The following is a 49,873-nucleotide window of genomic DNA, read 5'->3' as shown; positions in this document are numbered from 1 at the left end:
GCATGCGTGCGGCGAGGACTGTGTGTTCTGCAGGGTTCTGGAGGCGGAAGAAGACGCGGGAAGCCGCGTCGTGGCGCGCTCCGCCCACTGGACGGGGCAGGGGGCCTCCGCCCGTCTTAGCGTGACCGCATGATCGAGCTGGAGGGGCTGAGCAAGCGGTACGGCGAAAAACTCGCGGTCGACCACCTCACCTTCGCCGTGCGGCCGGGCATCGTCACGGGCTTTCTCGGGCCCAACGGCGCCGGGAAGTCCACCACCATGCGGATGATCCTCGGTCTCGACCGGCCCACCGCCGGGGACGTCCGGATCGACGGCCGGCACTACGACCAGCTGAAGGACCCGCTGACGTACGTCGGAGCCCTGCTCGACGCGAAGGCCGTGCACGGCGGGCGGAGCGCCTACAACCATCTGCTGTGCCTCGCGCAGAGCAACGGGATCGCCGGACACCGGGTGGACGAGGTGCTCGACACCGTGGGGCTCACCGCCGTGGCCCGGAAGAAGGCCAAGGGGTTCTCGTACGGCATGGGCCAGCGGCTCGGGATCGCGGCCGCGCTGCTCGGTGATCCGCGGATCCTGATGTTCGACGAGCCGGTCAACGGGCTCGACCCCGAGGGCATCCACTGGATCCGGAACCTGATGAAGTCGCTGGCCGCGCAGGGGCGGACCGTGTTCGTGTCAAGTCATCTGATGAGCGAGATGGCGCTGACCGCCGACCATCTGGTGGTCATCGGGCAGGGCCGGCTGCTCGCCGACACCTCCATGGCGGACTTCATCCGGCAGAATGCGCGCAGTTACGTCCGGCTCCGTTCTCCCCAGCGCGAGCGGCTCATGGACGTGCTGCACGAGGACGGCATCACCGTCGTGCAGGCGGGCGGCGGTGTGCTGGAGGTGGAGGGCGGCAAGGCCGAGCGGATCGGGGAGCTGGCGGCGCGGCACGGGATCGTGCTGCACGAGCTGAGCCCGCAGCAGGCCTCATTGGAGGAGGCGTTCATGCAGCTGACGGCGGAGTCGGTGGAGTACCACGCACACGCCGGACCCGCTCCCGTCCCGCAGGACTGGGGCGCCGGCTGGAAGGGGGCCTGAGCGATGGCGGCCGTCCAGGTGATCCGGTCCGAGTGGACCAAAATCCGGTCCGTTGCGTCCACGGTGTGGACACTGTCGCTGGCCGTGGTGGTCACGCTCGCCCTCGGGGTGCTCATCTCCGCGCTGTCGAGGAGTCAGTACGAGAACATGCCGCTGAGCGAGCGGCTCTCCTTCGACCCCACGGTCGTCAGCTTCGCAGGCATGACCCTCGGCCAGCTCGCCATGATCGTGTTCGGGGTGCTGGTCGTCTCCAACGAGTACAGCACGGGCATGATCCGCGTCTCCCTGGCCGCCGTTCCGCAGCGCGGCACCTTCCTGTTCAGCAAGATCGCCGTGGCCACCGCGCTCGCCCTGGCCGTCGGGATGGTCACCAGTTTCGCCGCCTTCTTCCTCGGACAGGCGATGCTCGGCTCCCTCGGTACCCGGATCGACGACCCCGGAGTGCTGCGCGCGGTGATCGGCGGCGGGCTCTACATGGCCCTCATCGCGATGTTCTCCATGGGCGTCGCCACGATGCTGCGCTCGCCGATGCTCTCGCTCGGCATCCTGATGCCGTTCTTCTTCCTGATCTCCAACATCCTCGGCAACGTCGACGCCACCAAGAAGGTCGGTCGCTTCCTGCCCGACCAGGCCGGCAGCCGGATCATGCAGGTGGTGCCGAGAGTCGGCGACGACACACCGTACGGCCCCTGGGGCGGGCTCGGGATCATGGTGTTGTGGGTGGTCGCGGCGGTCATGGGCGGTTTCGTGCTGCTCAAGCGCCGGGACGCCCAGTAGCCCCTGCTCCCACGATCCGTGATGCTCTGGCTTTACTTTCTTTTGGGCGGAACCGTCAACGCCCGGATATCCTCCTAACCCTTACGGGGGCGTGTGCCCCGCTGTCCTGAACCTTTCGATGGGTGCGGAGCATGATCGAGGCTGTAGGCCTTACCAAGCGCTACGGCGACAAGACCGCCGTGTACAACCTTTCCTTCCAGGTGCGACCGGGAGCCGTGACCGGCTTCCTCGGGCCCAACGGCTCGGGCAAGTCGACAACCATGCGGATGATCCTCGGGCTGGACAACCCGACGTCCGGCGCGGTCACCATCGGCGGCTACCCGTACCGCAAGCTGCCCAATGCCCCCCGCCAGGTCGGCGCGCTGCTCGACGCCAAGGCGGTGCACGGCGGCCGGGCCGCCCGCAACCACCTGCTGAGCCTCGCCCAGCTGTCGGGCATCCCGGCCCGGCGGGTGGACGAGGTGCTCGGGGTCGTCGGCCTCCAGGAGGTGGCGAGGAAGCGCTCGAAGGGCTTCTCGCTCGGCATGGGCCAGCGGCTCGGCATCGCCGCCGCGCTGCTCGGCGACCCCCAGGTGCTGCTCTTCGACGAGCCGGTCAACGGCCTCGACCCCGAGGGCATCCTCTGGGTGCGCAACCTGATGAAGGCGCTCGCCGCCGAGGGCCGTACGGTCTTCGTCTCCTCGCACCTGATGAGCGAGATGGCGCTGACCGCCGACCACCTCATCGTGATCGGGCGCGGACAGCTGCTCGCCGACATGAGCGTGACCGACTTCATTTCGGCCAACTCCGCCGACTTCGCTCGCGTCCGCACGCCCGACTCCGAGCCCCAGCTGCGCGAGAAGCTGTCCTCCGCGCTCACCGAGGCGGGCGGCCATGTGCTGCCGGAGCAGGACGGCGCGCTGCGCGTGACCGGGCTGCCGCTGCCCCGCATCAGCGACCTCGCGCACGAGGCGGACGTACGGCTGTGGGAGCTGTCGCCGCACCAGGCCTCGCTGGAGGAGGCGTACATGCGGATGACGCAGGGCGCCGTCGACTACCGCTCGACCATCGACCAGAAGGCCGGCCTGCAGCAGCCCCTGCCGCCCGGCGCCCAGCCGCCCGTGCCGGTCCCCGGCCAGGGCCAGCCGGGCTGGTACGCCCCGCCGCCGCCCCAGCAGGGCGGCCAGCCCTTCGCGATGACGACGACGCCGCCCCCCTCGGGTCCGTACGGCGGTGCGCCCGCGGGCGGGTACGCCACTCCGGGCACGGGAGCCAACCCGTACGCCGCTCCGGCCGCACCGGCCCCGCAGGCCCCGCAGGCCCCGCAGGGGCAGCCTCCGGTGGCCGCTCCCCCGGCCCCCACCGCCGACACAACCCAGCCCGAGGACGCCCGATGAGCACCCACCAGCCCCCGATGCCGCAGGCACCTGCCGCCGCGCCCGGCATGGCGTACCCCGGCTACAACTCGCCGATCCCGGTCGTGCGCACCCACCTCGGACACGCGCTGGCCTCCGAGTGGACGAAGATCAAGTCGGTGCGTTCCACGATGTGGACGCTCGGCGTGTTCGTCCTGCTCGTGCTCGGCATCGGCCTGCTGGCCGGTGTCGCGGTCCAGGGCTCCAGCTCCGACCTGTCCGGTGAGAGCCCGCTGACCCTCGGCTTCTTCGGCCTGCTGATCGGCATGATGTGCATCATCACGCTCGGCGTGCTGACCACGGCGTCCGAGTACGGCACGGGCATGATCCGTACCACGATGACCGCGTGCCCCAGCCGGGGCCGGGTGCTGGCCGCCAAGTCGATCGTGTTCTTCGTCATCGCGTTCGTGGTGACGCTGGCCACCGTGTCGCTCGTGGCGATGATGCACGCGTCCATGCTGGAGGGCCACGGCGCAAGCAGCCCGTCCGGCAGTGAGTGGCTGAAGGCCACGGTCGGCATCAGCCTCTACATCGCTCTGCTCGGGCTGCTCTCGCTGCTCGTCGGCTCGATCATCCGGCACTCGGCGGGCGCCATCACGATCATGATCGGCGCGGTGCTCGCCCCGCTGGTGATCGCGCTGTTCATGAACGCGTCGTCGCTGGAGAAGGTGCAGAAGGCGCTGCTCGAGTACTCGATCCCGAGCCAGATGGGCGTCTTCTACAACAACACCCTGAGCGAGTCCGGGCCGACGGGCTGGGATCCGCTGTGGATCATCCTGGTCGTGACGGCGGCCGCGTACGCCGGCGCCTACGCGCTGCTGCAGAGCCGGGACGTCTGACCGGGACGACTCAGAACTTCGGCGCGTTGCGGGACCGCTGCACCCTGATGGTGCGGCGGTCCTTCGCGTTCCAGCACGCCTTGTGCCAGTGGCGGCGGTCGTCGACGCCCGCGTGCTCGGGCCAGGCCACCACGTGCGGGACACCGGAGGGGATGAGCTGGTCGCAGCCGGGGCAGCGGTAGGTCTTGCCCTGCGCGCTCGTCCCGGCGACATGGCGCACGCTCCACTCCTCGCCCTGCCAGCTCTCCGTGGACTGCCAGCCGCCGTACCGGCCGGTGCGGTCGTCCTCGGCGCTCCCGCCGGACGATCCGTCGGTCTTCGGTCGATTGCGACGCGGGGACACGGGACACCTCTCGGGTCTATACAGGAAGCACGGGCTGCATCCAGCCTACGCGGCCTGAACGGGGGTACGCGTAGCGCACCAACCCGCACAAGTCCCCCTCCAGGGCGGCCCATTCTGCAGACAATCCGCAAATCTCCCCGCCAGGCCGTGTCCTCGGCACGTGTCAGACGGTTATGCCGGGTGGGGGAGCTCCGGTCGGAGCCAAGGAAGCAGGAAATGCGATGCGCGTAGGAAGTTTTGTGCTGGCGGCCCAGTTCCCGGGTCAGGGCCCTGGGGAAGCCCTGCACCGAGCGGTCCGCTCGGCGGAGGTCTCCGAGGAGGCCGGGCTGGACGCGGTGTGGCTCGCCGAGCACCACTTCGTGCCGTACGGCACGTGTCCGTCCGCGGTCACCCTGGCCGCCTTACTGCTCGGCCGCACCGAGCGTATCCGGGTCGGCACAGCGGTCAGCGTACTGCCCACGGCGCACCCGGTCGCCCTCGGCGAACAGGCCGCGCTGCTGCACCTGACGAGCGGCGGCCGGTTCACGCTGGGCGTGGGGCGCGGCGGACCGTGGGTGGACCTGGAGGTGTTCGGCACGGGCCTCGCGGCGTACGAGCACGGGTTCCCGGAATCACTCGATCTGCTGGTGCGCTGGCTGCGCGAACCGTCGGTGGCGGCTGCGGGTGAACGGTTCTCCTTCCGTGAGGTGCCCGTCGTCCCCCGCCCGTCGGAGGCGCTGACGGAGACGCCCGGACCCGAGGTCGTCGTCGCCTGCACCTCGCCGGGGAGCGTGCGGCTGGCCGCCGAGCGCGGGCTGCCGATGCTGCTCGGGATGCACGTCGGGGACGAGGAGAAGGCCGAGATGGTCGCGCTGTGGCGGCAGTTCGCCCGTGCCGCGGGCCGGCCGGCCGAGGAGATCGCGGACGCGGCCCACGTCTCGGCCGGCGTCTGCCAGATCGCGGACCGGCGCACGGACGCGGCGGAGACGCTGCTGAAGGCGATGCCGGGCTGGCTCAAACAGGGCCTTGAGGCCCATGTGACGGTCGACGGCCGGACGCGCTCGATGCGCGACCCGCTCGCCTACACCGAACTGCTCTGCGGGCTGCATCCGGTGGGCACCCCGCGGCTCGCCGCCGACCGGCTCGCGGCCACCTCGGAGCGCACCGGCATCTCCCGGTTCGCCCTCCTGGTCGAGGGCTCGGGCGACCTCGCGGCGACGGAGGAGAACCTACGGCGGCTGGGCAGCGAGGTACTCCCCCAGCTGCGCTGACCGGACGTCGACTCCCCTGCGCCAGGGGGGCTTGCCGCCCCAGTACGAATGCACCTCCCGCGAGTGGAGCGGCAAGCAAGCGGCTCACTGCGTCGGCAGCCCGGGAACTGCCCCGTCAGCAGTCCCGGAGCTCCGGCGACTGGTTCAGCAACTGATTGCGCACCGAGGTGAAGCGGGCCAACGTCTCGTCCACCGAGGCGTCCAGGGGGAACACCGCCACCCGGTGGCAGTTCTGGAAGGCCAGCCGCACCCCGAAGTGCCGCTGCAGCGCGCCGCGGATGGCGTCACTCGCGAGCGCGCGCAGCAGCTGACCGCGTGCCTGCTCGTCCGGCGGGGGCGTCTGGTTGTCGGCGAAGGGTCCGCCGTCCACCTTCAGCTGGGCCACCAGAGAGCTGATCATCTCCCATGCATAGGGCAGGGAGGTCCGGACGCAGTCGACGAATGCTGCTTCGTCGACCTCGCCTCGCTCGGCCTGTTCGAGTAGGGCCGGTGAGACGTCGAGCGACATGGGTTCTCCTCTCGCACCCCCGACGAGCAGGGGTTGCCGGACAGATAAGGGAGTTCGCGATATCGAACACGCTCAGTACACAGTTCGCGACCTCCCGTTCACTACGGTAGGCAACCGACGGTGACGGCACCAGCAGAATGCGTATATGGGACGGTCCCTTTAGGCACACAATCGGCCAGGGATGAACAAGAGTTTCCAGGGATGAAAGGGATGCCCCAGCGGACCCCTGTGACCGGTGGGAAGGGGAGAACTGAGGGCGAATCGCGTCCACCGGTGTGTGTCGAGTAGCGTTGCCGACCATGCGTCTCGTCATTGCCCGGTGCTCGGTCGACTACGCCGGCCGGCTCACCGCCCACCTGCCCTCGGCGCCCCGCCTGATCCTGGTCAAGGCGGACGGCAGCGTCTCCATCCACGCGGACGACCGGGCCTACAAGCCCCTCAACTGGATGTCGCCGCCCTGCACGTTGAAGGAGGGCACGGGCGAGGACGAGGGGGTCTGGACCGTGATCAACAAAGCGGGCGAGAAACTGATCATCACGATGGAGGAGATCCTCCACGATTCCTCGCACGAACTCGGCGTGGATCCCGGTCTGATCAAGGACGGCGTGGAGGCGCACCTGCAGGAGCTGCTCGCCGACCGCATCGAGACGCTGGGCGAGGGCTACAGCCTCATCCGCCGCGAGTACATGACCGCGATCGGCCCGGTGGACATCCTGTGCCGGGACGCGGACGGGCAGACGGTCGCGGTGGAGATCAAGCGCCGCGGTGAGATCGACGGCGTGGAGCAACTCACGCGCTACCTGGAGCTGTTGAACCGCGACCCGCATCTCGCCCCGGTCCGCGGCGTCTTCGCCGCCCAGGAGATCAAGCCCCAGGCCCGCGTCCTCGCGACCGACCGGGGCATCGGCTGCCAGGTCCTCGACTACGACGCCCTCAGGGGCATCGAGGACGACAAGCTGCGGTTGTTCTGAACGGTTCTTCCGGTACGCGCAAGAGGGCCGGTCCGTTACGGACCGGCCCTCTTGCCGTGCACGGGAGACCTCAGATCACGGAACCCGGGCCGTTGCTGTCCTGCGGTGCGCCCGCCGAGCTGCTGGACGCCGCCGGGCCGCTTGCCGTGTCGGTGGTCGACGGGGCGCTGGTCGTCGGTGTCGTCGACGGTGAGGGCGAGGGCGAGGAGGAGGGCGAGGAGGACGGGGTGCCCGAAGGGGTCGTCCTCGTCGGCGTCGGGGTGCCCGGCCGCGTCGTGTGCGGCTTGGACGGGGAGGGAGACGTACTCCCGCCGCCCGTGGGCTTCGTGCCGGTCGGGCTCGTCGAAGGCGCCGTCGTCGGCGGTGCCGGGTCGTCCGAGGTGCCGTCGGGGCCGGGGTCGGTCGGGGTGCTGGAGGGCGTGCTGGTCGAGCCGCTCGGGCCGTCGTCCTGCTTCGGGTCCGCGCCCAGGCTGCCGTCGTCCAGGCCCTGGCTCGCGGACGGGTTGACGTCGACGTTGCCGGCCGGGTTCCGGTCCGCGTTCTCGTGGGACGTCATGCCGAGGGTGACGACCGTGCCGAGCACGGCGGCGAGCAGGGTCCCGGAGCCGATCGCCACCAGGTTGCGGCGGGCCAGGCGGCGGATGCCTCCCGCGGGCTTGGCGGCCGGCGGCTGATGGGTGACCAGGGCCTCGGCGGAGGGGCCGTAGGGCGGGTAGGCGGCGGGCAGACCGCCGGGCGGCGAGGCGGACTCCTCGTGGCGTGCGTCCGGCACCTCCTCGCCCGCCATCGCCGCCGCCCCGGGCAGCTCGCCCGAGCGGTCGGCGACCAGCGCCAGGGCGCGGCGTCCGGCCACGGCGCCCCGCTTGTCGGCGAGGGTTCCACGCAGACCGCCGGAGGCCTCCAGCTCGGCGCGGGCCCGGTCGAACTGTCCGCCGCAGAGCGCGAGAATGCCCAACTCGTGGTGGAAGTAGACCTGTTCGGAGATCTCGCCGGCCAGCCGGGAGGCCTCCGCGCCGGAGCGCAGCGAGCGTTCCCAGGCACTCCAGTGCAGCCCGGCCGCGAAGGCGGGCGCGGCCGTGCGGGCAAGTCGTACGGTGACGCTCTCCTCGCCTTCGACGGGAGGCACCGTGGCGGGCACCACCACCGCGAGCGCGGCGAGGACCGCGTCGGCCTCGGCGCACACCCGCTCGGGGGTGACCGAGGGGTGCCCGGCCCACCAGGCGTAGTGCTCGGCGGCGGTCAGGGCCTGGGCCGGGGTGTCGGCGGCGTACCCGGCGGCCTCCAGCTGGGTCTGCACACCGGCCGCGAGGCGGTAGCGGGAGCCGACCGGGGAGACCAGGCCGCAGCTCGCGAGTTCGCCGAGGGCCGCGTCCGCGTGGGTGTCGCCGACCAGCGCGGGCAGGTGCGCCTGGTGCGGCACCTCACCGCCGAGGGCGACGGCGAGGCGAAGGGTGGCCCGGGCGGAGGCGCTGAGCCGGGAGGCGAGCAGCGGGGCGGGCGCGGCGGCCTCGCCGAGGGAGGGCAGCGGGACGTCCTCCGCCTCCGCCGCGTCCAGGGGTGCCTCGGCGGGGTGGCGTACGTCCTCGAAGACGCCGTACTCGTCCACCGCGCCGGTGCTGGCGCGCAGCTGGTCGCGCTGCCGGAGCAGGGCACCGGCCTGGACGAAGCGCAGGGGCAGGCCCTCGGACTCGAACCACAGGTCGCCGGCCCAGTTGGCCTCCTCCTCGGTGAGGACACGGCCGACGGCCAGCTCCAGGATCTCCACGCCGGCCGCGCGGTCCAGGCCGGTGAGGAAGACCTCCTCGACCTCGGAGTCGGCGGCAGGGGCGGGGACGTCCGGGGTGGCGCCGAGCAGGAAGGCGCACTCGGGGGTGGCCGCGAGCAGCTCGTCGAGGGCGGCGCCGCCGAACGCCAGGTCGTCCACGACGACGACCGCGCCGATCTCTCGGACCAGTTCGAGCAGTTGCTCCGGGTCGGGCCGGTACCGGGGGGAGTCGTGTACGGCGCGGAAGAGGTCGTACAGGAGGTCGGTGGCCGTGCGGTGGAAGCCGGTGAGCCGGACCACGCCGTCGGGGGCGAGGTCGGCGCAGTCCTCGGCGACCAGGTCGAGCAGGGCGGTACGGCCGGAGCCGCCGGGGCCGGTGAGGCGCACGGAGCGGCCGCGGGCGATGAGGCGGACCAGGCGTTCGCGTTCGTCCTGGCGTTCGAGGAGCACGGGCGTGGGCTGCGCCGGGCCCGGCGGTACGGGCGGCCGTGCGGCGCTCTCGGTCTCGGCGCGCTCGGCGGCGGTGCGCTTGCGGGGCCGGTCCGGCCGTTCTCCGGGCGGGCAGGGCTCTATCTCGCTGCCGTCGACGGGATTGACGGTCAGCAGGAAGTCGCCGGAGACGAGCTGCGCCGTACGGGCGAGCCCGGGCGCACTCTGGCCGAAGTCGGAGGTGAGGGATTCCCGGGGCGGTCGGCGGCTCGGAGCCTGGCCGTGCTCCTCGGGTCCCGGAGTGATCGGGTCCATGGGTTCAAGCCCCCCAAAAGCGTCGTGTGCCCAGAAATGCCGGCCCCTCCCGGCCTGCTGCACACTGCGCTGTCGCTTCTGGTCCGGGCCCGCTCGAGGGTTGCGAGGCAGCGGGCGACCGAACCCTAAACCTTCGCACAGTATCTACGACAGAGCGGGGTGCCGTGCGGTCCGAGACATCACAGTCCGGTGAGGATTGCCCTCGACGTGCCGTTCGGCGGCTGCGTCCGAGTCTCCCCCGTCGCCCGGTTCACACCCGATCCGGGCGTTGCGCCCGGTGCGGGTCACTGCCTGGGCGCATCACACCCGGGGCAGCGACTCCACCCCGATGCCGCCCTCGATGGCGAGGATGCGGTGCAGTCGGGTGGCCACCAGCAGGCGCTGCATCTGCGGCGGGACACCGCGCAGTACCAGACGGCGACCGCAGCGGCCGGCCCGCCGGTGGGCACCCATGATCACCCCGAGGCCGGTGGCGTCCCAGGAGTCCAGTTCGGACAGGTCGAGCACCAGGTCGCCGACTCCGTGGTCGACGGCCGAGTGCAGGGCCGTACGGGCGTCCGCCGCGCTGCGGACGTCGAGGCGGCCCCCGACGACCAGCTCGGCGTGGTCGCCCCTGATGTACATATGCGCTCCCCGTTGAGTGCGGTCTGGCGTACTCCGTGACGGTGCTGGTACTGGTGCTGTGCAACGTCTGACTGCCTGGGCGGCAGACCGGTTGCTGTTTGTAAGCGAACCGATACCGAATTCACCCCCGGGAGTGATGCCCTCGGGAGTGCGTCCGGTCGTGTACGGGTCAGTACTTGTAGAAGCCCTGCCCGCTCTTGCGTCCGATGTCACCGGCGTCCACCATCCGGCGCATCAGCTCCGGCGGGGCGAACTTCTCGTCCTGGGACTCGGTGTAGATGTTGCTGGTGGCGTGCAGCAGGATGTCCACGCCGGTCAGGTCCGCGGTGGCCAGCGGGCCCATGGCGTGGCCGAAGCCCAGCTTGCAGGCGAGGTCGATGTCCTCGGCCGTGGCGACGCCGGACTCGTACAGCTTGGTCGCCTCGACCACCAGGGCCGAGATGAGCCGGGTCGTGACGAAGCCGGCCACGTCACGGTTGACGACGATGCAGGTCTTGCCGACGGACTCGGCGAACTCCCGTGCGGTGGCGAGGGCTTCGTCGCTGGTCTTGTAGCCGCGGACGAGTTCGACGAGCTGCATCATCGGCACCGGGGAGAAGAAGTGCACACCGACGACCCGCTCGGGGTGCGCGGTGGCCGCCGCGATCTTGGTGATCGGGATGGCGGAGGTGTTGGAGGCGAGCACGGTGTCCTCGCGCACGATCTTGTCGAGCGCGCGGAAGATCTCGTGCTTGACCTCCAGCTTCTCGAAGACGGCCTCCACGACGATGTCGGCGTCGGCGGCGGCGTCCAGGTCGGTGGTCGCGGTGATGCGGCCGAGGGCGGCGTCGGCGGCGTGCGCCTCCAGCTTGCCCTTGCCGACGAACTTGTCGTACGAGGCCTTGATGCCGTCGGTGCCGCGCTTCAGTGCCTCGTCGGTGACGTCGCGCAGGACGACGTCCCAGCCCGCCTGTGCGGCGACCTGGGCGATGCCGGATCCCATGAGACCGGCCCCGATGACGGCGAGCTTCCCTGCCACTCCGACTCCCTCAACGCTGTTGACGTCTGCCTCTTCGGCGGACCATAGCGCTCCGGAGCCGCTGTGTGACCGGTAAGTAACGCGCGTCACGTCTCAATTGACGGACATCACACCGGCAGGGGTCAGGACGGGCCACGGACGGCGTAGTTGAGGACCTTTTCGCTCAACAGGTCCTCGATGTCACCGAGGAGGATGAGCACTTCTCGTGATACTTCGACCGGTTTGCGCCCGGCGAGCATTTCCCGGCCGATGGCGACGAAGACGGCTTGGTGGATCCAGCAGATCTGACCGGCCATCAGGTCCGGCAGTGGATCGTCGGCGGCGGCGCCGGTCTCCTCGCGCAGGACCGCCTCCACGTTGTCGTGGATCTCCTGCTGCAGGCTCCACAGCCGGGAGCGCAGCGGCGGCGCCTCGTGGATGACGCGCATGAAGCGGTCGTACCCCTCCATCAGCCCCACCCGGGGCGAGACGGCCTCGACCTCCCCGCGCAGCTCACGCAGGACGGCGCAGGCGGCGGACTCCCCCGCGTCCCGGCCCCGCACCCAGCGGCCGAGCCGGTCGACCATGCCCGCGGAGCGGTCGAAGAAGAGGTCCTCCTTGGCCGGGAAGTAGTTGTAGACGGTGTTGACGGAGACGTTCGCCGCCTCGGCGATCTCCGCCATCGTCACGGCATCGAAGCCGCGTTCCAGGAACAGCCCGGTGGCGACATCCGAGAGGTACTGCCTGGTCTGCCGCTTCTTCCGCTCCCTGAGCCCTTCAGCCATGTCCGCATCCTAACTTTGCTGGATCCACTGAAAACTTGGGGTCGTTGCAAAATTTCAGAGACTCTGTTTTTCTGTGGGCATGGCAGCAGTCATCAGCGCGGCCGGCCTGGCCCGCACCTTCCAGACCAAGCACGGCCCCGTCGAGGCCGTGCGCGGCGTCGACCTCACCGTCCGCGAGGGCGAGATCCTCGGCTTCCTCGGCCCCAACGGCGCGGGCAAGACGACCACCCTGCGGATGCTCACCACCCTGCTCAGGCCCACCGGCGGCGCGGCCACCGTCGCCGGGCACGACCTGGCGACCGACCCGGCCGGGGTCCGCCGGGCCTCCGGCTACGTCGCCCAGTCCGGCGGGGTGGACCCGCAGATCTCGGTCCGGGAGGAACTGGTCACCCAGGGCCGGATGTACCGCCTGCCGAAGGCCGAGGCGGTCGCACGCACCGCGGAACTCGCCCGGGACCTGGACCTCACCGAGCTGCTCGACCGGAAGACGGCCGCGCTCTCCGGCGGCCAGCGGCGGCGCCTGGACATCGCGATGGCGCTCACCCATCGCCCGAGGGTGCTGTTCCTGGACGAGCCGACGACCGGCCTGGACCCCGGCAGCCGCGCCGACCTGTGGGACCTGGTCCGGCGGCTGCGCGACGCGTACGGCACCACGGTCTTCCTGACCACCCACTACCTGGACGAGGCCGACGCCCTCGCCGACCGCCTCGTGGTCGTCGACCGGGGCGTGGTCGTGGCCGACGGCACACCGAGCGCGCTCAAGCTGGAGCACGGCGGCTCGATCGACGCCACCCTCCAGGACACCTTCCTCGCCATCACCGGCCGCGGCCCCGCCCCGGCGGACGCCGCCCCTGTAGCCGTCTAGGACCGCCCGCATGCTTCTTCACGACACGGCCCTCGTCTACGGCCGCTATCTCCGCCAGTCCCTGCGCTCCCGCTTCGCCCTGCTCTTCGGCGTGCTGACGCCGCTCCTCTATCTCCTCTTCTTCGGGCCCCTGCTCACCGACCTGCCGCTGGGCGAGGAGGGCACCTCCTGGCAGGTGCTGGTGCCCGGGCTGCTGCTCCAACTCGGCCTCTTCGGGGCGCTGTTCGCGGGGTTCACGATCATCATGGAGAACGCCCAGGGGGTGGTGGAGCGGATGCGGGTGACGCCGGTCAGCCGCCTCGCACTGCTCCTCGGCCGGGTGCTGCGGGACGCCACGGTCTTCGTCCTCCAGGCGGTGCTGCTGGTGCTCGCGGCGGTGGTGATGGGCCTGCGCGCACCCCTGCCGGGCATTCTCATCGGCTTCGCGTTCGTCGCCCTGCTCACCCTCTCGCTGGCCTCGCTGTCCTACGCGGTGGCGATGAGGGTCCGCACCCCGCAGGAGTTCGGCCCGCTGATCAACGCGCTGTCGATGCCGTCGATGCTGCTGTCCGGCCTGATGCTCCCGATGACCCTCGCGCCCACCTGGCTGGACGTGCTCTCGCACTTCGTCCCTTTCCGCTATCTGGTGGACGCGGTGCGCGACGCGTACGTCGGCCAGTACACGAGCGCGCACATGCTGTACGGCGTGCTCGTCGCGGTCGGCTTCGCAGGACTCGCCGTGACGGTGGGCACACGCGTGTTCCGTACGGCCGGGGCGTAACTACGCTGGCCACATGGTCAATCTGACGCGCATCTACACCAGGACCGGCGACCAGGGCACCACCGCCCTCGGCGACATGAGCCGGGTCGCCAAGACCGACCTCAGGATCTCGGCGTACGCCGATGCCAACGAGGCCAATGCGGTGATCGGCACCGCGATCGCGCTGGGCGGGCTGGACGAGGAGATCGTCACGGTCCTCACCCGCGTCCAGAACGACCTGTTCGACGTGGGCGCGGACCTGTCGACGCCGGTCGTGGAGAACCCCGAGTTCCCGCCGCTCAGGGTCGAGCAGTTCTACATCGACCGGCTGGAGGCGGACTGCGACCGCTTCAACGAGCGGTTGGAGAAGCTGCGCTCCTTCATCCTCCCCGGCGGCACGCCCGGCGCTGCCCTGCTCCACCAGGCGTGCACGGTGGTCCGCCGGGCCGAGCGCTCCACCTGGGCGGCCCTGGAGGTGCACGGCGCCCAAGGAGAGGACGGCAGCATGAACCCGCTCACCGCGACCTACCTCAACCGCCTCTCGGACCTGCTGTTCATCCTCGCCAGGACCGCAAACAAGGAGACCGGGGACGTGCTGTGGGTCCCGGGCGGTGAACGCTAGCGCTGCCGCTTGGGGAACAGTGTGTAGCTGGCGGCGATGATCACATTGATGCCGATCAGCCACAGCATGCGTTCCTGCCACGCCCGCAGCGAGCCGGTCCGGCCCTCGCCCCCGACGTACCAGACCGCACCCTGCAGCAGGACCGTCGCGACGAGTGCGGCCAGGATCCAGCGGGCCGCGACCTTCCACTCGTGGACGGCGCGGGCCGTGCCGTACTTCGGGGGCCTGACCGGGGGTGGGCCGCCCGCGAAGCGGTGCGCCACCCGGGCGTCGGCCCACCTGATCGTGGAGTGGCCGAGCCCGACGGTGAAGCCGATGTAGACGGCGGCGAGGCCGTGCCGCCAGTCGGGCTCCGCGCCGTTCCTGAGGTCGATGGCGGTGACCACGAACAGCACCACCTCCAGCAGCGGCTCGCACAGCAGCAGCGCGAGGCCCGTGCGGGGCATGCGCCACAGGTAGCGGAAGGCCAGCCCGGCGGCCAGCAGCACCCAGAAGGCCACCTCACAGGCGACGATCAACCCGACGATCACGGTTCGCTCCCTTCGCTCCCCCGTCCAGGCTCGCGTCGGCCGGCGCGCGGTTCATCGTCGCCGCGGGCGAAGTCGCCGTAATCGAAAGTTGCAGTCCAGGACCGTTCCCGGGAAGCACGCGGAGCCGCCGCGGGCCGTGTTGGATGGGGTCATGTCCCTCGCACTGCCCCGCCCGCACCGCGACGACCTGCGCATCGCCGTGGGCGGGCTGCTCGGCGGGGTGCTGCTGTGGGCGCTGGGCATCCATCCGCGCGTGGCCTCGGACAGCCTCGTGCTGTGGCACGCGCCCTGGGCTCCGCTGGTGCCGCTCGTGGTGACCGCCGCCTGCGAGCCGCTGCGCCGCACCCGGCCCCGCCTCGGCCTGCTGATCGGCACGGCCGTGCTGCCCCTGGACACCGTGACCCTGGGCAGCGTCGTCACGATCGTGCTGTACACCGACCTGATGTACGCGGCCGTCCTGTACGGCAGCCCCGCCGCCGCCCGCCGCATCCCCTGGATCACCGGCATGCTGACGGTCCTCGGCGGGGTCGTACCCGCCGCCCTCTGGCGCGACCCGCAGGGCCTGCTGATCGGTGTGGGTGTCGGCGTGGTCGCGTTCGCGCCCGCCTCCACCGGCTGGGTGGTGCGCAACCACCGCAACGCGGCCGAGGCCGCCCGGCTGCGCGCCGAACAGACCGCGTTGCTGGCCGAGATGGACCGCGTCCAGGCGGTCACCGCCGAACGGGCCCGGTTCGCCCGGGAGTTGCATGACATGGTCGCCAACCACCTGTCCGCGATCGCCATCCACTCCACGGCCGCACTCTCCCTCGACGACCCGAAGACCTCCCAGGACGCCCTGGCCGTCATCCGGGAGAACAGCGTCGAGGGACTGGCCGAGATGCGGCGGCTGATCGGGATCCTGCGGGACAGCTCCGGCGACCATGAGCCCGCCGCGTCCCCCACGCTCGACGGCCTCGGCGCCCTGGTGGACGGCGCCTGCGCCAACGGCCTGGATGTCACGCTCGACGCCGGCCACGACAGCGTGCCCGCGCCGGTCGAGCTGGCCGCCTACCGGATCGTGCAGGAATCGCTGACCAACGCCCTGAAGCACGCGGCGCGGGGGCACGTCCGCGTCAGCCTGCGCCAGGAGAACGACACCCTGCACGTGCGGGTGACCAGCCCCTACCGGGCCGGCGACACCCCGCGCGCGCCCGGCTCGGGGTCGGGTCTGGCCGGGATGCGGGAACGGGCGGCGCTGCTCGGCGGCGGATTCGAGGCCGGACCCGAGGACGGGCACTGGGCCGTCCGTGCCGCTCTTCCGCTCACCGAAGGAGACCCCGTATGAACCCCGCGATCCGGGTCCTGGTCGCCGAGGACCAGTCCGCCGTCCGCGCCGGTCTCGTCCTCATCCTGCGCAGCGCGCCCGACATCGACGTGGTCGGCGAGGCGGCGGACGGCGAGCAGGCGGTCGCGCTGGCCCGTCAGCTGCGGCCCGACCTGGTCCTGATGGACGTCCAGATGCCGCGCCTGGACGGGGTGTCGGCGACCCGGCAGGTCGTGACGGAGCAGCTCGCGGACGTCCTCGTTCTCACCACCTTCGACCTCGACGAGTACGTGTTCGGGGCACTGCGGGCGGGGGCGGCCGGGTTCCTGCTGAAGAACACCGAGGCGAAGGACCTGCTGCAGGCGGTGCGGACGGTGGCCCGTGGGGAGGGGATCGTCGCTCCGGCCGTCACCCGGCGGCTGATCGCCGAGTTCGCCGCGCAGCCGGTGCGCGGGACGACGGCCGACCCGGCCGTGCTGGACGGCCTGACCCGGCGTGAGCGCGAGGTGCTGTCGTGCATCGGCGAGGGGCTGTCCAATGCCGGGATCGCGGCGCGGCTGGAGATGGCGGAGGGCACGGTGAAGACGCACGTCAGCCGACTACTGGCGAAGCTGGAGCTGCGCAGCCGCGTACAAGCGGCCGTTCTGGCCCAGGAGTTGGGGATCTAGCGGGGCCCGGGGGGCAAGTGGTCCAGACCTATTGACCTGTGGTCCAGACCTTTCTATTCTCGCGGCACCGTGGGCGTGAAGGCTCAGTCATGCCCCTGACATCCCTAACAGAAGAGGGAGGCGCAGCATGCGCTTCAGACACAGAGCCGCGGCAGGGTTCGCGACCCTGTTGCTCCCCCTGGCCGGCCTGGTCGGTCTCGCGGGCCCCGCCCAGGCAGCGGGCAACGCCACTGCCACCTACAGCAAGACCAGCGACTGGGGAACCGGGTTCGGCGGTCAGTGGACCATCAAGAACACCGGTACCAGCTCCATCAGTTCCTGGACCGTCGAGTGGGACTTCCCCTCCGGTACGTCCGTCACCTCCGCGTGGGACGCGGACGTCACGAACTCCGGCACCCACTGGACCGCCAAGAACAAGTCCTACAACGGCACCCTGGCCCCCGGCGCCTCCGTCTCCTTCGGCTTCAACGGCGCCGGCTCCGGCTCCCCGTCCAACTGCAAGCTCAACGGCGACAGCTGTGACGGCACCACGGTCCCCGGCGACGCGGCCCCCTCCGCCCCCGGCACCCCGACCGCCTCCTCCGTCACCGACACCTCGGTGAAGCTCGGCTGGAGCGCGGCCACCGACGACAAGGGCGTCAAGAACTACGACGTGCTGCGTGACGGCAAGGTCGTCGGCACCGTGACGACCACGTCGTACACGGACACCGGCCTCACCGCCGGCACCGACTACTCCTACACCGTGCGGGCCCGCGACACCGCCGACCAGACCGGCCCCGCCAGCGGCGCGGTGGCCGTCCACACCACCGGCGGCGGCACCACACCCCCGCCCACCGGCAACAAGGTCAAGCTCGGCTACTTCACCGAGTGGGGCATCTACGGCCGCAACTACAACGTCAAGAACCTGGTGACGTCCGGCTCGGCCGCGAAGATCACCCACATCAACTACGCGTTCGGCAACGTCACCAACGGCCAGTGCGCCATCGGCGACTCCTACGCCGACTACGACAAGGCCTTCACCGCCGACCAGTCGGTCAGCGGCGTGGCCGACACCTGGGACCAGCCGCTGCGCGGCAACTTCAACCAGCTGCGCGAGCTGAAGGCCAAATACCCGAACATCAAGGTGATCTGGTCCTTCGGCGGCTGGACCTGGTCCGGCGGCTTCGCGCAGGCGGCGGCCAACCCGACCGCCTTCGCCCAGTCCTGCTACAACCTGGTCGAGGACCCGCGCTGGGCCGATGTCTTCGACGGCATCGACATCGACTGGGAGTACCCGAACGCCTGCGGCCTGTCCTGTGACACCAGCGGGGCGGCGGCCTTCAAGAACGTGATGTCCGCACTGCGCGCCAAGTTCGGCAGCAACAACCTGGTCACGGCCGCGGTCACCGCCGACGGCTCGGCCGGCGGCAAGATCGAGGCCGCCGACTACGCGGGCGCCGCCCAGTCCGTCGACTGGTACAACGTGATGACGTACGACTTCTTCGGCGCCTGGGACGCCCAGGGCCCGACGGCTCCGCACTCCCCGCTCACCTCGTACAGCGGCATCCCGAAGGCGGGCTTCACCACCGCCGACGCGATGGCCAAGTACAAGGCGATCGGCGTCCCCGCGAGCAAGCTGCTCATCGGCATCGGCTTCTACGGCCGCGGCTGGACCGGGGTCACCCAGGACGCCCCGGGCGGCACCGCCACGGGACCGGCCGCGGGCACGTACGAGCAGGGCATCGAGGACTACAAGGTCCTCAAGACGTCCTGCCCGGCAACCGGCACCGTCGCGGGCACGGCGTACGCGCACTGCGGCAGCAACTGGTGGTCGTACGACACCCCCGCCACCATCGCCTCCAAGATGGCGTGGGCCAAGACCCAGGGTCTGGGCGGTGCGTTCTTCTGGGAGTTCAGCGGTGACACCAGCAACGGCGAGCTGGTGAGCGCCATCAGCAACAACCTGTAGAACCGCCAAGCGACATCGACGCTCCCCCAGACTTCGTCCGGGGGACCCCCACCCAGCGGGTGAATGTGGCTACGCCACATTCACCCGCTGTCCAGGTGGGGCTGCCTCCAGCCACGCGAGAAATCCGGTCAGCGCGTCTTCGCTCATGGCCAGCTCCAGGCGCGTACCCCGGTGGGTACAGGCGAGGACGACCGCGTCGGAGAGCAGCGCCAGCTCCTCCTCGCCCTCGGGCAGCCGGCGGCCGGCCACCTCGATCGCGGCACGCTCCAGGGTGCGGCGCGGGCGGAGGGCGTAGGAGAAGACGCGGTACCACTCGATGCGGTCGCCGTTGTAGCGGGCGACGCCGTAGCTCCAGCCCTTGCCGTTGGTGTCCGGTTTCTCGGGCACGTCCCAGCGCAGGGAACAGTCGAAGGTGCCGCCGGAGCGCTGGATCAGTCTGCGGCGCAGTCCGAACAGGAAGAGACCCACCACCACGAGCGCGATCACGATCCCGCACACAGTCAGAGCGAGGACCATCGACACCGACCTCCTCGTCTCCCTGATAGGGGAACTATGTTCGAACTAGGTAATGGAACGGGAAAAACACCCACATCTGCCTCAGCCGCGGTCGGCACCGGATTGCTCCGGGCCGACCGCGGCTGAGTGACGTCATCACACGGCGCGACGGATCAACGCGCCGCCGTCGCCGCCCGCAGGCGGACATCCGCACGGCGCTGGGCCTCCGCGTCGTCCTCCGCCTTCGCGCGCTCGAGCTCGCGCTCCGCGCGCTGGACATCGATCTCGTCCGACAGCTCGGCGATCTCGGCCAGCAGCGACAGCTTGTTGTCCGCGAACGAGATGAAACCGCCGTGCACCGCGGCGACGACCGTTCCACCATCACTCGTACGGATGGTCACCGGGCCCGACTCCAGCACACCGAGCAGCGGCTGGTGACCGGGCATGACGCCGATGTCGCCGGACGTGGTGCGCGCGACGACCAGGGTGGCCTCGCCGGACCAGACCTGGCGGTCGGCGGCGACCAGCTCGACGTGCAGCTCAGCAGCCAAGAGTGGCTCCTCGGGTCACCACCCGGCGGTAGTGCCGGGTGTTGGGGTCAATTCTAAGGGGCGTGAGAGAGGGGGCGGGACGCGCCCGCCCCCTCATATGAGCGCGAGGCTCAGGAGACGCCCAGCTCCTTGGCGTTGGCCTTGAGGTCCTCGATGCCACCGCACAGGAAGAACGCCTGCTCCGGGAAGTGGTCGTACTCGCCGTCGCAGATCGCGTTGAAGGCCGCGATCGACTCGTCCAGCGGGACGTCCGACCCGTCGACGCCGGTGAACTGCTTGGCGACGTGGGTGTTCTGGGACAGGAAGCGCTCCACGCGACGGGCACGGTGGACGACTAGCTTGTCCTCCTCGCCCAGCTCGTCGATACCGAGGATCGCGATGATGTCCTGGAGGTCCTTGTACTTCTGCAGCACCGTCTTGACACGCATGGCGGTGTTGTAGTGGTCCGCCGCGATGTAGCGCGGGTCCAGGATGCGGGACGTGGAGTCCAGCGGGTCCACGGCCGGGTAGATGCCCTTCTCGGAGATCGGACGGGAGAGAACCGTCGTCGCGTCGAGGTGGGCGAACGTGGTGGCCGGGGCCGGGTCGGTCAGGTCGTCCGCGGGGACGTAGATCGCCTGCATCGAGGTGATCGAGTGACCACGGGTCGAGGTGATGCGCTCCTGGAGGAGACCCATCTCGTCGGCCAGGTTCGGCTGGTAGCCCACCGCGGAGGGCATACGGCCGAGCAGGGTCGAGACCTCGGAACCGGCCTGCGTGAAGCGGAAGATGTTGTCGATGAAGAACAGCACGTCCTGCTTCTGCACATCGCGGAAGTACTCCGCCATGGTCAGACCGGCGAGGGCCACGCGCAGACGGGTGCCCGGGGGCTCGTCCATCTGACCGAAGACCAGCGCGGTCTTGTCGATGACGCCCGAGTCCGCCATCTCCTCGATGAGGTCGTTGCCCTCACGGGTGCGCTCGCCGACACCGGCGAACACGGAGACACCGTCGTGGTTGTTGGCGACGCGGTAGATCATCTCCTGGATGAGCACCGTCTTGCCGACGCCGGCACCGCCGAACAGACCGATCTTTCCACCCTTGACGTACGGGGTGAGAAGGTCGATGACCTTGACGCCGGTCTCGAACATCTCGGTCTTCGACTCGAGCTCGTCGAAGTTCGGGGCCTTGCGGTGGATGCCCCAGCGCTCGCCCTCGTACTGCTCGTCGACGTTCAGCACCTCACCGAGGGTGTTGAACACCTTGCCCTTGGTGAAGTCGCCGACCGGCACGGTGATGGAGGCGCCGGTGTCGGTGACCGCGGCCTGGCGGACCAGACCGTCGGTGGGCTGCATGGAGATGGTGCGGACCAGGCCGTCACCCAGGTGCTGGGCGACCTCCAGGGTCAGCGTCTTCTTCGCGCCGTCCTGGGCCGGGTCGGCCACCTCGACGTGAAGGGCGTTGTAGATGTCCGGCATGGCGTCGACGGGGAATTCCACGTCGACGACCGGGCCGATGACCCGGGCGACGCGGCCCGTGGCAGCGGCCGTCTCAACTGTCGTCGTCATTACCTGTCACTCCCCGCGGTCGCGTCGGCCAGGGCTGCGGAGCCACCGACGATCTCGCTGATTTCCTGGGTGATTTCGGCCTGGCGGGCCGCGTTGGCAAGACGGGAGAGCGTGGTGATCAGCTCGCCCGCGTTGTCTGTGGCCGACTTCATCGCGCGCCGCGTGGCGGCGTGCTTGGAGGCGGCCGACTGGAGCAGCGCGTTGTAGATACGGCTCTCCACGTAGCGCGGCAGCAGGGCGTCGAGGACGTCCTCCGCCGAGGGCTCGAAGTCGTACAGCGGGAGGATCTCGCCCTTCGGCGCCGCCTCCTTCGCCACGTCTTCGAGGCTGAGCGGCAGCAGACGGTCGTCGAGCGCCGTCTGCGTCATCATCGACACGAACTCGGTGAAGACGATGTGGAGTTCGTCCACGCCACCCTCGGCCGTGTCCTTCTCGATGGCCTCGATCAGCGGAGCCGCGACCTTCTTCGCGTCCGCGTACGTGGGCTCGTCGGTGAAGCCCGACCACGACTCCGCGACCTTGCGCTCACGGAAGTTGTAGTGGGCCAGACCGCGGCGGCCGACGATGTACGTGTCGACCTCCTTGCCCTCGGCCTCGAGACGCTCGGTCAGCTGCTCCGCCACCTTGATGGCGTTGGAGTTGAAGGCGCCGGCGAGACCACGGTCGCTCGTCAGGAGCAGCACCGCGGACCGCACGACCGTCTCGGCCTGCGTGGTCAGCGGGTGCTTCGTGTTCGAGCCGGTACCGACCGCCGTGACCGCGCGGGTCAGCTCGGTCGCGTACGGCGTGGAGGCCACCACCTTGCGCTGCGCCTTGACGACACGCGAGGCGGCGATCATCTCCATCGCCTTCGTGATCTTCTTGGTCGCGGAGACGGATCGGATGCGACGCTTGTAGACCCGGAGCTGGGCTCCCATGAGTCAGGTCCCTTCCGTCGTCACTTGGCCGTGGCGGCCGGCGCGTCTTCGCCGAGAAGCTTGCCGTCCGAGGTCTCGAACTGCTTCTTGAAGTCCGCGATGCCGTCGGCGATGGCGGTGAGGGTGTCGTCCGACATCTTGCCGCCCTCCTTGATGGAGGTCATGAGGCCCTGCTCCTTGCGGTGCAGGTACTCCAGGAGCTCCTTCTCGAAGCGGCGGATGTCGGCGACCGGCACGTCGTCCATCTTGCCGGTGGTACCGGCCCACACGGAGACGACCTGGTCCTCGGTCGGCATCGGCTGGTACTGAGCCTGCTTGAGCAGCTCGACCAGGCGCTGACCGCGCTCCAGCTGCGCCTTCGACGCGGCGTCCAGGTCGGAACCGAAGGCGGCGAACGCCTCCAGCTCGCGGTACTGGGCGAGGTCCAGACGCAGACGGCCGGAAACCTGCTTCATCGCCTTGTGCTGGGCGGAGCCACCGACGCGGGAGACCGAGATACCGACGTTCAGGGCCGGACGCTGGCCGGCGTTGAACAGGTCGGACTCCAGGAAGCACTGGCCGTCGGTGATGGAGATGACGTTGGTCGGGATGAACGCCGACACGTCGTTCGCCTTGGTCTCGACGATCGGCAGACCCGTCATCGAACCGGCGCCCAGGTCGTCGGAGAGCTTCGCGCAGCGCTCCAGCAGACGGGAGTGCAGGTAGAAGACGTCACCCGGGTAGGCCTCACGGCCCGGCGGGCGGCGCAGCAGCAGGGACACGGCGCGGTAGGCGTCGGCCTGCTTCGAGAGGTCGTCGAAGATGATGAGGACGTGCTTGCCCTCGTACATCCACTGCTGGCCGATGGCCGAACCGGTGTACGGCGCCAGGTACTTGAAGCCGGCCGGGTCGGACGCCGGGGCGGCGACGATGGTCGTGTACTCCAGCGCGCCGGCCTCGTCGAGGGCGCCACGCACGGAGGCGATGGTCGAGCCCTTCTGGCCGATGGCGACGTAGACGCAGCGGACCTGCTTCTTCGGGTCGCCGGAGCGCCAGTTGTCACGCTGGTTGATGATCGTGTCGACGGCCAGGGCGGTCTTGCCGGTCTGGCGGTCACCGATGATCAGCTGACGCTGGCCACGGCCGATCGGGGTCATCGCGTCGACGGCCTTGTAGCCGGTCTCCATCGGCTCGTGCACCGACTTACGGGCCATGACGCCCGGAGCCTGCAGCTCAAGGGCGCGACGACCGCTGGTCTCGATCTCGCCGAGACCGTCGATCGGGTTGCCGAGCGGGTCGACGACGCGGCCGAGGTAGCCCTCGCCGACGGCCACGGAGAGCACCTCACCGGTGCGCTGCACCGGCTGACCCTCCTCGATGCCGCTGAACTCACCGAGGACGATGGCACCGATCTCGCGCTCCTCGAGGTTGAGGGCGAGGCCGAGGGTGCCGTCCTCGAACTTCAGCAGTTCGTTGGCCATGGCCGAGGGCAGGCCCTCGACCTTCGCGATGCCGTCGCCGGCAAGGGTGACCGTACCGACCTCCTCGCGCGAGGCCGCGTCCGGCTTGTACGCCTGGACAAAGTTCTCCAGCGCGTCCCGGATCTCCTCCGGCCGGATCGTGAGCTCCGCCATCTGGGTTCCCTGCTCTCCTTGTTGGGCCCGAAGTTTCACTTGGGGGGGATGGGGACTCCCCCCTGTAAGAGGTGAATCCTCTGCACGGCCCAACCAGGGCCGTAGGTACGTTCTTCTTGAGTTGCTGCTAGCTCGCCATGCGGCGGGCGGCGTCGTCCAGCCGGTCCGCGAGGGAGCCGTTGATGACTTCGTCACCGACCTGCACCCGGATCCCGCCGATCACATCGGGGTCCACGTCCAGGTTGAGGTGCATCCGACGGCCGTAGAGCTTCGCCAGGGCGTCACCCAGGCGCTGCTTCTGCGGGTCGCTCAGCGGCACCGCCGAGGTGACGGTCGCCACCAGACGGTCCCGACGCTCGGCGGCGAGCTTGGACAGGGACTCCAGTCCCGCTTCCAGGCTACGTCCACGCGGCGCGGTCACGAGGCGCGTCACCAGGCGCTCGGTGGCGGGCTTGGCCCGGCCGCCGAGGAGCTGGTGCAGCAGCTCGACCTTCGCGGAAGCCTTCGCGGCCCGGTCGGTCAGCGCAGCACGCAGTTCGGTGTTCGAGGAGACGATCCGGCCGAACCGGAACAGCTCGTCCTCGACGTCGTCGAGTGTGCCCGTCTTCTGCGCGGCGGTGAGGTCGGCGATGTCCGCCAGCTCCTCCAGCGCGTCGACCAGGTCACGGGGCTGCGACCAGCGGGAACGGGCCAGTCCGGACACCAGGTCGGCGGTCGGGCCGCTGACCTGGCCGCCGATCAGGCGCTGGACCAGCTCGGCCTTGGCCTCGCCGGGCTTCGCCGGGTCGGTGAGGACCCGGCGCAGGCCGACCTCACGGTCGAGCAGCGCGGTGACGGCCGCCAGCTCGTCGGCGAGCTGCACGGCGTCCACGGACGTGGAGTCCGTCAGCGCGTCGAGGCGCTCGCGTGCGGCCGCCAGGGCCTCGCGGCTCGCTCCGTTCATCGCGTGGCCTCGGCCTTCTCCTCGAGCTCGTCGAGGAAGCGGTCGATGACACGGCTCTGGCGGGCGTGGTCCTCGAGGGACTCGCCGACGAGCTTGCCGGCCAGTTCGGTGGCGAGCTTGCCGACGTCCTGACGCAGCGCGGACGCGGCGACCTTGCGGTCGGCGTCGATCTGCGTGTGGCCGGCGGCGACGATCTCCTCGCGCTGTCGCTGGCCCTCGGCACGCATCTCGGCGATGAGCGTGGCACCCTGCTCCTGCGCCTCCTGACGCAGGCGCGCGGCCTCGTGCCGGGCTTCGGCGAGCTGGGCCTTGTACTGCTCAAGGACGCTCTGGGCCTCGACCTTCATGGCGTCGGCCTCTTCGATACCGCCTTCGATCGCCGCTCGGCGCTCCTCCAGAACCTTGTTGATGTTCGGAAGCAGCTTCTTCCAGAAGAAGAAGAACACGATGGCGAAGGCGATGGTGCCGACGAGCAGCTCGGGACCGGCCGGGATGAGCGGGTTCTGCTCAGTCTCCTCGGCCGCCAGCTGTGCCAGGTTGGCGATCACATCAGTGCCTTTCGTCGATACGTGTCGGTAGGAAGTCTTACTTCACACCGAACACGAACGGCATGACGATGCCGATGAGGGCGAGCGCCTCACAGAAGGCGAAGCCGAGGATCTGGTTGGCACGGATCAGGCCGGCGGCCTCGGGCTGGCGGGCGAGGGCCTGGGTGCCGTTGCCGAAGATGATGCCGACGCCGATGCCGGGGCCGATAGCCGAGAGGCCGTAACCGACGGAACCGATGGAACCGGAGACAGCGGCGAGGGTCTCAGTGGCAGCCATGCTGAATCTTCCTTCTCTTTACGGACCGGTGGGGGTTGGCCACCGGACGACCGGGGGGGTGTGGGAGGGGCTCAGTGGTGCTCGGCGAGAGCGCCCTGAATGTACGAGCAGGCCAGCAGTACGAAGACGTACGCCTGGACGGCCTGGACGAAAAGCTCGAACAGGATCATGGCCATGGTCATCACGAAGGAGATACCGGCGGCCGGGATCATCCAGCTGTTCAGCAGGTACCAGGAGGCGACGGTGAACATCACCAGCATCAGGTGACCGGCGAACATGTTGGCGAAGAGTCGCACCGCGTGCGTGAACGGGCGGACCAGCAGGTTCGAGAAGAACTCGATGAGCATGACGAGCGGGAGAACCGCGCCGAGCGACTTGTCGTAGCCCGTGACGTTCTTGAAGAACCCGACGAAGCCGTGGCGCTTGAAGGTCAGCCCGACCCAGAGGACCCAGATCATCGCGGCCAGAACCACCGGGAAGGCGAAGACCGAGGCGATCGGGAACTGCGCCAGCGGGATCACGGACCAGATGTTCATGATCCAGACGAAGAAGAAGAGGGAGACCATGAGCGGCACCCACTTCTCGCCCTCGCGCTTGCCGAGGGTCTCGTACACGATGCCGCGGCGCACGAAGTCGTAGCCGGCCTCGCCGACCATCTGGAGCTTGCCCGGGACGACCTTGGCCTTGCCGAACGCCGCCCAGAAGAACGCGACGACGAGCACGGAGGTGACGAGCGCGAGCAGCATCACCTTGTTGAACTCGAACCCGCCGACCGTGGCGAGCGGCTTGAACAGGAACGAGTGCAGGCCCGGAGCCGGGAAGCCGCACCCGTTGTCGGACATGATCCGACAACTCCAGTCAAAGGCGAGCTGGGTCTGGTCAGCACTCACCGCGGGCTCCTTCGGCGTGACGCATGGGTACGGCAACCTCGTTGTGTCGGCGCGGCACACGGCCGCGGATCGGCACCGGACTGGTGTTATTTACGGATGTGGGGGCGGCTGAGGGGCATCGAGCCTCGCGATTGAGCAGGCGTCAGCTCAGATGCCCGCGCCCGCGATGCCGCAGTTGGCACCGGACGATAGCAGGAGATCTCACAGGCCTTTATCCCGCCCCTACCCCTCACGACGACGGCCCCGTCTTCTCGTGCTTCTCACTCTTCGCGGAGTCGGGGTCGACGTAGAAGATCTTGGCCTTCATGTGGGCGCGCGCCTGCGCGGCCATCCACACGACGGTCGTGACGACCAGCGACACGGCGAACGTCTTTGCGTTGAAGAGGGAGGTGCCCTTGAAGACGGCGACGAAGATCAGGAGGAGCAGCAGCTGGGCCATGTAGAGCATCAGCCCCATGGCCTGGAACAGCTGCGGGAGCGTTTTTGCCGTCCACTGCAGCACGTAGAGACCGATTCCCATGAACAGGATGGCCAGCGCCGTACCGATGGCCGCGCCGAGCGCGCCCTCGCCTCCCGCGACCGCGGCGCTCACGGCGACGGCGATCACGCCGGCGGCCGCTGAGGGCACAGCGATCTGCAGAAGGTTCCGGGCGTCATTGGACGGCATGGCGGCAACTCCGCTTTCACAGGGGGGCAGGTGTCGTCATGGACGAGCGTAGTCCCGGACTGAGTGATCGAGACCTCACACCAAGGGACCGTCGCACTACGGTCCTTCGGTTCTATCCGGGGTTCTCGTGAACCGTATCACAAACTATTTGATGAGGTCTTTACCTGCTAGGTGTGCTTGCTGTCACACATGAGAGTGACAGTGCCCGTCTGTGCAAAAACCGCGCCTACTTGTCTGGTATTGGGGAAGTTTGCTCCCCCACGAGTTGGCAATGCTCTAGTCAGATTCTTACCTTGCGGCCCTTACCGAGACGCGAACGGGGGCCAATGGCAGTTGCCCCGTTGACGCCTGTGGCACCGGCGACGACAGGAGTCCGCTCCTCGGTCTCCGACGGCTCGGGCACAGCGGTCTCGACGGCCCCGGCTGTGGCCTCGGGGGTCCGCCGGCGCCTGCGGTACCGCGGCGGCACGAACCGCTCCGCCCAGACCGGGGCGCGCGGGGTGAAGCGCGGGAGCAGCAGCAGGACCAGGCCCACCGCGCTGAGGAAGACCACGCCCAGCACGATCCACATCGACGCGGAGTTCACCGAGTACGCCAGCGCACCGAAACCGATCAGCGCCGACCAGAAGTACATGATCAGCACGGCCCGGCTGTGCGAGTGACCGATCTCCAGCAGACGGTGGTGCAGGTGCCCGCGGTCCGCGGCGAACGGGGACTGGCCGCGCCAGGTCCGGCGGACGATGGCCAGCACCAGGTCGGCGGCCGGTACGGCGATGATCGTCAGCGGGAGCAGCAGCGGGATGTACACCGGGACCGTCTGGTGGACCGCCGCCTTCTCCGAACCCGTGAAGAGGGCCAGGGCGTCCGGGTCCACCTGGCCGGTGATGGAGATCGCGCCGGCCGCCAGCACCAGTCCGATCAGCATCGAGCCCGAGTCGCCCATGAAGATCCGCGCCGGGTGCATGTTGTGCGGCAGGAAGCCCAGGCACATGCCCATCAGGATGGCGGCGAACAGGGTCGCGGGGGCGGCGGCCTCGATGCCGTACGAGTACCAGATTCGGTACGAGTACAGGAAGAACGCGGCGGCCGCGATGCACACCATGCCCGCCGCGAGGCCGTCCAGGCCGTCCACGAAGTTCACCGCGTTGATCGTGATGACGACCAGCGCCACCGTCAGCAGCGTGCCCTGCCACTGGGTCAGTGCCACGTTGCCGACGCCCGGGACGGGCAGCCACAGGATCGTCAGACCCTGCATGACCATGACGCCCGCGGCGATCATCTGGCCGCCCAGCTTGATCAGCGCGTCGATCTCGAACTTGTCGTCCAGGACACCGATCAGCCAGATCAGGGCTGCCCCGGAGAGCAGCGCCCGCGGCTCGTTCGACTTGGCGAAGACCTCGTTGAGGTTGGTGAGGTGGTCCGCGACCAGCAGGCCCGCGCACAGGCCGAAGAACATCGCGATCCCGCCGAGGCGCGGAGTGGGCTCCCGGTGCACGTCACGGGCCCGGATCTCCGGCATGGCTCCCGCCACGATCGCGAACTTCCGCACCGGCCCTGTCAGCAGATACGTCACCGCGGCCGTGATGCAGAGCGTCAGCAGGTATTCACGCACAGGCTTCCCCACAGGTCTCGCTGGCCATCACAGCCCCACACCCTAGCGACGGACGCATGTGGATGAGGACTTCCGGGTAGCGACGATGGTTGCACGCGTGGCTGTGCACGACGGTCACACCGGGGTGTACGGACGTGCGCCTACCCCCGCTCAGCCGGGATACGGCGGAAATCTACCGGTCAGATTTCGCACCTCCTCACGCGCCCCGGCCGGTTCCGCTTCGCCCCGCAGCACGGCCGCCAGCAGCGCGGCGATCCTGACCATCTCCGGCTCCCCCATCCCCTGCGTGGTCACCGCGGCCGTCCCCAGCCGTAGCCCGCGGCCGTCGCCGTACGGCAGCGCGCAGCAGTCCAGGACGATCCCGGCGGCGGCGAGCCGGCCGCGCGCGGTGCGCCCGTCCACGCCGAGCGGGGCCGGGTCGGCGGTGATCAGGTGGGTGTCGGTGCCGCCGGTGGTGACCACGAGCCCCTCGGCGGCCAGGTGGCCCGCCAGAACCCGCGCATTGGCGACCACCTGATGGACGTACACGCCGAACGCGGGAGTTGCCGCCTCTCCGAACGCGACGGCCTTGGCGGCGATGGTGTGCATCTGCGCCCCTCCCTGGGTGAAGGGGAAGACCGCCCGGTCGACCCGCTCGGCCAGCTCGCCGCCGCACAGGATCATCCCGCCGCGCGGGCCGCGCAGCACCTTGTGGGTGGTGGCGCACACGATGTCGGCGTACGGCACCGGGCTGGGCGCCGCTCCCCCGGCGACCAGGCCGATCGGGTGCGCCGCGTCCGCGATCAGATACGCGCCCACCTCGTCGGCGACCTCGCGGAAGAAGGCGTAGTCGAGGTGGCGGGGATAGGCGATCGAGCCGCACACGATGGCCTTGGGCCGGTGGTTGCGGGCCAGGTGGCGGACCTGGTCGTGGTCGACGAGCCCGCTCTCGGCGTCGAGCCGGTAGCCGACGAAGTCGAACCAGCGGCCGGAGAAGTTCGCGGGCGAGCCGTGGGTGAGATGGCCGCCGTAGGGCAGCCCGAGGGCGAGGACGGTGTCGCCGGGGCGCAGCAGGGCGGCATAGGCGGCCAGGACGGCCGAAGATCCCGAGTGGGACTGGACGTTGGCGTGTTCGGCCCCGAAGAGCGCCCTGGCCCGCTCGACCGCCAGGCGCTCGGCCACGTCGACCAGTTCGCAGCCGCCGTGATGGCGGGCGCCGGGGTAGCCCTCGGCGTACTTGTTGGCGAGCGCCGAGCCGAGGGCCTGGAGCACCGCGGGAGAGGTGAAGTTCTCGGCGGCGATCAGCTGGAGCGTCGTCGACTGCCGCTCCAGCTCCCCCTGCAGGATCTCGGCCAGCTCCGGGTCCTGCCGTCGCAGGACATCGGTCTCGAGCGCGGGTGTGACCGACATGACGTGCTCCGGGCGGTCGACGGTGACGTAGGTCCAATGTAGGCCCGGGGCGGGTGGGGTGCTCGGCGGTCAGGTCCTTGTGGGTACGCCGGTGAGCGCCGTCACCACCGGATCCAGCGCGTCGTGTATCTCGTCCCCGATCGACCGGAAGAACGGCAGCGGCGCACCGTACGGGTCGTACACCTCGTCCGCGTCGGCGGTGGGTGCCAGCAGCCACCCGCGCAGCGCCGCGGCCGCCCGGACCAGTGCGCGCGCACGCGCGACCACACCGTCCTCCAGCGGCGGCAGAGTGGCCGGATCTATCGCACGGACCAGGCGGGTGAACTCCTTCAGCGTGAACGTCCGCAGCCCCGCCGAATGCCCCATCGAGATCACCTGTGCCCGGTGGTCGCGCGTGGCCGTCAGCACCAGGTCGGCCATGATCACGTGCTCGTCGAGCAGCTCCCTGCCGACGAAGCCGGAGGCGTCCGCGCCGAACTCGGCGAGCACGGCCTCCGCGTTCGCCTCCATCGGCGCGCCCTCGTGGCCCCAGGTGCCCGCGCTCTCCACGATCAGCCCGCCGCCGAGCACGCCGAGCCGCTCCGCCACGAAATGGCGGGTCAGCCGCTCGGTGATCGGCGAGCGGCACACGTTGCCGGTGCTGACGTGGAGGATGCGGAAGGTGTCTCGCGGCAACCCGAACGTCGTGGTCTGCTCCGCCTCACGTTCCCTGTTGCCTATACCACGCCCCGCCTCAGGGGCCGTCAATTCGCCACCTCGAGGTCGGGTACGACCTTGCGCAGTTCGTCCGGGGAGATCGCGCCCTCGCGCAGCAGCACCGGCACCGCGCCGGAGACGTCCACGATGGACGAGGGCACGATGCCGGGTGTGGGGCCGCCGTCGAGGTAGACGGAGACGGAGTCGCCGAGCATCTCCTGGGCGGCGTCGCAGTCCTCCGGCGATGGGTGGCCGGTGAGGTTCGCGGACGACACGGCCATGGGGCCGACCTCGGTGAGCAGCTCGATGGCGACCGGGTGCAGCGGCATGCGGACGGCGACCGTGCCGCGGGTGTCGCCGAGGTCCCACTGCAGGGACGGCTGGTGCCTGGCGACCAGCGTCAGGGCGCCCGGCCAGAACGCGTCGACCAGTTCCCAGGCCAGCTCGGAGAAGTCCGTGACAAGGCCGTGCAGGGTGTTCGGGGAGCCGATGAGGACGGGGGTGGGCATGTTGCGGCCCCGGCCCTTGGCGGCGAGCAGGTCGGCGACGGCCTCCGAGGAGAACGCGTCGGCGCCGATGCCGTACACCGTGTCGGTCGGCAGCACCACCAGCTCGCCCCGGCGGACGGCGGACGCGGCTTCGCGCAGACCCGTCACGCGGTCGGTCGCGTCGTTGGTGTCGTATCGCCGTGCCATGTCTAGCGGGCCTCCTCGTACACGTACTGCGGGCTGGGAGTCGTCGGGGCGGTCACGGCAGCGCCTTGCGGGCGGTCGCGAACCGGGGGCGGTTGTTGAGGTCCGGGTGATCGGCCGCGTCGGCCCAGCCCCGCTCCTCGGTGAAGATCCACGGCACCTGGCCGCCCTGGGTGTCGGCGTGCTCGATGACGACGACGCCGCCGGGACGCAGCAGCCGGTGCGCGGTGCGCTCGATGCCCCGGATCAGGTCGAGGCCGTCCTCGCCGGAGAACAACGCCAGCTCCGGGTCATAGTCACGGGCCTCCGGGGCGACGTACTCCCATTCGGTGAGCGGGATGTACGGCGGGTTGGAGATGACCAGGTCGACCTGTCCGTCGAGGTCCGGGAAGGCGGTCAGGGCGTCGCCCTGGCGCAGGTCGACCCTGGAGCCCGCCACGTTCTTGCGGGTCCACACCAGGGCGTCCTCGGACAGCTCCACGGCGTGCACACGGGAGCGCGGGACCTCCTGGGCGAGGGCCAGCGCGATGGCGCCCGAACCGGTGCACAGATCGACGATGCAGGGCTCGACGACGTCCATGGCGCGTACGGCGTCTATGGCCCAGCCGACCACGGACTCGGTCTCCGGACGGGGCACGAAGACGCCTGGGCCCACCTGGAGTTCCAGATACCGGAAGTAGGCCCGCCCGGTGATGTGCTGCAGCGGCTCGCGCTGCTCACGCCGGGCGATGACCTCCCAGTAGCGGGCGTCGAAGTCGGAGTCCTTCACGGAGTGCAGCGCTCCCCGCTTCACGCCGTGCACGAACGCGGCGAGCTCCTCCGCGTCGTTGCGCGGCGAGGGCACGCCGGCGTCGGCCAGCCGCTGGGTGGCCTGGGCCACCTCCGCGAGCAGCAGGTTCACGCAAGTCCTCCGTGGTAGCTCGTACGTGCCTTTTACGCGGCCGCCAGCTTCGCCGCCGAGTCGGCGTCGACACAGGCCTGGATCACCGCGTCGAGGTCGCCGTCCAGGACCTGGTCCAGGTTGTACGCCTTGAAGCCGACCCGGTGGTCCGAGAGGCGGTTCTCCGGGAAGTTGTAGGTGCGGATCTTCTCGGAGCGGTCGACGGTGCGGACCTGGCTGCGGCGGGCGTCGGCGGCCTCCCGCTCGGCCTCCTCCTGCGCCGCCGCGAGCAGCCTGGAGCGCAGGATACGCATCGCCTGCTCCTTGTTCTGGAGCTGGCTCTTCTCGTTCTGGCAGGAGGCGACGACTCCGGTCGGGATGTGCGTGATGCGCACGGCGGAGTCGGTGGTGTTGACGGACTGGCCGCCGGGGCCCGAGGACCGGTAGACGTCGATGCGCAGATCGTTGGGGTTGATCTCCACGTCCACCTCCTCGGCCTCGGGAGTGACCAGGACACCGGCCGCGGAGGTGTGGATACGGCCCTGGGACTCGGTGGCCGGCACACGCTGCACGCGGTGCACGCCGCCCTCGTACTTCATCCGGGCCCACACGCCCTGGCCGGGCTCGGTGGCACCCTGGCCGCCCTTGGTCTTCACCGCGACCTGGACGTCCTTGTAGCCACCCAGCTCGGACTCGGTGGCGTCGATGATCTCGGTCTTCCAGCCGATGCGCTCGGCGTAGCGCAGGTACATGCGCAGCAGGTCACCGGCGAACAGCGCGGACTCGTCACCGCCGGCGCCGGCCTTGATCTCCAGAATGACGTCCTTGTCGTCACTCGGGTCGCGCGGGACCAGCAGGAGGCGCAGCTTCTCGGTCAGCTGCTCGCGCTGCTTGTCCAGCTCCTTGACCTCGGCCGCGAAGTCGGGGTCATCCGCGGCGAGCTCGCGCGCGGTCTCCATGTCGTCGCCGGTCTGCTTCCAGGAGCGGTACGTGGCGACGATCGGGGTCAGCTCGGCGTAGCGCTTGTTCAGCTTGCGCGCGTTCGCCTGGTCGGCGTGGACCGACGGATCGGCGAGCTTCGTCTCCAGGTCGGCGTGCTCGGCGACGAGTTCCTCGACGGCCTCGAACATCTTGGGCTCCTGTACTGCTGGGAAGGGGGAAGGCGGGCGACCAAAAACGCCGGTCCCGGGCACGCCCCGGCGGGGCGCGACCGTGGACCGGCGAAATGGGGCTCGCTACTTCTTGGAGCCGGCAGCAGCCTTGCCGAAGCGGGCCTCGAAGCGGGCCACACGGCCACCGGTGTCGAGGATCTTCTGCTTGCCCGTGTAGAACGGGTGGCACTCGGAGCAGACCTCGGCCCGGATGGTGCCGGACGCGATGGTGCTACGGGTGGTGAACGACGCGCCGCAGGTGCAGCTGACCTGCGTCTCGACGTACTCGGGGTGGATGTCGCGCTTCAAGGTGTCTCCTAGATTTCGGGAGGGCGCCGGGTCGCTGCCGCGGGATGCGAAAGCGTGAACCGGAGCCGACGTACCAGTCTGCCAGGACTGGCGCCATCCCCCAAAACCGGGGGTACAGGCGATCTATTCCCCACCGCTCACGAGGCGCTGACGACACCCTTGGCTTCGCCCGTCGCCGTTCCCCTGGTGGCCGACGCGGGGATCGGGCGGTCGTTCTTCAGGGCATCCCAGACCTGCTGCGCCTTGGACTTCTGCACCAGGACCCGGTTGAGGTCGGCCGGGTCGTACTGGACCGGCATCGTGACCATCTTCATGTGGGACGAGCCGATGCCCTTGAGGCCGTTCGCGAAGTCCGCAAGGCGTTTCACCGAGCCGAGGTCGGAGTCGGTGGTGACGGCCTTGGTCGCGGTGTCGGCGAGGTCGTACAGCTTCCTGGGGCTGCTGAAGACGCCGACGTCCTTGACCTGGTCGATCAGCGCCTTGATGAAGGCCTGCTGGAGCTGGATGCGGCCGAGGTCGGAGCCGTCGCCGACGCCGTGCCGGGTGCGGACCAGGCCGAGCGACTGCTCACCGTCGAGGGTGTGGGTGCCCGCCTTGAGCTTCAGGTGGCTCTGCGGGTCGTCGATGTTCTTGGTCGTGGTGACCGGGACCCCGCCGAGGTCGTCGATGAGCTTCTGGAAGCCCGCGAAGTCGACCTCCAGGTAGTGGTCCATGCGGATCCCGGTGAGGGACTCGACGGTCTTGACGGTGCAGGCGGCGCCGCCGGTGGAGTACGCCTCGTTGAACATCACGCCGGAGGCGGCCGGATGCGCGGTGCCCTGGGTGTCGGTGCACTTGGGGCGTTCGATGAGGGTGTCACGCGGGATGGAGACCACGCTGGCCTTCTTGTGGCCCTCGTAGACGTGGACGATCATCGCCGTGTCGGAGCGGGCGCTGCCGTCGTCGGTGCCGCCGCCGAGCTTCTTGTTGGTGCCGGAGCGCGAGTCCGAGCCGAGGACCAGGATGTTCTCGGAGCCGTTGTCGACCTTCTGCGGGCGGTCGGCGCCGAGTGCCTGGTTGATGTCGACGCTCTTGATGTTGCCGTTGAGCTTGAAGTAGACGTACCCGACGCCGGTGCCCCCCAGCACCACCACGCCCGCGGCCGTCCAGGCCGTGACGAGCAGGGCCTTGCGGCGGCTGCTGCGGGCCTTGCGGCGGCGGCCCTTGCCACCGCGGCGGGGGCCGGTCTCGCCCGGCTCCGGTATGGCGGGCTCCGGCGTGCTCTCGGCGGACACGTCACTCCTAGGTCTCGTCCGGTGGGTACCCCCTGCGTTCAGGGTCGGGTGCGGTTGTCACTGCACCATCGTCGCTCTGCCTGGTCAGACGGAGAAACTCGGGAAAGGGTTGCACAACGCACCGTGCCCATCGCGTACAGCGATGGGCACGGTGCGTAGCCGCTTCAAACGGGATGAACCCCGCTCACCTGCGTTTTCAGCCGAACAGGTCGTACGCCTGGAAACCGGTGCCGACCGAGACACGTGTGGCAAAGATCTCGCTGGTCGCCTTCCCGGTGCCCTTGTACAGGTAGAGCGTGCCGCCGGGGGTGCGGGCCAGGAAGTCGGCCTTGCCGTCCCCGCTCACGTCGCCGACCGCGTCGAAGGCGTTGTAGCCGGTCCAGGCGCTGCGCACCTTGATCCGGGCCGAGAACGCGCCGGAGCCGGAGTTCCCGGTCCCCTTGTACAGGTACAGGTCCCCGGTGCTGCTCCTGCGGGCGAGCAGGTCGGTCTTGCCGTCGCCGGTGAAGTCGCCGTGGCCCTGCACCACGTTGTACTGACCCCAGCCGGTGCCGACCTGCACGCGCGTGCCGAAGGTGCCGTTGCCCTTACCCGGGTAGATCCAGAGGGTGCCGCCGGAGTCCACGGACAGCACGTCGGGCAGGTAGTCGCCGGTGACGTCGCCCGGGGTGATGATCCGGGTGCGGGTCTTCCAGTCGGAGAAGACCTTCGTCGTGGTCCAGGTGCCCTGGGTGCGGTCGCTGTTGAGCACGACGTGGTCCCAGTACACGTCACCGGTGGAGCTGGTCCGATAGACCATGTCCTGGTAGCCGTCCCGGTTCAGGTCGGTCTGGAGGACCAGGTTGGCGCCGCTCCAGTCGCCGAGGGAGACCCGGGCGGCGAGCGACGTGCCGTTGGAGTCCTTCTCGTAGCCGGTCTTCGTGGAGGAGGACCGCACGAAGAGGTCGGCCCTGCCGTCGGGCTTGCCGTTGAGGAGGCTCAGGTTGCTGTCGTCGATCTGCGGGTAGACCGCGCCGACGTACGTGGAGACCTTGCTGAAGACGCTGTAGGCGCCCTTCTTCACACAGTCCAAAACGCCCCAGGACACCACGCCCGCGATCCGGCCGTTCACCACGAGCGGCCCGCCGGAGTCACCGTTGCAGGCGGAGGTCGTACCGGAGTCGCTGCCGCTGGCAGGGTTGCCCGCGCACACCATGTGGCCCTTGACGTACCCGCTGCCGTAGTAGCCCGAGCAGGTGTTGTCGGACCGGATCGGCAGCGTGGCCGTCTTCAGCGTGCCGGAGATGTCGTCGCTGGTGGAGCTGGTGCGGCCCCAGCCGTAGAGCTGGGCGCCGCTGCTCGTGTAGGAGGCGGTGTCGCCGGACGTGACCATCCGGATCGGCGTGGCCTTGACCGGGACGGCCAGCGTGAGCACGGCGATGTCGTTGTCGATCTTCGCCGGGCTGTACGACGGGTTGTTCCACTGGCGCAGCACACCCGTGGCCTGGCCGCCCTGCAGGTCGGTGCCGGTGGCCAGCTGGTCGGTGCCGGTGACGACCGTACCGTGGGCCTTCCAGTCGTAGGCCTTGTTGTCCTTGTCCCTGAGGCAGTGTGCGGCGGTGAGGATCTTCGTCGGTGAGACGACCGACCCTCCGCAGAAGAACCCGAGGTCGTCGCCGGTGGCGCTGGTGCCCTTGCCGTCGAAGTACCAGAGCTGGGCCATCCAGGGCGCCGTCGAGATGGTGGTCTGCTTGCCTCCGATGATCATCGGCGACACGGTGGACGGGCTGCCGGCCTTCGCCGTCGCCGGCGCGTCGGTGCCGGAGGCCCCCGCGATGCGCTGCAGCAGGGTGGCCTGGGACGGCTGGCCGACGACGGGCTCGCCGGCCGGCTTCGGCAGCGGGGTGGCCGCACCCGCGGACGTCGTCATCAGCGCGGCGGTCACGGCGCCGACGACACCGACAGCGGCAAGGGGCAGGGCAAGGCGTATACGACGTCTGTGCCGCCCGGACAGGGGCGTGGGCAAGGGAGTGCTCCCAGGGAGAGGTGAGACGGGAGGGGCGCATGCTGCGCTCCCGTACCTCTCAGCGCCGAAAGGCCGCCCCCCGTCACTGGTGACAGGGGGCGGCCTTTCTTACCCAGTACCTACCGGCTAGTCGCCGTTCCCGGGCGTCGGCGTCGTCTTCTGAATCTGCATCAGGAACTCCGCGTTCGACTTCGTCTGCTTCATCTTGTCGAGGAGCAGCTCGACCGCCTGCTGCTGGTCGAGGGCGTGCAGCACCCGACGCAGCTTCCAGACGATGGCGAGCTCGTCGCTGGCGAGCAGAATCTCTTCCTTACGGGTACCGGACGCGTCGACGTCCACCGCCGGGAAGATGCGCTTGTCGGCGAGCTTGCGGTCGAGCTTGAGCTCGGCGTTGCCCGTGCCCTTGAACTCCTCGAAGATCACCTCGTCCATGCGGGACCCGGTGTCCACCAGCGCGGTGGCGAGGATGGTCAGCGAGCCGCCGTCCTCGATGTTGCGGGCCGCACCGAAGAAGCGCTTCGGCGGGTACAGGGCGGTCGAGTCGACACCACCGGACAGGATGCGGCCGGAGGCCGGCGCGGCCAGGTTGTACGCACGGCCCAGACGCGTGATCGAGTCGAGCAGCACGACGACGTCGTGGCCCAGCTCCACCAGACGCTTGGCGCGCTCGATCGCCAGCTCGGCGACCGTGGTGTGGTCCTCGGCCGGACGGTCGAAGGTCGAGGAGATGACCTCGCCCTTGACCGACCGCTGCATGTCGGTGACCTCTTCCGGACGCTCGTCGACGAGGACGACCATCAGGTGGCACTCGGGGTTGTTGTGGGTGATCGCGTTGGCGATCGCCTGCATGATCATGGTCTTGCCGGTCTTCGGCGGGGCCACGATCAGACCGCGCTGGCCCTTACCGATCGGCGACACGAGGTCGATGATGCGGGTGGTCAGCACGCCCGGGTCCGTCTCCAGGCGAAGGCGGTCCTGCGGGTAGAGCGGGGTCAGCTTGTTGAACTCCGGGCGGCCACGGCCGTGTTCGGGCGCCATGCCGTTGACGGAGTCGAGGCGGACCAGCGCGTTGAACTTCTCGCGGCGCTCGCCCTCCTTCGGCTGGCGGACCGCACCGGTGACGTGGTCACCCTTGCGCAGGCCGTTCTTGCGGACCTGGGCGAGGGAGACGTACACGTCGTTCGGGCCCGGCAGGTAGCCGGAGGTCCGGATGAAGGCGTAGTTGTCGAGGATGTCCAGGATGCCCGCGACGGGGATCAGGACGTCGTCCTCGGCCAGCTGCGGCTCGGCCGCGCCCATCTCGTCACGGCCACGACGGCCACGGCGGTCGCGGTAGCGGCCGCGACGGCCACGGCGGCCGCCCTCGAAGTCGTCGTCGTCCTGCGGCTGCTGCCGGTCCTGGCGGCCGCCGCCCGGCTGGCCCTGCGGCTGACGCTGCTGGCCGCCCTGCTGCTCGTCGCCCTTGCCACGGCGGTCACGGTCGCGGTCACGGTCGCGGCCGCGCTCGCGGCGGTCCCGACGACCACGGCCCTCGCCGTCACCGGCGTCGCCCTTGGCCTCGCCCTGCTGCGCGGGCGTCTCTGCCTTGGGCTCGCTCTTCGCCTCGGCGGCGACGGTCTCGGCGCTGCTCGCGGCCGGGCTGCCTGCGTCGGCGGTGGCGCGGCGGCGACGGCGCTCGGTCGGGGCGTCGTCGCTGGCCGGCTGGCCGGGGATCTCGATCTGCTGCTGAGCCACGGCCTTCTCGGCGGGGGCCTCGGACTTGGCCTCGGCCTTCTTCTCGGCGGCAGCCTCGCCCGTACGGGCCTTCGAGGTGGCCCGGCGCTTGGGCTTGGTCTCGGTGGCGTCCCCGGCGGGGGAGGTTGCAGCCTTGGGAGCCGCGCCCCCGCCGGCCTGGGCCTCCTTGATGACCTCGATCAGCTGGCTCTTGCGCATGCGCGCGGTGCCCCTGATGCCGAGGCCCGAGGCGACCTGCTGCAGCTCGGCCAGCACCATGCCCTCGAGGCCGGTACCGCGGCGCCGCCGGGAGCCGGCACCGGTGGCAGGCGCGGAGGCGTCCGTGGCGGGCGCGGCAGCGGTCTCCTCGACACGTGCGCCCATCAGATCGGTGGTGTCGCTCACGAAGGGTCCTTCCCTGGAGCGGACGTCGGCCTGTCTGGCTCGGCGACCGGTTGTGCTGTCCGACTACGGTCCTGTCTCTGTGAACCGTGCCGGGGCGGTGGTCCGCCAAAGCGGCGGAAGAGATTTCTGGTGACGGCGCTTCCGCGAGCTGTGGCACCCAGTGTCACGTGGCGTGGTAGCACCGATTCCGGAGCGTGCCCGGCGTCCCGCTCAATGCCCGCATACGACGTACTGCCCAGGTACGGCGCACGGAACACGGAGTGACTTGGGAGGCTCCCGGAAGAATGTCTGTCCCGGACGGGGACACGAAGCACCTCGCCATGGTGGGGTCGGGTGCAGACTTGAGATTAACACTACCGGATCCAACAAACATTCCCCCTCTCCAAATCCGGCAACCGCGTGTCAGGGCGCAAGCGGCAGCACGCTCGCTCCCTGGGCGTCCAGACTCAGCCGGTTGGCGGCCCATTCCGCGCCGGCCAGGGCCTCCACCTTGTCGGCGGTCTCGGCGTCGGCCAGGGCCATGACGGTGGGCCCGGCGCCCGAGATGACCGCCGGGATCCCGTCGGCCCGCAGCCGCTCCACCAGCGCGGCGCTCTCCGGCATGGCCGGGGCGCGGTACTCCTGGTGGAGGCGGTCCTCGGTGGCGGGCAGCAGCAGCTCGGGGCGCCTGGTGAGGGCCTCGACGAGCAGGGCGGCGCGGCCCGCGTTGGCGGCGGCGTCGACGTGCGGCACGGTGCGCGGGAGCAGGCCGCGCGCGGTCTCGGTCAGGACCGGCTTGCCGGGCACGAAAACCACCGGAACGATGGAATCACTGGGCTCCATCCTGATCGCACGGGCGGCGCCGGCCTCCATCCAGGACAGGGTGAAGCCGCCGAGCAGACAGGCCGCCACGTTGTCCGGGTGACCCTCGATCTCGGTGGCCAGTTCCAGCAGCGCGGCGTCGTCGAGCCGGGCCTCGCCGCCTATGGTCACCGCGCGGGCGGCCACGATGCCGGCACAGATGGCGGCGGAGGAGGAGCCCAGCCCGCGGCCGTGCGGAATGCGGTTGGCGCAGACGATCTCCAGGCCGCGGGGCTGTCCGCCCAGCAGATCGAAGGCGGTGCGCAGGGAGCGTGCGAGAAGGTGGCGCTCGTCTCGCGGCAGGGTCTCGCTGCCCTCACCCGCGATGTCGATGTGCAGCCCGGAGTCGGCCACCCGGACGACGACGTCGTCGTAGAGCCCCAGCGCGAGGCCCAGGGCATCGAAGCCCGGCCCGAGGTTGGCGCTGGTGGCAGGAACGCGCACCCGGACGGCGGCGGCGCGGAAGGCTGGACCGGCCATCGCTCGAAGACTCTCCTTGAGCTGCGTGACTGTCGCATGACATCCGATGGACTCGAATGCCATGCGGCGGAATCGATGGACATTCGATGGCGTACGAAGACCCGTCGGGTCGCGGAGACGGCGCGGCCCGATGCCCACACGCAGGGGCATATGCGGTAGGCGGGTTCAGTACAGCCTATCGAAGGAAGGTTCTGTGGCGACATAGGGCGCACAGGAGGCGCACGATGCGTGTCGTAAGCCCCCCGTGCACCCTGCCTCGGGTTGCCCCTGGTCAGACCGGTGCACGGACCATGCTCGGACCGGCGCTCAGGCCAGGCCGAGGCGCGCTGCCGCGGTGACCGCGTCGACCGGGACGGTGACCGGCTGCGGGGCGCCGGCGACGGCCCAGTCGGGGTCCTTCAGACCGTTGCCGGTGACGGTGCAGACGATGCGCTGACCCGGATCGACCTTGCCCTGCTCGGCCGCCTTGAGCAGACCGGCCACGGAGGCGGCGGAGGCGGGCTCCACGAAGACGCCCTCCTGTGCGGCCAACAGCCGGTAGGCGCGCAGGATTTCACGGTCCGTCACCTCGTCGATGGCACCGCCGGACTCGTCCCGCGCGGCAAGGGCGTACTGCCACGAGGCGGGGTTGCCGATGCGGATCGCGGTGGCGATGGTCGAGGGGTCCTTGACGACCTCGCCGCGCACGATCGGGGCACTGCCGGAGGCCTGGAACCCCCACATGCGAGGGGTCTTGGTGGCGATGCCGTCGGCGGCGTACTCCCGGTAGCCCTTCCAGTAGGCGGTGATGTTGCCCGCGTTGCCGACCGGGAGGACATGGATGTCCGGCGCGTCGCCGAGCATGTCCACGATCTCGAAGGCGGCCGTCTTCTGGCCCTCGATGCGCACCGGGTTGACCGAATTGACCAGCGCCACCGGGTAGTTGTCGCTCAGCGCGCGGGCCAGCGTCAGGCAGTCGTCGAAGTTGCCGTCGACCTGGAGGATCTTCGCGCCGTGCACCAGGGCCTGGCCCATCTTGCCGAGCGCGATCTTGCCCTGCGGCACGAGCACGGCGGAGACCATGCCCGCACGGACGGCGTAGGCGGCGGCGGAGGCGGAGGTGTTGCCGGTGGAGGCACAGATCACGGCCTTCGCCCCCTCCTCCTTGGCCTTGGAGATGGCCATGGTCATGCCACGGTCCTTGAAGGAGCCGGTGGGGTTGGCCCCCTCCACCTTCAGGTGGACCTCACAGCCCGTGCGCTCGGAGAGCACCTGCGCGGGCACGAGGGGCGTGCCGCCCTCGCGGAGCGTCACGACCGGCGTGGTGTCGGAGACCGGCAGCCTGTCCCGGTACTCCTCGATGATTCCGCGCCACTGGTGAGTCATTGCTGGTTACTCTCCTTCAACCCGCATGATGCTGGCGACACCCCGCACGGTGTCGAGCTTGCGCAGCGCCTCGACGGTCCCGGTGAGGGAGGCGTCGGACGCGCGGTGGGTGACGACGACGAGGGAGGCCTCGCCGTCCTTCCCCTGCTGCCGAACCGTATCGATCGACACCCCGTGCTCGGCGAACACGGTCGCAACCTGGGCGAGTACACCCGGTTTGTCCGCGACGTCGAGGCTGATGTGGTAGCGGGTGACGACCTCGCCCATGGGCGAGACAGGCAGGGCGGCGTACGCCGACTCACCGGGCCCCGTTGCGCCGTTGAGCCGGTTGCGGCAGACGGCGACGAGGTCGCCGAGCACGGCGGAGGCGGTCGGGGAACCGCCGGCGCCGGGGCCGTAGAACATGAGCTGGCCGGCCGCGTCCGACTCCACGAAGACGGCGTTGTACGCGCCGCGCACGGAGGCGAGCGGATGGCTCAGCGGAATCATGGCGGGGTGCACACGCGCGGTGACGGACGCCCCGTCCTTCGCGCGCTCGCAGATGGCGAGCAGCTTGATGGTGCAGCCCATCTCCTTGGCCGAGCGGAAGTCGGCCGCGGTGACCTCGGTCATCCCCTCGCGGTAGACGTCGTCCAGGCGCACCCGCGTGTGGAAGGCGATACCGGCGAGGATGGCGGCCTTGGCGGCCGCGTCGAACCCCTCGACATCGGCGGTCGGGTCGGCTTCCGCGTACCCCAGGGCGGTGGCCTCGTCGAGGGCCTCCTGATACCCGGCCCCCGTGTTGTCCATCTTGTCGAGGATGAAGTTGGTGGTCCCGTTGACGATCCCGAGCACCCGGTTGACCTTGTCGCCGGCGAGGGACTCGCGAAGCGGTCGGATCAGCGGGATGGCACCGGCGACGGCGGCCTCGTAGTAGAGGTCCTTGCCGTGCTCCTCGGCGGCGGCGTGCAGGGCGGCCCCGTCCTGGGCGAGCAGCGCCTTGTTGGCCGAGACGACGGAGGCGCCGTGTTCGAACGCGGTGGTGATGAGGGTCCGGGCGGGCTCGATCCCGCCGATGACCTCCACCACGACGTCGATGTCGCCGCGTTTGACGAGGGCGGTGGCGTCGGTGGTGACGAGTTCCTGCGGAATACCCTCGCGGACCTTGGAGGGCCGCCGTACCGCGACCCCCGCCAGCTCCACCGGGGCCCCGATCCGGGCGGCGAGGTCGTCGGCGTGCGTCGTCATGATGCGCGCCACCTCTGAGCCGACCACTCCACAGCCCAGCAGCGCCACCTTCAGCGGACGCGTACGCATCATCCGACCTCGTTTCCTCATACCGTCTACGGTTGGACCAGTCTCACTCACCGGACGGGGGTTTCTACCCTTCGTCCGGATCGTGAGACGTCTATTTCATTTCGCTGGGACGGAAAGACCGAAAATTCTCCGGCATCCCCAGCCCGGTTTTCCAGCTGTTTCTCAGCCGACGTCGAGACGCAGGAGGTCGTCCTCCGTCTCGCGCCGGACGATGACCCGCGCCTCGCCGTCCTTCACTGCGACGACGGGCGGCCGGAGCACGTGGTTGTAGTTGCTGGCCATCGACCGGCAGTAGGCACCGGTCGCGGGTACGGCCACGAGGTCACCCGGTGCCAGGTCGGAGGGCAGGAACGCGTCCTTGACCACGATGTCCCCGCTCTCGCAGTGCTTGCCGACGACACGGGCGAGCATCGGCTCGGCGTCACTGGTACGCGAGACGAGGGCGACGCTGTACTCGGCGTCGTACAGCGCGGTGCGGATGTTGTCGGACATGCCGCCGTCGACGGATACGTACGTCCGCAGCCCGTCGAGCGGCTTGACGGTGCCGATCTCGTACAGCGTGAACGCGGTGGGACCGACGATGGCGCGCCCCGGCTCGACGGAGATCCGCGGAGTCCGCAGCCGGGCGCTCTCGCACTCGCGCGTGACGATCTCGGTGAGCGCCTTGGCGATCTCGTGCGGCTCGCGCGGGTCGTCGTCGCTCGTGTAGGCGATGCCGAGCCCGCCGCCGAGGTCGATCTCGGGCAGTTCGATCCCGTGCTCGTCCCGGATGTCCTTCAGCAGCCCGACGACCCGATGGGCGGCGACCTCGAACCCGGACATGTCGAAGATCTGCGACCCGATGTGGCTGTGAATTCCGATCAGTTCGAGCCCGTCGAGCTGGAGGGCCCGCCGTACGGCCTCGGCGGCCTGCCCGCCGGCGAGCGGAATCCCGAACTTCTGGTCCTCGTGCGCGGTGGCGATGAATTCATGAGTGTGCGCCTCGACCCCGACCGTGATCCGGATCTGGACCTTCTGCCGCTTGCCGAGGGACTGCGCGATGTGCGCGACGCGCACGATCTCCTGGAAGGAGTCGAGGACGATCCGCCCGACGCCGGCCTCGATGGCCCGGGTGATCTCCTGGACGGACTTGTTGTTTCCGTGGAAGGCGATCCGCTCGGCGGGCATGCCGGCGGAGAGAGCGGTGGCCAGCTCCCCGCCGGAACACACGTCCAGATTGAGCCCTTCCTCGTGCAGCCAGCGCACGACGGCACGCGACAGGAAGGCCTTGCCCGCGTAGAAGACGTCGGCGTCGGTGCCGAAGGCGGTACGCCAGGCGCGGGCCCGGGCGCGGAAGTCGGCCTCGTCGAGGATGTAGGCGGGCGTCCCGAACTCCTCGGCGAGCCGGGTCGCGGGAATCCCGCCGACCGTGAGGACACCCTCCTCGTTCCGGCTGACGGTCTGGGCCCACACCTTGGGGTCGAGGGCGTTCAGGTCGGTCGGCGGTGCGGAGTAGTGCCCCTCGGGCAGGACGTCGGCGTGGCGGGGCCCGGCGGGATGGGCGGAACGGCTCATGACGTGGACTCTCAGACTCTCTGTCTCTCTCCGGGGCGCATACGGGCGTCCGTGGGCCCTCAGAGATGTTCGGGTGCGTCGATGCCGAGCAGGGACAGGCCACCGGCCAGCACCGTCCCGGCGGCTTCGGCGAGCGCGAGCCGGGCGCGGTGGGCGGCCGAGGGTTTCTCCTCGCCGCGCGGCAGCACGGTGGGCAGAAAGGGCAGGACGGCATCGGCGACGGTGACGAGATGCCGGGCAAGCCGGTCCGGGGCGCGATGGGTGGCGGCCGCGGTGAGGATGCGGGGGTGGTCGGCGAGGGCGGTGACGATGTCGTGAGCGTCGCGGGTGTCGAGGGCGTCGCGGGCCTCCACGGGCCCGGTCTCGGCTCCGAACCCGAGGCGACCGGCGTTACGGCAGACGGCCCGGACACGGGCGTGCGCATACCGCACCCGGAACAACGGATTGCCCTCCCGCTGCACGAGGTGATCGGCGGTGATCCGGGGCCGGTCGTGCGGCGCGGGATGGAGCAGGGCCCACTGGGCGGCGTCGGCCCCGAGCGGCGCGGGATCCTCCGGCGCCGGAACGGGCCGCAGATTCACGGGTTCACCGTGCTCGACCTCACCGCGCCCGCCCTGGGTCGCGATGATCCGCACCACGGCATCGGCGACGACCTCGGCCCGGACCTCGTAAGGAATCCGCAGGACGACGACCTTCCCCGCCAGGGCATCGCTGTGCCCGTAGGCGCCGCCACGCGCACGGATCTCCCGTACGACGGCGACGGCAAGGCCGGCCTGATCTCCCAAACTGATGTTGAGGAACCCGGGCCCGGTGACGACGACGTCCCGGATCCCCTCGGCACGGAGGAGACGGCCACGCAGAATCTCGGCAACCTGCAGCGCCGGCTTCCCGGCCCCGCGGGCGAGCTGGAGCGCGACATTGGTCGCGAAGTCCCCACACCCCCCGCCCCCCGGCTCGGTCACCACGACCCGCTCCGGCACGGTCACGCTCAGCTCCCCCTGATCGACAGCACGACGCACCGCGTCCAACACGGTGCGGGAGAGCTCGACGGGGGTCACGGGACAAGCGTAGGGGAGGTGGGGGGTGGGTATGCGAGGTGGTTTGTGTGGGGGGTGGGGGTGGCTGCAGGTGTGGAGGGGCCGCAACCCCGTTCGGCTACCGCCGAGGGAGGGGCGAGGGATCCGTTCTGCTACCCGCCGTAGGAGACCCCGTCGGTCACCTCATCCGGAACGCCACCTTCCTCGCCATCTTCATCCGCATCTCCATCCCCTTCCCCCTCACCTTCCTCTCGCTCCCCGCCCCCGCTCCCCGGCCTCCGCTCGATCAGGTGCTTGACGAGCTGGACGAGTTCCGCGGGTTCGAAGGGCTTGGCGAGGAAGGCGTCGACGCCGACGCCAAGGCCGGCCTCCACCTCGTACTGGGTGCACGCGCTGATGATGGCGAGGGGAAGGTCGTGCGTCCGCGGATCGGCCCGAAGCCGAGCGGCGGTCCGGAGCCCGTCCAGCCGGGGCATGACGACATCGAGTGTCACGACATCGGGCCGCACCTGATGCACCACATCCAGACACTCGGCACCATCGGCCGCGGTCACCACCTCAAGCCCCTCCAGCTCAAGGTTGACCCTGATCAGCTGCCGGATGACCTTGTTGTCGTCCACAACAAGCACCCGACCCGACGCGCCTGGCACAACTCGAGAGTAGGTCCGGACCGGCCACCGCGTCCGGGCTTTCCCCACTTCCAACCCCTGCGAGGGACCCACCCCACGCCCCCTGTCGACCAGCCCCACCCTCGCCGGTGAACCCACCCCGGCACACCCCGGGAAACCCGTTCCTGATCACCCCGAAAGACCTGCTAGGGTTCTACCCGTCGCCGCAAGTAAAAAGTTCAGCGCCCGACACGCCCCCGTAGCTCAGGGGATAGAGCAACGGCCTCCGGAGCCGTGTGCGCAGGTTCGAATCCTGCCGGGGGCACCCAGCATGAGGTGCCCAAAGACCCCGTCACCAGCAGTAACGCTGAGGTCGGGGTCTTGGTGTATGTGCAGCCGTATGCCGCTCGTAGCCGCCGTATGTCGGGGTCCGTGGACGAGCTGTGGACGGGATCTTGGAGCGTTCCCGCAGGTGAGTCCCTAGAGTCGAGCAAAGCTGCTCCTCACTCTCGTCACCCCGGTCTCGGACCTTGTGCGGGCCGAGTGCATGAGCATGACTGGAGGCTGTCGTGCCGTCTTCAGTCGCCGCCCGCGGACACACGAATGGACGAGTTGGGGGATCTCGTGGATGTGACCACGCTTGCCGTCGCGCTCATCGGCGTCGGAGGAACGCTGAGCGGGACTCTGGGTGGAGCAGTGCTCAGCCAGCGCGCCAACCGGGAGCAAAACGAGCGTGCCGATCGTGACCGGGAGCAGGAACGCCATGAGCAAGCGCAGCAGGCCAAGCGCGATCTTTATGCCCATCTGAACTCCACGGCTCGCGCCTACCGAATCGCTGCCCGAGATGCCGTCCACGCGGCCGAGCGCGGTGAAGGCGTCGATCCCGCAGTCCTCGACGCCGCCAAGGAGGCCTGGGCCGACCAGTACTCCCAGGCGCAGATGGCTCTCGCGAAGGATGTCCTGCACGTGGCCTCGACGCTCAACGGGACGCTCCAAGTCGGCTACTCAGTCGTCAGACAGCTGCCGAGCAGCCCAAACCTCGATGAGGCGTATCAGCGCGCGAAGGCATGGTTCAACGGCCCGCTGTCCGATGGCGTGTACCTACTGCGGGTCGTTCTGCGTCATGACCTCGGCGTCGAGGTCGACCCTCACTTCGAGCAGACCCGTACGCAGATGCTCGCCGCGCTCAGCAGCGAGCGGCACCGCCTTGAGCGTGTACTCGCCGCAGAACGAGCCCAGGCTGCTGGATCCAATTGACGGGAGCGGAAACGATGAGGCTCCAGGACAAGATGCCAGGGGCCTCGGACACAGGCAGGCTGCATCAGTCGTACTCATGCAGCAGGTCCTCGATGCGCCGGTTGGCGACGTCCTGCCGTCCATCGAGACACTTCGCATAGCGGGTAAGAAGTACCTCAACACTGTTGCCGGCACGCTCGGCCACCTCGGTGGGGTCGACGCCCGCGTTGAGCCACGTCGACAACGCCGAGTGCCGAAGGTCGTACGGGCGGCTCGCGAGCGGCGAGGCCGCGACGGCCGGCGGCAGCGCGAGGAACCGAGATTCTTGCCACACGCGGTAGTACGTCGAGGACGGGACGACGGAACCCTTCTCACTGAAGAAGAGCCGCCCGTCGTCAGCCGTGCCGAAGGTGGCGAGGTGCTCGCGGAGCACGGCGACGAGGTGGGGCGGGATAGGTACTCGCCTGACATCCTCGGTCGGTCGGTTCTTCAGCCCGCGGTCGTCGTGAGTCTCCCCCGAGTCAGTCCACTGCTTTCCGACCGACGGGCGAGTCCGGTGGAGCAGGGCCGAGCCCCAGCCCTGCTTGGGAAGGACCAGGTCCGTCTCGACGAGACCGACCGCTTCTGCCGGCCGGAGACCGCCGAAGTACATGGCGGCGAAAAGACCCACGAGGCGACGGCCGCGGGCTCGCCGGTAGCCGCCCACATAGGAGACAGCCGCGAGGAGACTGCGTGCCTGCTCGGGGTTGGCAACCACGCGCGGATCTATCTGATTGGACACCTTGGGCTTCTGCCAGCGAACGGCCGTGATCGGTTTCTCCCGCAGCTCCCCCAGGTCCACCGCGTAATTGGCAGCGTTGACGAGTGTCCGCCTCTTTCGCCGCACGGTCTCAGCGGCTGCTGCAGTGCCGTCGAGCCTGAGCTTCAGCGCGTCGAGCACGGCACGAGCCGTCGCAGGTTCAGCAAGATCCGCGAGCGGGCGAGAGGCCTTGGAAAGCCAATGCAGAACATTCTGGACGTCGTGCGGGACTTCCCGGTCGTTCGGCCCTGGCAGCACGAAGGCCCAATTACGCAGTGCTTTGCGGAGCTCCTCATCGGACGGCCGTCCCGAGCGCTCCACGAGCAGTTCCATGGTCACGCTTGTAAGGGATTCGTTGATGCCATCTCGCGTATTGGGGGCAGCGTGAGGCCACTTCATTGCGAGGTACCTGAGGGCAAAGTCGTACCACGAGACAGGCGACTTCTTCTGTTCCATCGAGACCGGCAGACCAGACTCAGTGTCGAACCCTTCCCCATCCCGCATAGCCCGCATGAGCTTCGCACGGTAGTGATCAGCAAGCGCCTTGGTGCGGAAGGAGTCAGAGAAGACGTTGCCCGCCACCGACCAGCGGACCCCGTACGATGGCGTTTTAGTGTCTCTCTTGCGTACGCCCCAGACCTTGACGTCCAGAGACTTCACGCAGCCACCCTCTCTCGGGCGTTCAGCCAGGCGTTGAAGTCACTGCGCCACACCCTCAACTCCCCGTTGGGCAGCTTGAAAGCCTGTGGCGCCTGCCCCAACTCCCGCCACCGGTAGAAGGTGCGCCGCGAAATACCTTTGAGTTCGGTACAGACCTCCCGCACAGTCATCATCTCGTCTTTCACGTCAGCGCTCCTTCCTGGGTGAGTTGGTCTTGCAGGGCACGGGGGGACTGTAAGACGTCGTTTGACAGTCCCTGGCCGGGGTAGTGGTACGCGACGACGGCCGCCTTTTGGCGATCCGCCGTGCCGACAACGGAACTTGGGAACTGCCCGGCGGTGTACTCGAAATCGAGGAGACCCCGGAGGCCGGCGTCGCCCGCGAGGTCCTGGAGGAGACCGGCATCCACGTCGAGGTGGACGAACTCACCGGGGTCTACAAGAACACGACCAGAGGCATCGTGGCCCTGGTCTTCCGCTGCAAGCCTGCCGGCGGGACCGAGCGCACTTCGAGCGAGTCGACGGCCGTCGACTGGCTCAGCCCCGAAGAGGTCAGCGAGCGCATGTCCGAGGTCGGGTCTGCTGCAGGTTTGGGTGACAGGTTTGATCACGCGGCCTGGAGAGCCGGTGTGGTCATGACGGTTTCGTATTCGACGGGGGTCAGTCGGCC

At 69.6% G+C, this 49,873-nt stretch carries 49 protein-coding genes and 1 tRNA gene; 15 read left to right on the top strand and 35 right to left on the bottom strand.

Annotated elements, in window-relative coordinates; genetic code table 11:
- Positions 1-129 precede the first annotated feature (129 nt).
- The 4 genes from ABZ471_RS33770 to ABZ471_RS33755 all read left to right on the top strand — a co-directional run bounded on the left by ABZ471_RS33770 (position 130) and on the right by ABZ471_RS33755 (position 4,093).
- Positions 130-1,083, top strand: a complete 954-nt coding sequence (locus ABZ471_RS33770) for an ATP-binding cassette domain-containing protein (RefSeq protein WP_359071860.1) — start codon at positions 130-132, stop codon at positions 1,081-1,083.
- Positions 1,084-1,086: 3 nt separating this feature from the next.
- Positions 1,087-1,860, top strand: coding sequence for an ABC transporter permease (locus ABZ471_RS33765; protein WP_359071859.1), 774 nt, complete (start codon positions 1,087-1,089; stop codon positions 1,858-1,860).
- A 131-nt stretch (positions 1,861-1,991) separates the two neighbouring features.
- Complete coding sequence (locus ABZ471_RS33760; RefSeq protein WP_359071857.1) at positions 1,992-3,236, top strand: ABC transporter ATP-binding protein; 1,245 nt, start codon at positions 1,992-1,994, stop codon at positions 3,234-3,236.
- Positions 3,233-4,093: an ABC transporter permease gene (locus ABZ471_RS33755; RefSeq protein ID WP_359071855.1), complete on the top strand. Its 861-nt coding sequence runs from the start codon at positions 3,233-3,235 to the stop codon at positions 4,091-4,093. Before ABZ471_RS33760 ends, ABZ471_RS33755 begins: the two co-directional genes overlap by 4 nt.
- Before the next feature lie 10 nt (positions 4,094-4,103).
- Here the strand turns inward: ABZ471_RS33755 and ABZ471_RS33750 are convergent, their stop codons facing one another.
- Positions 4,104-4,436 carry an ATP/GTP-binding protein gene (locus ABZ471_RS33750; protein WP_359071853.1) on the bottom strand — a complete coding sequence of 111 codons (333 nt, stop codon included), beginning with the start codon at positions 4,434-4,436 and terminating at the stop codon, positions 4,104-4,106.
- A gap of 221 nt (positions 4,437-4,657) precedes the next feature.
- On the opposite strand from ABZ471_RS33750, the gene ABZ471_RS33745 reads away from it, so the two are divergent.
- Positions 4,658-5,686, top strand: a complete 1,029-nt coding sequence (locus ABZ471_RS33745; RefSeq protein ID WP_359071850.1) for an LLM class flavin-dependent oxidoreductase — start codon at positions 4,658-4,660, stop codon at positions 5,684-5,686.
- A gap of 115 nt (positions 5,687-5,801) precedes the next feature.
- Here ABZ471_RS33745 and ABZ471_RS33740 read toward each other — a convergent pair whose 3' ends face one another.
- Entirely contained in the window at positions 5,802-6,194 is a 393-nt protein-coding gene (locus tag ABZ471_RS33740; protein WP_014675028.1) for an SCO5389 family protein, read from the bottom strand.
- A 299-nt stretch (positions 6,195-6,493) separates the two neighbouring features.
- On the opposite strand from ABZ471_RS33740, the gene nucS reads away from it, so the two are divergent.
- Positions 6,494-7,165, top strand: a complete 672-nt coding sequence (nucS, locus tag ABZ471_RS33735; RefSeq protein ID WP_359071848.1) for an endonuclease NucS — start codon at positions 6,494-6,496, stop codon at positions 7,163-7,165.
- Positions 7,166-7,235: 70 nt separating this feature from the next.
- Here nucS and ABZ471_RS33730 read toward each other — a convergent pair whose 3' ends face one another.
- The 4 genes from ABZ471_RS33730 to ABZ471_RS33715 form a co-directional block, all read right to left on the bottom strand.
- Positions 7,236-9,674, bottom strand: a complete 2,439-nt coding sequence (locus ABZ471_RS33730) for an ATP-binding protein (protein WP_359071845.1) — start codon at positions 9,672-9,674, stop codon at positions 7,236-7,238.
- 300 nt (positions 9,675-9,974) lie between these two features.
- Positions 9,975-10,298 (bottom strand): STAS domain-containing protein, encoded by a 324-nt coding sequence (locus ABZ471_RS33725; protein ID WP_359071843.1) that lies wholly within the window; start codon positions 10,296-10,298, stop codon positions 9,975-9,977.
- Between the two features lie 169 nt (positions 10,299-10,467).
- The gene (locus ABZ471_RS33720) at positions 10,468-11,316 is read right to left on the bottom strand and encodes a 3-hydroxyacyl-CoA dehydrogenase family protein (protein ID WP_359071841.1); all 849 of its coding nucleotides are present in this window, start codon (positions 11,314-11,316) and stop codon (positions 10,468-10,470) included.
- Positions 11,317-11,438: 122 nt separating this feature from the next.
- Complete coding sequence (locus tag ABZ471_RS33715) at positions 11,439-12,080, bottom strand: helix-turn-helix domain-containing protein (protein WP_359071840.1); 642 nt, start codon at positions 12,078-12,080, stop codon at positions 11,439-11,441.
- Between the two features lie 79 nt (positions 12,081-12,159).
- Between ABZ471_RS33715 and ABZ471_RS33710 the strand changes: the two genes are divergently transcribed.
- From ABZ471_RS33710 to ABZ471_RS33700, 3 genes are read left to right on the top strand one after another with little or no spacing between them, the layout of a single operon-like run.
- Positions 12,160-12,945 (top strand): ATP-binding cassette domain-containing protein, encoded by a 786-nt coding sequence (locus ABZ471_RS33710; protein WP_359071838.1) that lies wholly within the window; start codon positions 12,160-12,162, stop codon positions 12,943-12,945.
- A gap of 10 nt (positions 12,946-12,955) precedes the next feature.
- On the top strand, positions 12,956-13,705 hold the full coding sequence (locus ABZ471_RS33705; RefSeq protein WP_359071836.1) for an ABC transporter permease: 750 nt from the start codon (positions 12,956-12,958) through the stop codon (positions 13,703-13,705).
- 13 nt (positions 13,706-13,718) lie between these two features.
- A complete protein-coding gene (locus ABZ471_RS33700) occupies positions 13,719-14,306 on the top strand; it encodes a cob(I)yrinic acid a,c-diamide adenosyltransferase (RefSeq protein WP_359071835.1) in 588 nt (195 codons plus the stop codon).
- Here the strand turns inward: ABZ471_RS33700 and ABZ471_RS33695 are convergent.
- Positions 14,303-14,836, bottom strand: coding sequence for a hypothetical protein (locus ABZ471_RS33695; protein ID WP_359071833.1), 534 nt, complete (start codon positions 14,834-14,836; stop codon positions 14,303-14,305). The genes ABZ471_RS33700 and ABZ471_RS33695 overlap by 4 nt on opposite strands.
- 151 nt (positions 14,837-14,987) lie before the next feature.
- Between ABZ471_RS33695 and ABZ471_RS33690 the strand changes: the two genes are divergently transcribed.
- The 3 genes from ABZ471_RS33690 (at position 14,988) to ABZ471_RS33680 (ending at position 18,755) form a co-directional block, all read left to right on the top strand.
- Positions 14,988-16,160 (top strand): histidine kinase, encoded by a 1,173-nt coding sequence (locus tag ABZ471_RS33690; protein WP_359071831.1) that lies wholly within the window; start codon positions 14,988-14,990, stop codon positions 16,158-16,160.
- Entirely contained in the window at positions 16,157-16,807 is a 651-nt protein-coding gene (locus ABZ471_RS33685) for a response regulator transcription factor (protein ID WP_359071830.1), read from the top strand. The genes ABZ471_RS33690 and ABZ471_RS33685 overlap by 4 nt, the downstream gene beginning before the upstream one ends.
- A 127-nt stretch (positions 16,808-16,934) precedes the next feature.
- A complete protein-coding gene (locus tag ABZ471_RS33680; protein WP_359071828.1) occupies positions 16,935-18,755 on the top strand; it encodes a glycoside hydrolase family 18 chitinase in 1,821 nt (606 codons plus the stop codon).
- A 69-nt stretch (positions 18,756-18,824) separates the two neighbouring features.
- Here the strand turns inward: ABZ471_RS33680 and ABZ471_RS33675 are convergent, their stop codons facing one another.
- The 26 genes from ABZ471_RS33675 to ABZ471_RS33550 form a co-directional block, all read right to left on the bottom strand.
- Positions 18,825-19,271, bottom strand: a complete 447-nt coding sequence (locus ABZ471_RS33675) for a DUF2550 domain-containing protein (RefSeq protein WP_359071827.1) — start codon at positions 19,269-19,271, stop codon at positions 18,825-18,827.
- 152 nt (positions 19,272-19,423) lie between these two features.
- Positions 19,424-19,801, bottom strand: coding sequence for a F0F1 ATP synthase subunit epsilon (locus ABZ471_RS33670; RefSeq protein ID WP_359071825.1), 378 nt, complete (start codon positions 19,799-19,801; stop codon positions 19,424-19,426).
- Positions 19,802-19,911: 110 nt separating this feature from the next.
- Positions 19,912-21,348: a F0F1 ATP synthase subunit beta gene (atpD, locus tag ABZ471_RS33665; RefSeq protein WP_359071824.1), complete on the bottom strand. Its 1,437-nt coding sequence runs from the start codon at positions 21,346-21,348 to the stop codon at positions 19,912-19,914.
- On the bottom strand, positions 21,348-22,265 hold the full coding sequence (locus ABZ471_RS33660) for a F0F1 ATP synthase subunit gamma (RefSeq protein WP_359071823.1): 918 nt from the start codon (positions 22,263-22,265) through the stop codon (positions 21,348-21,350). The genes atpD and ABZ471_RS33660 overlap by 1 nt, the downstream gene beginning before the upstream one ends.
- Before the next feature lie 20 nt (positions 22,266-22,285).
- Positions 22,286-23,878 carry a F0F1 ATP synthase subunit alpha gene (gene atpA, locus ABZ471_RS33655; RefSeq protein WP_359071822.1) on the bottom strand — a complete coding sequence of 531 codons (1,593 nt, stop codon included), beginning with the start codon at positions 23,876-23,878 and terminating at the stop codon, positions 22,286-22,288.
- 127 nt (positions 23,879-24,005) lie between these two features.
- Positions 24,006-24,821 carry a F0F1 ATP synthase subunit delta gene (locus tag ABZ471_RS33650; protein WP_359071820.1) on the bottom strand — a complete coding sequence of 272 codons (816 nt, stop codon included), beginning with the start codon at positions 24,819-24,821 and terminating at the stop codon, positions 24,006-24,008.
- The gene (locus ABZ471_RS33645) at positions 24,818-25,369 is read right to left on the bottom strand and encodes a F0F1 ATP synthase subunit B (protein ID WP_359071818.1); all 552 of its coding nucleotides are present in this window, start codon (positions 25,367-25,369) and stop codon (positions 24,818-24,820) included. The genes ABZ471_RS33650 and ABZ471_RS33645 overlap by 4 nt, the downstream gene beginning before the upstream one ends.
- A 37-nt stretch (positions 25,370-25,406) precedes the next feature.
- Entirely contained in the window at positions 25,407-25,646 is a 240-nt protein-coding gene (locus ABZ471_RS33640) for an ATP synthase subunit C (protein ID WP_003992984.1), read from the bottom strand.
- A 71-nt stretch (positions 25,647-25,717) separates the two neighbouring features.
- Positions 25,718-26,488 (bottom strand): F0F1 ATP synthase subunit A, encoded by a 771-nt coding sequence (gene atpB / locus ABZ471_RS33635; protein WP_359071817.1) that lies wholly within the window; start codon positions 26,486-26,488, stop codon positions 25,718-25,720.
- A gap of 277 nt (positions 26,489-26,765) precedes the next feature.
- Entirely contained in the window at positions 26,766-27,203 is a 438-nt protein-coding gene (locus tag ABZ471_RS33630; RefSeq protein ID WP_359071815.1) for a hypothetical protein, read from the bottom strand.
- Positions 27,204-27,483: 280 nt separating this feature from the next.
- On the bottom strand, positions 27,484-28,815 hold the full coding sequence (locus ABZ471_RS33625; RefSeq protein ID WP_359071814.1) for an MraY family glycosyltransferase: 1,332 nt from the start codon (positions 28,813-28,815) through the stop codon (positions 27,484-27,486).
- 150 nt (positions 28,816-28,965) lie between these two features.
- A complete protein-coding gene (glyA, locus tag ABZ471_RS33620) occupies positions 28,966-30,204 on the bottom strand; it encodes a serine hydroxymethyltransferase (RefSeq protein WP_359071812.1) in 1,239 nt (412 codons plus the stop codon).
- Positions 30,205-30,273: 69 nt separating this feature from the next.
- Positions 30,274-30,951 (bottom strand): protein-tyrosine-phosphatase, encoded by a 678-nt coding sequence (locus ABZ471_RS33615; RefSeq protein ID WP_359071811.1) that lies wholly within the window; start codon positions 30,949-30,951, stop codon positions 30,274-30,276.
- Positions 30,948-31,595: an L-threonylcarbamoyladenylate synthase gene (locus ABZ471_RS33610; RefSeq protein WP_359071809.1), complete on the bottom strand. Its 648-nt coding sequence runs from the start codon at positions 31,593-31,595 to the stop codon at positions 30,948-30,950. The genes ABZ471_RS33615 and ABZ471_RS33610 overlap by 4 nt, the downstream gene beginning before the upstream one ends.
- Before the next feature lie 52 nt (positions 31,596-31,647).
- On the bottom strand, positions 31,648-32,493 hold the full coding sequence (gene prmC, locus ABZ471_RS33605; RefSeq protein WP_359071807.1) for a peptide chain release factor N(5)-glutamine methyltransferase: 846 nt from the start codon (positions 32,491-32,493) through the stop codon (positions 31,648-31,650).
- 32 nt (positions 32,494-32,525) lie between these two features.
- On the bottom strand, positions 32,526-33,602 hold the full coding sequence (gene prfA, locus ABZ471_RS33600; RefSeq protein ID WP_359071806.1) for a peptide chain release factor 1: 1,077 nt from the start codon (positions 33,600-33,602) through the stop codon (positions 32,526-32,528).
- Between the two features lie 105 nt (positions 33,603-33,707).
- Positions 33,708-33,932, bottom strand: coding sequence for a 50S ribosomal protein L31 (rpmE, locus tag ABZ471_RS33595; protein ID WP_030944953.1), 225 nt, complete (start codon positions 33,930-33,932; stop codon positions 33,708-33,710).
- 137 nt (positions 33,933-34,069) lie between these two features.
- A complete protein-coding gene (locus ABZ471_RS33590; protein WP_359071805.1) occupies positions 34,070-35,206 on the bottom strand; it encodes an LCP family protein in 1,137 nt (378 codons plus the stop codon).
- Between the two features lie 196 nt (positions 35,207-35,402).
- Positions 35,403-37,115 carry a trypsin-like serine protease gene (locus ABZ471_RS33585; protein WP_359071864.1) on the bottom strand — a complete coding sequence of 571 codons (1,713 nt, stop codon included), beginning with the start codon at positions 37,113-37,115 and terminating at the stop codon, positions 35,403-35,405.
- Positions 37,116-37,337: 222 nt separating this feature from the next.
- Positions 37,338-39,329 carry a transcription termination factor Rho gene (rho, locus tag ABZ471_RS33580; RefSeq protein WP_359071804.1) on the bottom strand — a complete coding sequence of 664 codons (1,992 nt, stop codon included), beginning with the start codon at positions 39,327-39,329 and terminating at the stop codon, positions 37,338-37,340.
- Between the two features lie 402 nt (positions 39,330-39,731).
- Positions 39,732-40,649 (bottom strand): homoserine kinase, encoded by a 918-nt coding sequence (thrB, locus tag ABZ471_RS33575; protein ID WP_359071802.1) that lies wholly within the window; start codon positions 40,647-40,649, stop codon positions 39,732-39,734.
- A 306-nt stretch (positions 40,650-40,955) separates the two neighbouring features.
- A complete protein-coding gene (gene thrC / locus ABZ471_RS33570) occupies positions 40,956-42,014 on the bottom strand; it encodes a threonine synthase (protein ID WP_359071801.1) in 1,059 nt (352 codons plus the stop codon).
- A 6-nt stretch (positions 42,015-42,020) separates the two neighbouring features.
- Positions 42,021-43,313, bottom strand: coding sequence for a homoserine dehydrogenase (locus ABZ471_RS33565; RefSeq protein ID WP_359071799.1), 1,293 nt, complete (start codon positions 43,311-43,313; stop codon positions 42,021-42,023).
- 159 nt (positions 43,314-43,472) lie between these two features.
- Positions 43,473-44,864, bottom strand: coding sequence for a diaminopimelate decarboxylase (gene lysA / locus ABZ471_RS33560; protein WP_359071797.1), 1,392 nt, complete (start codon positions 44,862-44,864; stop codon positions 43,473-43,475).
- Positions 44,865-44,923: 59 nt separating this feature from the next.
- The gene (gene nrtL / locus ABZ471_RS33555; RefSeq protein ID WP_359071796.1) at positions 44,924-45,922 is read right to left on the bottom strand and encodes an ArgS-related anticodon-binding protein NrtL; all 999 of its coding nucleotides are present in this window, start codon (positions 45,920-45,922) and stop codon (positions 44,924-44,926) included.
- A 131-nt stretch (positions 45,923-46,053) separates the two neighbouring features.
- On the bottom strand, positions 46,054-46,551 hold the full coding sequence (locus tag ABZ471_RS33550) for a response regulator (protein ID WP_359071795.1): 498 nt from the start codon (positions 46,549-46,551) through the stop codon (positions 46,054-46,056).
- Positions 46,552-46,762: 211 nt separating this feature from the next.
- Here ABZ471_RS33550 and ABZ471_RS33545 point away from each other — a divergent pair.
- Together ABZ471_RS33545 and ABZ471_RS33540 are read left to right on the top strand one after the other, a co-directional pair.
- Positions 46,763-46,834, top strand: a tRNA-Arg gene (locus ABZ471_RS33545).
- A gap of 278 nt (positions 46,835-47,112) precedes the next feature.
- Positions 47,113-47,766 carry a hypothetical protein gene (locus ABZ471_RS33540; protein WP_359071794.1) on the top strand — a complete coding sequence of 218 codons (654 nt, stop codon included), beginning with the start codon at positions 47,113-47,115 and terminating at the stop codon, positions 47,764-47,766.
- Between the two features lie 64 nt (positions 47,767-47,830).
- Here ABZ471_RS33540 and ABZ471_RS33535 read toward each other — a convergent pair whose 3' ends face one another.
- Together ABZ471_RS33535 and ABZ471_RS33530 are read right to left on the bottom strand one after the other, a co-directional pair.
- The gene (locus ABZ471_RS33535) at positions 47,831-49,204 is read right to left on the bottom strand and encodes a site-specific integrase (protein WP_359071792.1); all 1,374 of its coding nucleotides are present in this window, start codon (positions 49,202-49,204) and stop codon (positions 47,831-47,833) included.
- A complete protein-coding gene (locus tag ABZ471_RS33530) occupies positions 49,201-49,374 on the bottom strand; it encodes a helix-turn-helix domain-containing protein (RefSeq protein WP_359071862.1) in 174 nt (57 codons plus the stop codon). Before ABZ471_RS33530 ends, ABZ471_RS33535 begins: the two co-directional genes overlap by 4 nt.
- Positions 49,375-49,472: 98 nt before the next feature.
- Between ABZ471_RS33530 and ABZ471_RS33525 the strand changes: the two genes are divergently transcribed.
- The coding region (locus ABZ471_RS33525; protein ID WP_359071790.1) for an NUDIX domain-containing protein at positions 49,473-49,873 on the top strand (401 nt) is incomplete at its 3' end.

It is taken from the genome of Streptomyces sp. NPDC005728, from assembly GCF_040630895.1.
In the GTDB taxonomy this organism is placed as follows: domain Bacteria; phylum Actinomycetota; class Actinomycetes; order Streptomycetales; family Streptomycetaceae; genus Streptomyces.
Note: the sequence above shows the minus strand (reverse complement) of the source record. Positions and strands in the feature narration are given on the sequence as shown.

What these genes read in the sequence shown, in the direction of transcription:
- ABZ471_RS33770 (WP_359071860.1), top strand. Translation starts at nt 130, where the DNA reads ATGATCGAGCTGGAGGGGCTGAGCAAGCGGTACGGCGAAAAACTCGCG.
- ABZ471_RS33765 (WP_359071859.1), top strand. Translation starts at nt 1,087, where the DNA reads ATGGCGGCCGTCCAGGTGATCCGGTCCGAGTGGACCAAAATCCGGTCC.
- ABZ471_RS33760 (WP_359071857.1), top strand. Translation starts at nt 1,992, where the DNA reads ATGATCGAGGCTGTAGGCCTTACCAAGCGCTACGGCGACAAGACCGCC.
- ABZ471_RS33755 (WP_359071855.1), top strand. Translation starts at nt 3,233, where the DNA reads ATGAGCACCCACCAGCCCCCGATGCCGCAGGCACCTGCCGCCGCGCCC.
- ABZ471_RS33745 (WP_359071850.1), top strand. Translation starts at nt 4,658, where the DNA reads ATGCGCGTAGGAAGTTTTGTGCTGGCGGCCCAGTTCCCGGGTCAGGGC.
- ABZ471_RS33740 (WP_014675028.1), bottom strand. Translation starts at nt 6,194, where the DNA reads ATGTCGCTCGACGTCTCACCGGCCCTACTCGAACAGGCCGAGCGAGGC.
- nucS (WP_359071848.1), top strand. Translation starts at nt 6,494, where the DNA reads ATGCGTCTCGTCATTGCCCGGTGCTCGGTCGACTACGCCGGCCGGCTC.
- ABZ471_RS33730 (WP_359071845.1), bottom strand. Translation starts at nt 9,674, where the DNA reads ATGGACCCGATCACTCCGGGACCCGAGGAGCACGGCCAGGCTCCGAGC.
- ABZ471_RS33725 (WP_359071843.1), bottom strand. Translation starts at nt 10,298, where the DNA reads ATGTACATCAGGGGCGACCACGCCGAGCTGGTCGTCGGGGGCCGCCTC.
- ABZ471_RS33715 (WP_359071840.1), bottom strand. Translation starts at nt 12,080, where the DNA reads ATGGCTGAAGGGCTCAGGGAGCGGAAGAAGCGGCAGACCAGGCAGTAC.
- ABZ471_RS33710 (WP_359071838.1), top strand. Translation starts at nt 12,160, where the DNA reads ATGGCAGCAGTCATCAGCGCGGCCGGCCTGGCCCGCACCTTCCAGACC.
- ABZ471_RS33705 (WP_359071836.1), top strand. Translation starts at nt 12,956, where the DNA reads ATGCTTCTTCACGACACGGCCCTCGTCTACGGCCGCTATCTCCGCCAG.
- ABZ471_RS33700 (WP_359071835.1), top strand. Translation starts at nt 13,719, where the DNA reads ATGGTCAATCTGACGCGCATCTACACCAGGACCGGCGACCAGGGCACC.
- ABZ471_RS33690 (WP_359071831.1), top strand. Translation starts at nt 14,988, where the DNA reads ATGTCCCTCGCACTGCCCCGCCCGCACCGCGACGACCTGCGCATCGCC.
- ABZ471_RS33685 (WP_359071830.1), top strand. Translation starts at nt 16,157, where the DNA reads ATGAACCCCGCGATCCGGGTCCTGGTCGCCGAGGACCAGTCCGCCGTC.
- ABZ471_RS33680 (WP_359071828.1), top strand. Translation starts at nt 16,935, where the DNA reads ATGCGCTTCAGACACAGAGCCGCGGCAGGGTTCGCGACCCTGTTGCTC.
- ABZ471_RS33675 (WP_359071827.1), bottom strand. Translation starts at nt 19,271, where the DNA reads ATGGTCCTCGCTCTGACTGTGTGCGGGATCGTGATCGCGCTCGTGGTG.
- atpD (WP_359071824.1), bottom strand. Translation starts at nt 21,348, where the DNA reads ATGACGACGACAGTTGAGACGGCCGCTGCCACGGGCCGCGTCGCCCGG.
- ABZ471_RS33660 (WP_359071823.1), bottom strand. Translation starts at nt 22,265, where the DNA reads ATGGGAGCCCAGCTCCGGGTCTACAAGCGTCGCATCCGATCCGTCTCC.
- atpA (WP_359071822.1), bottom strand. Translation starts at nt 23,878, where the DNA reads ATGGCGGAGCTCACGATCCGGCCGGAGGAGATCCGGGACGCGCTGGAG.
- ABZ471_RS33650 (WP_359071820.1), bottom strand. Translation starts at nt 24,821, where the DNA reads ATGAACGGAGCGAGCCGCGAGGCCCTGGCGGCCGCACGCGAGCGCCTC.
- ABZ471_RS33640 (WP_003992984.1), bottom strand. Translation starts at nt 25,646, where the DNA reads ATGGCTGCCACTGAGACCCTCGCCGCTGTCTCCGGTTCCATCGGTTCC.
- atpB (WP_359071817.1), bottom strand. Translation starts at nt 26,488, where the DNA reads ATGTCCGACAACGGGTGCGGCTTCCCGGCTCCGGGCCTGCACTCGTTC.
- ABZ471_RS33630 (WP_359071815.1), bottom strand. Translation starts at nt 27,203, where the DNA reads ATGCCGTCCAATGACGCCCGGAACCTTCTGCAGATCGCTGTGCCCTCA.
- glyA (WP_359071812.1), bottom strand. Translation starts at nt 30,204, where the DNA reads ATGTCGGTCACACCCGCGCTCGAGACCGATGTCCTGCGACGGCAGGAC.
- ABZ471_RS33610 (WP_359071809.1), bottom strand. Translation starts at nt 31,595, where the DNA reads ATGGCACGGCGATACGACACCAACGACGCGACCGACCGCGTGACGGGT.
- prfA (WP_359071806.1), bottom strand. Translation starts at nt 33,602, where the DNA reads ATGTTCGAGGCCGTCGAGGAACTCGTCGCCGAGCACGCCGACCTGGAG.
- ABZ471_RS33585 (WP_359071864.1), bottom strand. Translation starts at nt 37,115, where the DNA reads ATGACGACGTCCGCGGGTGCGGCCACCCCGCTGCCGAAGCCGGCCGGC.
- thrB (WP_359071802.1), bottom strand. Translation starts at nt 40,649, where the DNA reads ATGGCCGGTCCAGCCTTCCGCGCCGCCGCCGTCCGGGTGCGCGTTCCT.
- thrC (WP_359071801.1), bottom strand. Translation starts at nt 42,014, where the DNA reads ATGACTCACCAGTGGCGCGGAATCATCGAGGAGTACCGGGACAGGCTG.
- ABZ471_RS33565 (WP_359071799.1), bottom strand. Translation starts at nt 43,313, where the DNA reads ATGATGCGTACGCGTCCGCTGAAGGTGGCGCTGCTGGGCTGTGGAGTG.
- lysA (WP_359071797.1), bottom strand. Translation starts at nt 44,864, where the DNA reads ATGAGCCGTTCCGCCCATCCCGCCGGGCCCCGCCACGCCGACGTCCTG.
- ABZ471_RS33540 (WP_359071794.1), top strand. Translation starts at nt 47,113, where the DNA reads ATGGACGAGTTGGGGGATCTCGTGGATGTGACCACGCTTGCCGTCGCG.
- ABZ471_RS33530 (WP_359071862.1), bottom strand. Translation starts at nt 49,374, where the DNA reads ATGACTGTGCGGGAGGTCTGTACCGAACTCAAAGGTATTTCGCGGCGC.